The organism is Pantoea sp. XAF26B01_ASV70, assembly GCF_054512635.1.
The window spans coordinates 2,173,479-2,230,869 of record NZ_CM137251.1 but is presented as its reverse complement, the minus strand read 5'-3'; the positions used below and the strand labels follow the sequence as shown (position 1 = coordinate 2,230,869).

The 57,391-nt window shown below is 55.3% G+C and carries 50 protein-coding genes and 1 pseudogene (1 of these 51 running past the window's edge); 30 read left to right on the top strand and 21 right to left on the bottom strand.

All coding sequences use genetic code 11. The features are described from left to right. Window positions 1-345 precede the first annotated feature (345 nt). The 4 genes from ACX8ZY_RS10380 (at window position 346) to ACX8ZY_RS10365 (ending at window position 4,608) form a co-directional block, all read left to right on the top strand. Window positions 346-1,461, top strand: a complete 1,116-nt coding sequence (locus ACX8ZY_RS10380) for an ABC transporter substrate-binding protein (protein ID WP_010670131.1) — start codon at window positions 346-348, stop codon at window positions 1,459-1,461. 165 nt (window positions 1,462-1,626) lie between these two features. After that, window positions 1,627-2,034: a DUF2231 domain-containing protein gene (locus ACX8ZY_RS10375; RefSeq protein ID WP_010244987.1), complete on the top strand. Its 408-nt coding sequence runs from the start codon at window positions 1,627-1,629 to the stop codon at window positions 2,032-2,034. A 12-nt stretch (window positions 2,035-2,046) separates the two neighbouring features. After that, a complete protein-coding gene (locus ACX8ZY_RS10370; protein WP_010670132.1) occupies window positions 2,047-3,348 on the top strand; it encodes a PQQ-dependent sugar dehydrogenase in 1,302 nt (433 codons plus the stop codon). Between the two features lie 627 nt (window positions 3,349-3,975). Further along, the gene (locus ACX8ZY_RS10365; RefSeq protein WP_111534068.1) at window positions 3,976-4,608 is read left to right on the top strand and encodes a DapH/DapD/GlmU-related protein; all 633 of its coding nucleotides are present in this window, start codon (window positions 3,976-3,978) and stop codon (window positions 4,606-4,608) included. 16 nt (window positions 4,609-4,624) lie between these two features. Here the strand turns inward: ACX8ZY_RS10365 and ACX8ZY_RS10360 are convergent, their stop codons facing one another. Then, on the bottom strand, window positions 4,625-5,509 hold the full coding sequence (locus ACX8ZY_RS10360) for an EamA family transporter (RefSeq protein WP_022625667.1): 885 nt from the start codon (window positions 5,507-5,509) through the stop codon (window positions 4,625-4,627). Then, window positions 5,506-6,717 carry an MFS transporter gene (locus ACX8ZY_RS10355; RefSeq protein ID WP_425021114.1) on the bottom strand — a complete coding sequence of 404 codons (1,212 nt, stop codon included), beginning with the start codon at window positions 6,715-6,717 and terminating at the stop codon, window positions 5,506-5,508. Before ACX8ZY_RS10355 ends, ACX8ZY_RS10360 begins: the two co-directional genes overlap by 4 nt. Window positions 6,718-6,846: 129 nt before the next feature. On the opposite strand from ACX8ZY_RS10355, the gene ACX8ZY_RS10350 reads away from it, so the two are divergent. Both ACX8ZY_RS10350 and ACX8ZY_RS10345 read left to right on the top strand, forming a co-directional pair. Further along, window positions 6,847-7,302, top strand: coding sequence for a winged helix-turn-helix transcriptional regulator (locus ACX8ZY_RS10350; RefSeq protein WP_033767222.1), 456 nt, complete (start codon window positions 6,847-6,849; stop codon window positions 7,300-7,302). 355 nt (window positions 7,303-7,657) lie between these two features. After that, window positions 7,658-9,088: a purine-cytosine permease family protein gene (locus ACX8ZY_RS10345; protein WP_158131705.1), complete on the top strand. Its 1,431-nt coding sequence runs from the start codon at window positions 7,658-7,660 to the stop codon at window positions 9,086-9,088. A gap of 92 nt (window positions 9,089-9,180) precedes the next feature. On the opposite strand, the gene ACX8ZY_RS10340 is transcribed toward ACX8ZY_RS10345, so the two are convergent. Continuing rightward, complete coding sequence (locus ACX8ZY_RS10340) at window positions 9,181-10,503, bottom strand: MFS transporter (RefSeq protein ID WP_158149312.1); 1,323 nt, start codon at window positions 10,501-10,503, stop codon at window positions 9,181-9,183. 191 nt (window positions 10,504-10,694) lie between these two features. Beyond that, entirely contained in the window at window positions 10,695-11,708 is a 1,014-nt protein-coding gene (locus tag ACX8ZY_RS10335) for a GT-D fold domain-containing glycosyltransferase (protein WP_052271952.1), read from the bottom strand. Between the two features lie 668 nt (window positions 11,709-12,376). Between ACX8ZY_RS10335 and ACX8ZY_RS10330 the strand changes: the two genes are divergently transcribed. The 7 genes from ACX8ZY_RS10330 (at window position 12,377) to ACX8ZY_RS10300 (ending at window position 21,362) form a co-directional block, all read left to right on the top strand. Further along, window positions 12,377-14,734 (top strand): membrane-bound PQQ-dependent dehydrogenase, glucose/quinate/shikimate family, encoded by a 2,358-nt coding sequence (locus tag ACX8ZY_RS10330; RefSeq protein WP_425021115.1) that lies wholly within the window; start codon window positions 12,377-12,379, stop codon window positions 14,732-14,734. 308 nt (window positions 14,735-15,042) lie between these two features. Next, window positions 15,043-16,023, top strand: a complete 981-nt coding sequence (locus ACX8ZY_RS10325; RefSeq protein ID WP_022625661.1) for a TIM barrel protein — start codon at window positions 15,043-15,045, stop codon at window positions 16,021-16,023. Window positions 16,024-16,078: 55 nt separating this feature from the next. Beyond that, window positions 16,079-17,119: a sugar ABC transporter substrate-binding protein gene (locus ACX8ZY_RS10320; RefSeq protein ID WP_010244953.1), complete on the top strand. Its 1,041-nt coding sequence runs from the start codon at window positions 16,079-16,081 to the stop codon at window positions 17,117-17,119. Between the two features lie 16 nt (window positions 17,120-17,135). Further along, entirely contained in the window at window positions 17,136-18,638 is a 1,503-nt protein-coding gene (locus ACX8ZY_RS10315; protein WP_425021116.1) for a sugar ABC transporter ATP-binding protein, read from the top strand. 32 nt (window positions 18,639-18,670) lie between these two features. Next, window positions 18,671-19,642, top strand: coding sequence for an ABC transporter permease (locus ACX8ZY_RS10310; protein ID WP_425021117.1), 972 nt, complete (start codon window positions 18,671-18,673; stop codon window positions 19,640-19,642). Next, on the top strand, window positions 19,642-20,499 hold the full coding sequence (locus ACX8ZY_RS10305) for a MurR/RpiR family transcriptional regulator (protein WP_010244943.1): 858 nt from the start codon (window positions 19,642-19,644) through the stop codon (window positions 20,497-20,499). Before ACX8ZY_RS10310 ends, ACX8ZY_RS10305 begins: the two co-directional genes overlap by 1 nt. 2 nt (window positions 20,500-20,501) lie before the next feature. Continuing rightward, complete coding sequence (locus ACX8ZY_RS10300) at window positions 20,502-21,362, top strand: PfkB family carbohydrate kinase (RefSeq protein ID WP_064691312.1); 861 nt, start codon at window positions 20,502-20,504, stop codon at window positions 21,360-21,362. 41 nt (window positions 21,363-21,403) lie between these two features. Here ACX8ZY_RS10300 and ACX8ZY_RS10295 read toward each other — a convergent pair whose 3' ends face one another. After that, entirely contained in the window at window positions 21,404-22,435 is a 1,032-nt protein-coding gene (locus ACX8ZY_RS10295) for an NADP-dependent oxidoreductase (protein ID WP_033771767.1), read from the bottom strand. 433 nt (window positions 22,436-22,868) lie between these two features. Here ACX8ZY_RS10295 and ACX8ZY_RS10290 point away from each other — a divergent pair, with 433 nt between their 5' ends. From ACX8ZY_RS10290 to ACX8ZY_RS10280, 3 genes and pseudogenes are all read left to right on the top strand, one after another. Further along, window positions 22,869-23,012, top strand: a complete 144-nt coding sequence (locus ACX8ZY_RS10290) for a hypothetical protein (protein ID WP_022625658.1) — start codon at window positions 22,869-22,871, stop codon at window positions 23,010-23,012. 110 nt (window positions 23,013-23,122) lie between these two features. Then, window positions 23,123-23,230 (top strand): annotated as a pseudogene (locus ACX8ZY_RS10285) (VOC family protein); the annotation flags it as partial. A 120-nt stretch (window positions 23,231-23,350) separates the two neighbouring features. Continuing rightward, the gene (locus tag ACX8ZY_RS10280; RefSeq protein ID WP_172608562.1) at window positions 23,351-23,869 is read left to right on the top strand and encodes a glutamate racemase; all 519 of its coding nucleotides are present in this window, start codon (window positions 23,351-23,353) and stop codon (window positions 23,867-23,869) included. Here the strand turns inward: ACX8ZY_RS10280 and ACX8ZY_RS10275 are convergent. Further along, window positions 23,862-24,611 carry a DeoR/GlpR family DNA-binding transcription regulator gene (locus ACX8ZY_RS10275; RefSeq protein ID WP_010670143.1) on the bottom strand — a complete coding sequence of 250 codons (750 nt, stop codon included), beginning with the start codon at window positions 24,609-24,611 and terminating at the stop codon, window positions 23,862-23,864. The genes ACX8ZY_RS10280 and ACX8ZY_RS10275 overlap by 8 nt on opposite strands. 83 nt (window positions 24,612-24,694) lie before the next feature. Between ACX8ZY_RS10275 and ACX8ZY_RS10270 the strand changes: the two genes are divergently transcribed. Continuing rightward, a complete protein-coding gene (locus ACX8ZY_RS10270; RefSeq protein WP_459259823.1) occupies window positions 24,695-25,279 on the top strand; it encodes an NUDIX domain-containing protein in 585 nt (194 codons plus the stop codon). 43 nt (window positions 25,280-25,322) lie between these two features. On the opposite strand, the gene ACX8ZY_RS10265 is transcribed toward ACX8ZY_RS10270, so the two are convergent. Beyond that, the gene (locus tag ACX8ZY_RS10265; RefSeq protein ID WP_031592311.1) at window positions 25,323-26,423 is read right to left on the bottom strand and encodes an NADH:flavin oxidoreductase/NADH oxidase; all 1,101 of its coding nucleotides are present in this window, start codon (window positions 26,421-26,423) and stop codon (window positions 25,323-25,325) included. Between the two features lie 263 nt (window positions 26,424-26,686). Further along, a complete protein-coding gene (locus ACX8ZY_RS10260) occupies window positions 26,687-27,436 on the bottom strand; it encodes an SDR family oxidoreductase (protein ID WP_459259820.1) in 750 nt (249 codons plus the stop codon). Between the two features lie 152 nt (window positions 27,437-27,588). Here ACX8ZY_RS10260 and ACX8ZY_RS10255 point away from each other — a divergent pair, with 152 nt between their 5' ends. Further along, entirely contained in the window at window positions 27,589-28,512 is a 924-nt protein-coding gene (locus tag ACX8ZY_RS10255) for a LysR family transcriptional regulator (RefSeq protein ID WP_459259818.1), read from the top strand. Window positions 28,513-28,526: 14 nt separating this feature from the next. On the opposite strand, the gene uraH is transcribed toward ACX8ZY_RS10255, so the two are convergent. Beyond that, complete coding sequence (uraH, locus tag ACX8ZY_RS10250; protein WP_010244915.1) at window positions 28,527-28,949, bottom strand: hydroxyisourate hydrolase; 423 nt, start codon at window positions 28,947-28,949, stop codon at window positions 28,527-28,529. A gap of 752 nt (window positions 28,950-29,701) precedes the next feature. Here uraH and ACX8ZY_RS10245 point away from each other — a divergent pair. The 8 genes from ACX8ZY_RS10245 to ACX8ZY_RS10210 all read left to right on the top strand — a co-directional run bounded on the left by ACX8ZY_RS10245 (window position 29,702) and on the right by ACX8ZY_RS10210 (window position 39,455). Then, the gene (locus tag ACX8ZY_RS10245; protein WP_010244912.1) at window positions 29,702-30,721 is read left to right on the top strand and encodes an alpha/beta hydrolase; all 1,020 of its coding nucleotides are present in this window, start codon (window positions 29,702-29,704) and stop codon (window positions 30,719-30,721) included. Between the two features lie 1,740 nt (window positions 30,722-32,461). Continuing rightward, entirely contained in the window at window positions 32,462-32,980 is a 519-nt protein-coding gene (locus ACX8ZY_RS10240) for a helix-turn-helix domain-containing protein (RefSeq protein WP_233273056.1), read from the top strand. A 20-nt stretch (window positions 32,981-33,000) separates the two neighbouring features. Then, the gene (locus tag ACX8ZY_RS10235) at window positions 33,001-33,546 is read left to right on the top strand and encodes a fimbrial protein (protein WP_033767254.1); all 546 of its coding nucleotides are present in this window, start codon (window positions 33,001-33,003) and stop codon (window positions 33,544-33,546) included. 57 nt (window positions 33,547-33,603) lie between these two features. Then, window positions 33,604-34,350 carry a fimbria/pilus periplasmic chaperone gene (locus ACX8ZY_RS10230; protein WP_158131697.1) on the top strand — a complete coding sequence of 249 codons (747 nt, stop codon included), beginning with the start codon at window positions 33,604-33,606 and terminating at the stop codon, window positions 34,348-34,350. Beyond that, a complete protein-coding gene (locus ACX8ZY_RS10225) occupies window positions 34,322-36,883 on the top strand; it encodes a fimbrial outer membrane usher protein (protein WP_233273055.1) in 2,562 nt (853 codons plus the stop codon). The genes ACX8ZY_RS10230 and ACX8ZY_RS10225 overlap by 29 nt, the downstream gene beginning before the upstream one ends. 4 nt (window positions 36,884-36,887) lie before the next feature. Further along, a complete protein-coding gene (gene stbD / locus ACX8ZY_RS10220) occupies window positions 36,888-38,213 on the top strand; it encodes a fimbrial usher protein StbD (protein ID WP_199267434.1) in 1,326 nt (441 codons plus the stop codon). Next, complete coding sequence (locus tag ACX8ZY_RS10215) at window positions 38,179-38,895, top strand: fimbrial assembly chaperone (RefSeq protein WP_158131696.1); 717 nt, start codon at window positions 38,179-38,181, stop codon at window positions 38,893-38,895. The genes stbD and ACX8ZY_RS10215 overlap by 35 nt, the downstream gene beginning before the upstream one ends. A gap of 224 nt (window positions 38,896-39,119) precedes the next feature. Further along, window positions 39,120-39,455, top strand: a complete 336-nt coding sequence (locus tag ACX8ZY_RS10210) for a gamma-glutamylcyclotransferase family protein (RefSeq protein WP_158131695.1) — start codon at window positions 39,120-39,122, stop codon at window positions 39,453-39,455. Window positions 39,456-39,685: 230 nt separating this feature from the next. On the opposite strand, the gene ACX8ZY_RS10205 is transcribed toward ACX8ZY_RS10210, so the two are convergent. The 5 genes from ACX8ZY_RS10205 to hipB form a co-directional block, all read right to left on the bottom strand. Continuing rightward, complete coding sequence (locus tag ACX8ZY_RS10205; RefSeq protein ID WP_157352163.1) at window positions 39,686-41,731, bottom strand: FUSC family protein; 2,046 nt, start codon at window positions 41,729-41,731, stop codon at window positions 39,686-39,688. Window positions 41,732-41,806: 75 nt separating this feature from the next. Next, window positions 41,807-43,228, bottom strand: a complete 1,422-nt coding sequence (locus ACX8ZY_RS10200) for a M24 family metallopeptidase (protein ID WP_158131694.1) — start codon at window positions 43,226-43,228, stop codon at window positions 41,807-41,809. Between the two features lie 171 nt (window positions 43,229-43,399). Next, complete coding sequence (locus ACX8ZY_RS10195) at window positions 43,400-43,606, bottom strand: type II toxin-antitoxin system MqsA family antitoxin (protein ID WP_010244885.1); 207 nt, start codon at window positions 43,604-43,606, stop codon at window positions 43,400-43,402. Between the two features lie 104 nt (window positions 43,607-43,710). Further along, on the bottom strand, window positions 43,711-45,024 hold the full coding sequence (locus ACX8ZY_RS10190; protein WP_010244882.1) for a type II toxin-antitoxin system HipA family toxin: 1,314 nt from the start codon (window positions 45,022-45,024) through the stop codon (window positions 43,711-43,713). Then, on the bottom strand, window positions 45,024-45,272 hold the full coding sequence (hipB, locus tag ACX8ZY_RS10185) for a type II toxin-antitoxin system antitoxin HipB (RefSeq protein WP_010670157.1): 249 nt from the start codon (window positions 45,270-45,272) through the stop codon (window positions 45,024-45,026). The genes ACX8ZY_RS10190 and hipB overlap by 1 nt, the downstream gene beginning before the upstream one ends. 180 nt (window positions 45,273-45,452) lie before the next feature. Between hipB and ACX8ZY_RS10180 the strand changes: the two genes are divergently transcribed. After that, the gene (locus ACX8ZY_RS10180) at window positions 45,453-45,890 is read left to right on the top strand and encodes a GNAT family N-acetyltransferase (protein ID WP_425021118.1); all 438 of its coding nucleotides are present in this window, start codon (window positions 45,453-45,455) and stop codon (window positions 45,888-45,890) included. A gap of 33 nt (window positions 45,891-45,923) precedes the next feature. On the opposite strand, the gene ACX8ZY_RS10175 is transcribed toward ACX8ZY_RS10180, so the two are convergent. From ACX8ZY_RS10175 to ACX8ZY_RS10160, 4 genes are all read right to left on the bottom strand, one after another. Continuing rightward, window positions 45,924-46,718, bottom strand: a complete 795-nt coding sequence (locus ACX8ZY_RS10175) for an inositol monophosphatase family protein (RefSeq protein WP_010244873.1) — start codon at window positions 46,716-46,718, stop codon at window positions 45,924-45,926. Between the two features lie 23 nt (window positions 46,719-46,741). Further along, on the bottom strand, window positions 46,742-47,803 hold the full coding sequence (locus ACX8ZY_RS10170; protein WP_346547798.1) for an ABC transporter ATP-binding protein: 1,062 nt from the start codon (window positions 47,801-47,803) through the stop codon (window positions 46,742-46,744). Further along, window positions 47,800-50,025, bottom strand: coding sequence for an ABC transporter permease (locus ACX8ZY_RS10165; RefSeq protein ID WP_062757662.1), 2,226 nt, complete (start codon window positions 50,023-50,025; stop codon window positions 47,800-47,802). The genes ACX8ZY_RS10170 and ACX8ZY_RS10165 overlap by 4 nt, the downstream gene beginning before the upstream one ends. Before the next feature lie 87 nt (window positions 50,026-50,112). Continuing rightward, complete coding sequence (locus ACX8ZY_RS10160) at window positions 50,113-51,138, bottom strand: ABC transporter substrate-binding protein (protein ID WP_033757674.1); 1,026 nt, start codon at window positions 51,136-51,138, stop codon at window positions 50,113-50,115. 221 nt (window positions 51,139-51,359) lie between these two features. On the opposite strand from ACX8ZY_RS10160, the gene ACX8ZY_RS10155 reads away from it, so the two are divergent. The 3 genes from ACX8ZY_RS10155 (at window position 51,360) to ACX8ZY_RS10145 (ending at window position 55,479) form a co-directional block, all read left to right on the top strand. After that, a complete protein-coding gene (locus ACX8ZY_RS10155; RefSeq protein WP_062757664.1) occupies window positions 51,360-52,394 on the top strand; it encodes a LacI family DNA-binding transcriptional regulator in 1,035 nt (344 codons plus the stop codon). A gap of 264 nt (window positions 52,395-52,658) precedes the next feature. After that, window positions 52,659-53,552 carry an SDR family oxidoreductase gene (locus ACX8ZY_RS10150; protein WP_010244858.1) on the top strand — a complete coding sequence of 298 codons (894 nt, stop codon included), beginning with the start codon at window positions 52,659-52,661 and terminating at the stop codon, window positions 53,550-53,552. A gap of 103 nt (window positions 53,553-53,655) precedes the next feature. Continuing rightward, window positions 53,656-55,479 (top strand): glycoside hydrolase family 15 protein, encoded by a 1,824-nt coding sequence (locus tag ACX8ZY_RS10145; RefSeq protein WP_158131690.1) that lies wholly within the window; start codon window positions 53,656-53,658, stop codon window positions 55,477-55,479. Between the two features lie 38 nt (window positions 55,480-55,517). On the opposite strand, the gene ACX8ZY_RS10140 is transcribed toward ACX8ZY_RS10145, so the two are convergent. The 3 genes from ACX8ZY_RS10140 to ampC all read right to left on the bottom strand — a co-directional run. After that, window positions 55,518-55,988: an RES family NAD+ phosphorylase gene (locus ACX8ZY_RS10140; RefSeq protein ID WP_033771790.1), complete on the bottom strand. Its 471-nt coding sequence runs from the start codon at window positions 55,986-55,988 to the stop codon at window positions 55,518-55,520. Continuing rightward, window positions 55,988-56,440 carry a type II RES/Xre toxin-antitoxin system antitoxin gene (parS, locus tag ACX8ZY_RS10135; protein WP_010244850.1) on the bottom strand — a complete coding sequence of 151 codons (453 nt, stop codon included), beginning with the start codon at window positions 56,438-56,440 and terminating at the stop codon, window positions 55,988-55,990. The genes ACX8ZY_RS10140 and parS overlap by 1 nt, the downstream gene beginning before the upstream one ends. An 89-nt stretch (window positions 56,441-56,529) precedes the next feature. Then, a protein-coding gene (gene ampC, locus ACX8ZY_RS10130) for a class C beta-lactamase (RefSeq protein WP_060680228.1) crosses the window boundary here: on the bottom strand, window positions 56,530-57,391 show its 3' portion. Its footprint extends 293 nt past the window's final position; 862 of the gene's 1,155 nt are visible here — the last part of the coding sequence; the start codon falls outside the window, past its right edge — the gene reads right to left on this strand; it ends in the stop codon at window positions 56,530-56,532.

Here is a 57,391-nt window from a genome sequence, read left to right as displayed (position 1 = left end):
GTTAAGCTCCTGTGGCAGTCTGTCCTGATGAATTATTAAAACGCTGTTTCATTTTCAATCTAGCCTTCACAATTCATTAACGCATTAGCCAAAACGATACGATTAATGGCTAATATGTGTGCAACTGCCCAGGGTGTTGTGAACATATTCACGAAAGCCGACCGTTTTGTGAGCAGCGACACGCTGCGCTTTTTCCTCTCAAGGGATCACTTTGAGTGCAACTCCGCCAGTTAACCCTGCAGCAAAAAACATTTAACCGGATGACTTCCCCTGACCACTGTTTTAGGTGATAGTAACGCCGCTTTACATTAATAATTCTCATTATCATTTGTGCGGGTTTTTACAATGAAAAAATGGTTTTTAGCGCTGGGGCTGCTCACGCTGGCAGGGACGGCTTCGGCCAAATTGATTACCGATGTCGCAGGCCGTCAGGTCGAGGTGCCGCAGGAGGCAAAACGCATCATTCTGGGTGAGGGCCGTCAGATGTATCTGCTGGCGGCATTTGATACTGATGCCCCATTTAAACGGGTGATTGGCTGGCGTGACGACTTCCCGAAAGCGGACTGGGACGGTTATCAGGCTTACGAAAAACGCTATCCGGAAATTAAAAAATTACCGACCTTTGGCGGGGCGAAAGATGGCACTTTCAACGTCGAGCAGGCGTTAACCCTGAAGCCCGATCTGGTGCTGATGAATCTGGAATCCAAAGCCGCCACCGATGAAGGCAAGCTGATTGAAAAACTGCAGGCAGTAGGCGTGCCGGTGGTGTTTATCGATTTCCGCGAAGCGCCGATGGTGAATGCGGAGAAAAGTATCCGCATCATGGGCGAACTGGTGAACAAACCGGCGCGTGCCCAGGAAATTATCACCTTCCGCCAGCAGCAGATTGACCTTGTCACCTCGCGTCTGAAGAACTTTACCGGCTACCGCCCGAAAGTGATGATTGACCGTGCAGGCGGCTACAGCGACGAGTGCTGCATGTCGTTTGGCAATGAAAACTTTGGTCAGATGGTTGAGATTGCGGGCGGTCGTAACATCGCTAAAGATCTTATCCCTGGCACCTTCGGCACCGTTAACCCGGAACAGATTATCGCCAGCCAGCCGGATGTGGTGGTAGTGACCGGCGCTAACTGGAAGAATTACAATACCGTGGGAAAATGGGTCGGCGTCGGTCCGGGTGCCAATGTCACCGAGGCTACCGCGCGTCTTAAGGGGCTGATGATGCGCGATGCTTTTAAAACCCTGCCGGTGGCGCACAACGGCAATGTCCACGCCATCTGGCATCAGTTCTACGACAGCCCTTACCAGTTTGTGGCTATCCAGGCGCTGGCGAAATGGCTGCATCCCGATCTGTTTGCCGATCTGGATCCGGACGCCACCTTCCGCACGTTCCACGAGAAGTTCCTGCCGCTGCCTTATCAGCCAGGATACTGGGTCACTTTACCCGCTGATAAACCCTGACTGACCGGCGATGACAGGGACGTCATCCGCCTGATTTGCAATTCCTCCTGAATAAACCCTCTGTTTCTCTTCAGATTTACTAATCTTTTACAGGCGCGGAGTCAGTTGCTCTGAGCAGCGCGACGTCTGACGCGGTCCGCATTCACGTTAAAAATGGAGAGAAACATGCGCAATACCCTGGGAAGATCGGCCTTTGCCGTGACGCTGTACGCTCTGCTGGAGCCGGTGCCGCTGGGCTTTTTTGTCGCAGCCTGGCTGTTCGATATTCTCTATAGCCAGACCTTTGTGCTGTTCTGGACGGATGCCGCAGGCTGGCTGATTGCGCTGGGACTGATACTGGCGATTGTGCCGCGACTCATCGCGCTGGTTTATCTGTTCCGCGGCAGTGACAGTGCGGAAAAGAGTCATTTCTGGCTCTGGCTGGTGGCGATTGTGATCGCTATCGTCAATGCGTTTATTCACAGCCGTGATGCCGCCGCTGTCATCCCGCTGGGCGTGACGCTTTCGACGCTGGTGGTAGCGCTGCTGCTGCTGGCGAATGTGCAACTTGCGTTACGTCAGCGTAGCGCTTAAGGAGGAGCCACCATGAAGATACCGCATAAAACGTTGCTCGCGCTTACCCTGACAGCACTACTGGCAGGCTGTGATGATGGTGCGCTGGTCGATCCGCAGAAGCAGATCGGACCGAATCCCGAACTGCCGCAGGCACAGAACTTCTTTATGCCGCCGATGCAGGTGCCGGAAGGCACGCCGTGGAAAGCGGGCGAAATGCCAAAAGTGGCTGACGGGCTGAAAATCGAAAAGATCGCTGACAATCTGCAGCATCCGCGTCAGGTTTATGTGCTGCCGAATAACGATGTGCTGGTGGCGGAATCCAACGGCCCGGCCAAACCCACCACCCGGCCTAAACAGCTGATTATGGGCATTGTGCAGAAAGCGTCAGGTAAGGGCGGCGCTGGCGGCAACCGGATTACGCTGCTGCGCAACGTCAATGGCAAATGGGAGCAGCACCGCTTTATTGAGAATCTGCACTCGCCGTTTGGTATGCAGCTGATTGGCAATACCCTTTACGTCGCGAATGCTGACAGCCTGGTGAAGTTCCCCTATCGCGAAGGGGAGACGGAGATCCGCACCGCGCCTGAAGAGGTGACGGAACTGCCGGGCGGGCCGATTAACCACCACTGGACCAAAGCGCTGTTGGCCAGCCCCGATGGCAGCAAGCTCTATGTGGGTGTCGGCTCCAACAGTAACGTCACCGAGAACGGCATTGGCGCAGAGTATCGCCGCGCCGCGGTGCTGGAAGTGGACGCGGCCAGCGGTGCCAGCCGGATCTACGCCAGCGGATTGCGCAATCCGACCGGCTTACAGTGGGAACCGCAGAGCGGAAAACTGTGGGCCATCGTCAATGAACGTGATGAAATCGGCTCCGATCTGGTGCCAGACTACATGACCTCAGTGCAGGACAAAGGCTTCTATGGCTGGCCCTACAGCTACTTTGGTCAGCATGTGGATACCCGTGCCGAACCGCAGCGTCCCGATCTGGTTGAGAAGGCGATTAAGCCTGATTATGCCCTGAGTTCGCATGTCGCTCCGCTGGGGCTGCTGTTCTACGGCGCAGATAACATGCCGCAATACCAGGGCGGTGCGTTTATCAGTGAACATGGCAGCTGGAACCGTACGCCGCTGAATGGCTACAAAGTGGTGTGGGTGAAATTTGAAAACGGCAAGCCGGTGGGTCAGCCGCAGACGGTGGTCTCGGGCTTCCTGACGGACGACGAAAAGCAGGTGCGTGGATTACCGGTCGGTCTGGCCAGCGACAAACAGGGCGGTGTCCTGATTGCTGACGATGCGGGTAATACCGTGTGGCGAATCAGCGCCGCGAAGTAAGCATTGCGCTGTTTTTTTAAGCAGAAAGCAGGCATAAAAAAAGGATTTGGCATTTCGCCAAATCCTTTATTTTTTGTTCGCTACCCGGCTGGTAACCGCGCTGCGAACGAGGTGCTCAGCACTCTCCACAAACAAGATTGTAAAATGTGCGGCTAAGGATTTCAAGTTTCGCCAAAATGCTGTATGTTTATACAGGTGTTGGGTGTTGAGCATCGCCTCATTGTCGACTGGCCGCTCCCAGGGGCACGGTTTTAAAATCCCGGCAGGCATCAGGTGGTGCTGGCCTGTGGCTTTAACCATGAGTGCCGCTCAGCTCTCTCCACAAAGATGTGCTTAGGCGCCCGGCGGGTAGAGTCAAAGCCCTGGTTGCCGAACAGCGCGCTCCTGTAAAAGGAGAAGGAAAGTGATGGAACTGACTAAGCTGATTCTGGATCTTATCCGGGTCATCTTGCAGATCATCGTTGCCCTTATGCAACTGACCGGTCACGCAGGTTAACCGGAACTTGAAACAAGGCGGAGCTAACCACTCCGCCTTTTTTCTTTGTCAATTCTCTGTCATCGGAGGCGGGTAAGGTGGTGCGGCAAAAGCACGCCGCCGGGGCGCTGCTTATCCAGACCGGGAGTTTTATGTCCATTGCCGCCGTTATGCCCGCCCGATTAGCGCACACATGGATTGATGAGAGTGTGAAGATGCGCGAAACCACTGTGGGTCAGCAGTGTGAGATCCTGGCGCACAGCACGCTGGAGTATAGCGTGCTGGGTGACTTCTCCTATGTCGGCGAACACTGCTGCCTGGCCGATACCCAGGTGGGGCGCTTCTGCGCCATTGCTAATCAGGTGCGCATTGGCGCGCCGAATCATCCTATGGACCGCGCCTCCCAGCATCGCTTTACCTACTGCCCGGAGTATTACCACCCCGACGCCCGACGCGATCAGGGTTTCTTTTCCGCCCGTCGCGCCGATCGGGTGATAATCGGTCACGATGTGTGGATAGGTCACGGCGTAATTGTGCTGCCTGGCGTCACCATTGGTGATGGTGCGGTGCTGGCTGCGGGTGCAGTCGTGACGAAAAACGTCGCGCCCTACAGCGTCGTGGGCGGTGTTCCGGCCAGGCCACTGCGGGTGCGCTTTACACCGGCTATCGCCGCCCGTCTCCAGCGCATTGCCTGGTGGAACTGGCCGCTGGAGAAACTGCTGGCGAATCTGCCCGATTTTCAGCACGGTGACATCGAAGCGTTCTGCCAGCGGCACGGTGCATAGCCACCCCACGGCGCCGTCAGCCGGTTTGTACGCCGAAATAGCGCACAACCCGCTGGCCATAGAGCCCGACGGCCAGTCCGGCGACGATCAGCAGCAGCGCGGCGATTTTCTGAGGTGAAACCGTTTCGCCAAATATCGCCACTGAACCCAGGATGCCGAACACCGGTACCAGCAGCGACAGTGGCGCGACCGTTGAAACCGGATAGTGTTTCAGCAGCCAGTTCCACACCCAGTAGCCCAGCAGGGTATTGGGATAGACCTGAAACAGTATCGACAACACCGCCTTCACATCCAGCTGAGTGAAGAGTGCGTGATAGCCCGCGCTGCCATTGACCAGCCCGTCCAGCAGGAAGAGTGGAATGGGTGCAAAGGCGCTCGACCAGACCAGAAAAGCAAAAACCTGCCGGGTGCCCGCTTTTTTATTGATGATATTGGCAATACTCCATGCGACCGCGCCTGCCAGCACCAGCAGCATGCCGGAAAACGTCACCGAACCATCGGTAATGAAAAAAATGCTCAGCAGACCGGCGCAGGCCAGCGCACAACCGGCGATCTGATAGCGGCTGAGACGCTCTTTAAATACCCAGCCACCGAGCAGCAGCGTGAAGAAGGCGCTGAACTGCAGCAGCAGCGAGGCGATGCCCGCCGACAGTCCGGTTTTAATCCCCAGATTCACCAGACCCCACAGGCCAATCCCGAAGACCAGGCCATAGCTGATCAGGTAGCGCCACGGCACGTCCGGTTTCTTAATAAAGAACAACGCTGGCAGGGCGCAGAGCGTAAAGCGGATACCTGCCAGGATAAACGGGTCGACCGCCTGCAGGCCGAGCTTGATAACTGAAAAGTTAACCCCCCAGATGGCGGTGATCATGACGGCGAGCAGCAGATGCGTTAATTTCATGAGTGACGAACTCCGGACCAGCAGAGAAAGGCAGAGGCACTGACCGCTGCACCGGCATAGCAGACAGCCTGCCATCCCCAGTGCGTATAAAGCTGAGTGGCGGCGATGGCCCCCAGCGCACTGCCCAGCGAGTAAAAGCACATATAGGCCCCCACCAGACGACTTGCCGCCTCGGGTCGGGCGGCCACGATCAGGCTCTGATTAATCACATGTACCGTCTGGACGACGAAATCGAGCAGGATCACCCCGAAAATCAGCAACAGCAACGAGGTGTGAAGCGCGGCTATCGGCAGCCAGGAGAAGGTCAGCAACGCCAGGGCTAAGCCAGTGGCACGCTGCCCCAGGCCCAGGTCAGCCCATGCGCCTGCTCTGGAGGCCGCCAGCGCACCGGCAATTCCGGCCAGGCCGAACATCCCGGTCTGGGTGTGTGACAGTGACAGGGCGGTAAGTGGCAGAACCATCGAAGACCAAAGCATACTGAAGGCTGCAAAAATCAGCAGCGCCAGGATCCCGCGTCTGTGCAGCTGCGGTTCCGTGAGGAAGAGACGGAAAACAGACAGTAAGAGGTGAGGATAAGATGTGCGCCGCGTCTGACCTGCTGTGGCGGGCAGCACTTTCGCCAGGATGAGCGAGATCAGGAGTAACAGGCAGGCAGCCGTCAGATAGACCGCCCGCCAGCCCGCCAGGTCAGCAATCATTCCGGAAACAAACCGCGCCAGCAGGATGCCGATCACGATGCCGCTGGTCACGCTGCCCACCACCTGTCCGCGCTGTTCTGGTGACGCCAGCATGGCGGCCCACGCCACCATCAGCTGAGTGACCACCGCCATTAATCCCACCAGCAGCATTGCACAGAGCAGCGTCATCAGGTCTGGTGCAACCGCAGCAGTGATTAACGCCACTACGGAAAGCAGCAACTGGGTAATCACCAGTTTTTTGCGGTTCACGCAGTCGCCCAGCGGCACCAGAAAGATCAGCCCGAGGGCGTAGCCGCTCTGCGTGGCCGTTACCACTGTGCCAATGGTGCCGGTGGAAACCTGCAGGCTGGCGGCGATCGACTCCAGCAGAGGCTGTGCCGAGTAAACATTGGCGACCGCCAGCGCAGAGGTGAGTGAGAACAAAAAGATCATCCGGGACGAGAGCACCGGGATCGCGGCTGGGGGCGAATCGGCTTCAGGATCACGCATCTTGCCAATCGTACAGGTCATGTTGCTTTCCTTTCTGGTTTTTATTTGAAACTGGATTGGCGATATCTTTAACCGGGCTGGTTTTTTTTTGCAACTTCTTTTCGGAGTGGCTAAACTGCCATCATGAGACAGGCAGCGTGAGAGAAGAGCATGGCTAAGCAGGAATCCCTGAGAACCAGCGAGTGTCCGGTCGCCAGAACCCTGGAGTCGATAGGTGAGCGCTGGTGCATGATGATCGTGCGTGAAGCCTTTGATGACGTCCGCAGATTCAGTGACTTCCAGCGGAATTTGGGGCTGGCGAAAAATATCCTGGCGTCACGCCTGAAGCAGCTGGTGGAGATAGGGGTGTTTGAGATTGCGCCGGCCTCCGACGGCAGCGCCTACAGCGAATATGTCCTGACCGAAAGAGGCCGTTCGCTGTTTCCGGTTGTGGTCGCGATGCGCCAGTGGGGCGAGCGTTACCTGTTTGAGAAGGGCGAAACCCACTCTGTGCTGCTGGATAATGCTGAAGGAAAGCCGCTGCCGCGCCTGGAGGTTATCTCTTCACAGGGGCAAAAACTGGAACCGGCCGACTGTCATCGTCAGCGGGTGGTGGCTGAAGGGTAACCGTCAGGGTTTTTCCTCTTCCGCACACTCTGAGACTGGCAGGCCTGACATCGTACGCGTTACCCGATCATCGCTGTCGCCTGTAGCGGTGATCGACCAAAATACCTCACTCCCGTTTTACGCCCCGCCGTAAGGGCGTTATCCCCGGAAACAGGTCCCCGCGCTTCCTCATCCTTTCCTGCCCCGCATCATGACAGGCCTGTCGATATCATCACATTTTCCAATGACCGGTTGCCTTGTAACTTCCCGATGCGCATGACAATATCGCTGCTTGTATAGACATGTACTCTCAACCCTGGATTGTGCAAATCACGCTTTCAGTCAACACGTCTCTCACTGTTCCAGCGAGGAATCTATGTCGGTCAAATCATCTGTATCAGATTATTCAGGCTCAGAGAAACAGAGCCTGTCAGAAACCCGCTCCATTGATTACATCCCGCTGGGTGAACGTCATGGTCATCCCTTTAACCAGTTCACGCTCTGGTTTGGTGGCAATCTGCAAATCACGGCTATTGTCACGGGTGCGCTGGCCGTGGTGCTGGGTGGAGACGTCGTGTGGTCTCTTATCGGCTTACTGGTGGGGCAGATTCTGGGTGCAGCGATCATGTCTTTGCATGCGATCCAGGGCCCGCGCCTGGGTTTACCGCAGATGATTACCAGCCGTATGCAGTTTGGCGTGTTTGGTGCTGTTATTCCTCTGGTGCTGGTGTGCATTATGTATGTGGGATTTTCAGCCAGCGGGACAGTATTAGCCGGGCAGGCGCTGGCTAAACTTATCCATGTCAGTCATTCAACCGGGATGATCCTGTTCAGCACCCTCATCGTGATCATTGCGGTGCTGGGCTATCGCGTGATTCATCAACTGGGCAAGCTGGCGAGCGTCATTGGCGTTTTAGCCTTTGCTTATCTGTTTATCACGCTGTTCTCTGCACATGACTTATCAGCCGTGTGGCAGAATCAGCACTTTACCCCGGCAAATTTCCTGCTGGCGGTCTCACTGTCTTCATCCTGGCAAATTGCCTTCTGTCCTTATGTCTCTGACTATTCACGCTATCTGCCAGCTGATGTCTCTGCGAAGAAACTCTTCAGTTCAGTCTTTTTTGGCACCGTACTTGGCACGCAGGCTTCAATGACGCTGGGGGTGATTGTCGCTGCCATTGCCGGAAGTGCGTTTGCAGGCAATGAGGTCGGGTACATCGTGAGCATGGGTAGCACGGCGACCATGGCCATGGTGATTTATTTCGCCATTTGCTTTGGAAAAATCACGTTTACCACGCTGAACGCCTACGGCAGTTTTATGTCACTGACCACCATTGTCTCTGGCTTCCGGCAGAAAACCACGCTGAGTCGGGGTGGGCGCATTCTGTTTGTGGTGCTTATGGTTACGCTGGCCTGCGTCATTGCTCTTCTCAGTGAACCGGCCTTTCTGAAATCCTTCACCCACTTCCTGCTGTTTCTGCTGGCTTTCTTTGTGCCGTGGAGCGCGATTAGCCTGACCGATTTCTATCTGATCACCAGGGGCAGGGTTGATGTCCCGGCACTGTCGCAGCCGGACGGACGCTATGGACGCTGGAACCTGGCCGGCATTACCGTCTATTTTCTGGGCGTGCTGGTGCAACTGCCGTTTATCGATAATCCGCTGCACCATGGATCGCTGACCTGGATTTTTGCCGGTAATGATGTCTCGTGGATCATCGGCTGGTTTGCGACGGCACTGTTATGGCTGATCGCCAGCCGCTGGGATCGTCGGGGCATCCCCGAACAGTCAATTTATCCCGCCCAATAACAAGGTCAGGCCGCCTGAGCGGCAGCCTTTCAGGGAGTGTCACTCTTCGCGGGTGTGTGATCACCCGCGTGTCAGGAAATCCTCTTTTAAGATCAGGCGGCAGAAACGTCCGCTGCGCCGGTCTGCGCCTCGGCCACCAGCGGCTTCTCCGGTTGCAGCAGTGTCATTGCCAGCATACTGCCAAAGGCGATCAGCGCGGTGACGGTAAACATCGCGTTGTAGCCGTAATATTCCGCCAGCCAGCCGCAGAGCATCGGAGAGATAATCGCTGCCAGATTGGCTATCGCCAGCGTCATGCCACTGTAGGTGCCCACCGACGCTTTAGGGGTGACATCAATCACCACCGACCAGTAGACATTGTTTACCAGTGCATTCAGCGCATTGCCCAGGGTCATCAGTGCAATAATCCCCGCAGCCGACTGCACATAGGGGATCGCCATAAAGCAGCAGGCGGTGCCGCACAGCGTGACGGCGGCAAACAGATTGCGCGCCAGACGCAGATTACGGAAGCGAGCCAGCAGGGCATCGGCAATGCGACCGCCCAGCAGCACCGTGATACAGGCGCCGCTCCACGGGATCATCGCGACGTACCACAGTGAGTGCAGGTCGTAATGGAAATTATCCTGCAGATATTTCGGCATCCAGGTCACCAGGGTAAAGGTGATGTAGAGGAATGAGAAGTAGCCCAGCGCGTTGCAGACCAGGGTGCGGCTGGTAAAGAAGCGCCACCAGGGCAGTGGTACGCTGTCGCCCGCGCTGCGGCGCTGACCGGTCTGGATAAGCTGACGTTCTGCGGTATTGGTATGTGGACTTTTCTCCGGGCTGTCGCTGAAGGTGCGGGCAAACAGCGCCATCGCCAGCAGGGAGAAAACACCGAGCAGGATAAACATCATGCGCCAGTCATGGGTCAGCAGCAGCAGGCCCACCGCAATCGGGGCGGTCAGCAGCGCGCCAACCTGGGTCGAGAGCAGGCCGATGCCCAGCGCAAAGCCGCGCTCATTATCGGGTGCCCAGTGAGCAATCGCCTTGTTCATCAGCGCATAGGCCGGGCCTTCGGAAAAACCAAACATAATGCGAAGGGCAGCAAAGCCCATAATAGCGGATCCGCCAAACAGCGCCATGCCCAGTTCCCCCGCCCAGGCGGTGGCGATCTCCAGCAGCGACCAGAGTACGCCTGCCAGCAGCCAGACCTTTTTCGTGCCGATACGGTCGGCAAGAAAGCCGCCACACAGCGAACCAAACAGATAGCCAAAGCCAAAGTAGCCCAGAACTGCACCGAGCTGGACTTTGCTGAAGTGATACTCCGCCGCAATAGCGTTGGCCGCAAACGACAGGGCGCCGCGATCGATGTAGTTGATCAGGGCGATCAGGAACAGCAGTGAAAATATGGTGTAACGGTAACGGCTGGTTGTCATCTCACTTCTCCTGATTAAATGTCTCAGGAGAGCAGAAGCAAAATTGATGCCGGAAAGGGCATTTATCCGGCAAACAGCGGACAAGCACAGAATTCGGGCCCCTGAGCCCGCTCCGAAGGGGGTTAACTGATCCCGCTAATAATTCGCCTGCGCTTCAATGCGGTGCAGCCGCTGCCTGTCGGTGGTGAGGCTCAGGCGGCGTTATGATGGTTGGGGCTGACGTGTGGCAGCGGGATAACCACGGCTTCCGTGACTGCTTCTGTATCAGCCGTCCCGACCTGGGGTATTTCGCCAACGTGTTGTAAAATCTGCTGCTGATAAGTCGCATCTGCCACCGTAGTCTGTTCACTCAGCAGTACGCCCGCCTCATTGACGTTTTTTCCGTCCACTTTTATTTTGCTGGTGGCACTGGCCAGCATCCACTCATATTCAATATCGACGTGGCCGCTATCAATACAGCGGATACCGTGCTGACTTAAATCATATGCCAGCACGGTTGCGGTCGGCCCTAATGAAATCAAGACCAGGTCAAAGTTGACGGCATTCTTTAAAACGGTATCAAACAGACGATCATAGACGGAAAAGGCATTACGGTTCAGCGTCGTAATACGTTTCACTTCGCTGGCTCCCTCCAGTAAATCATTGCCTAATCCCAGGCGCGTTCCACTGCCTTCCACAATTAATACCCGGCGGCCCTGATAGAGCTGTTTAAACTTATCAAATATCGTCCGGGATAATTGCTTGCCTTTATAATCGTGATAGGGACGGGTCACCGAGGTATTTCCATACTGGTACTGTTTATTCAGCAGAGCCTCATAATATTTAAAATAAAATGATTTATGGAAGAACCAGAACAGGGCCGACCCGCCCCGCATATTACGGGTGGTACGAAAGGCATCCGGCAGACAGATCAGACAGTTCGGGTTGGCTCCTGAATCCTGCTGCAGCAAGGCTTTGAGCCGTGCAGAGAGATTCGGGTCAAATGGCTGAAAACCGATATTTTTATACCAGGTCATTTCCAGTTCACCGTCGCCATAACGGGCCAGAGATAATTGTGGGTTACGTAATAACAGATCGACAGTCTCTTCTATCGACATGACGGAATAACGCTTTACCCGTGCCTGCGCAGCAGGATAGCGAATGGCAGCATTAAGAAACTTAAAAGGGAAACGAAACTTGCGATAAATAGCATGAAGTGCGGTCATAGTTAACCTGCCTGGTTTATTGCTGCCAGAAAAATCCCGCCTGCTGGCCGGATAAACGAATATAAGAGAGCTGATATATATCACAGATAAAATAAGCGTCATGCTACGGAATATCTGAAATCGTTTTCATAGGCAAAATCCCTTTGTTCATTAATCTATTTCCTGAGTGTTATTTTTCAGGAAAATAATAAAAAACGCGTTCAGGCTGGCACAATTAAATCATTTGAACAGCAGCGACACCGCACCAGCGTTGATGAAGCCGCCAATAATAACAGCAGGGCAGTAACATTCCCGATTTCAGCAATAAGAGTTATTTCAGAGCAGAGTTAATAAACCATTATGATTATTTGACTCTGAAAAACTTTCGTCGGGCACACTTTAGCTGGCGTTACAGAAGGGCGGCTTGTCTGTTAATTAATCGCCTTTGAACAAAAGGTGCGGTCATTAGCAGCCTATGGTTAATTTTTTGTGATGGATATCCCGTAATCAGCCCTTCAGAAAGTAAAAAAAGCGGCCTGACCGCATTAACAGGTGACATTTATAATAAATATTTCTAATGATTAACGCTTATACACGTTTTTACATATTTCGTGCGTAAGTTAAAATCTCGTTGAATTTATGTTTCCAGCTTAACCTTTCAATTGCCGCTAATGACCCGAGGATGGATCATGATCAATAAAATAACCAGTATAATCATGGTGATATTTGCTATCGCCCTGATTTACATGGGAGGACAACTCCTGCTTGCAGGAGGCAGCGCGTTCTATGCGCTGATGGGCGTGGGCGTTCTGCTCAGCGCGATTCTGCTGTTGATGAACAAACGCAGTGCACTGACGCTTTATGCGCTGCTGATGTGGATCACTCTGTTCTGGACTATCTGGGAAGTGGGCTTCGACAAATGGCAGTGGATCCCGCGCGGCGACCTGTTTGGCGTGCTGGGTCTCTGGCTGGCGCTGCCGTGGGTGGTGCGTCCGCTCTATCAGGGGCAGCGTCGTTTCCATCCTTTCCTCGGGGGTTCCGTCGTCCTGATGGTGCTGCTGGTCATCGGTCTCTGCTTCTACGATCCGCTGCCGCAGCAGGGCGCCATTAATACGCCGCGCAACGCCTCTGCGACCGGCGGTGCCGCTGAAGAGTGGAGCGCCTATGGCGGAACCACAGATGGCCAGCGCTTCTCGGCGCTGAAGCAGATCACTAAAGATAACGTGAAAGATCTTGAAGTGGCCTGGACCTATCACACCGGCGACCTGCGTCAGGGTGATGATGCGACCGAATACACCTTTGAAGCGACATCGCTGAAAGCCAACGGCATGCTCTACTTCTGTACGCCGCACAACGAAGTCCATGCTCTTGACCCGGAAACCGGTGCGGTGAAGTGGAAAACGACGCCGGATAAAAACCGCTCTTATCTGCAGCAGCACCAGACCTGTCGTGGCGTGAGCTACTTCGATGCCGGTCAGCAGGCGCAGACGCAGACGGGCGCATCGCCGGCCATCTGCCGCAAGCGTATCTTCAATGCCACCACCGATGCCCGCCTGCTGGCGCTGGATGCCGATACCGGTAAAGCCTGTGCTGACTTTGGTGACAACGGTGTGGTGAATCTGCGCGCCAACATGGGCGAGGTGCGTCCGCACGCGCTGATGCAGACTGCCGCGCCACTGGTGGCGGGCAACCTGGTGATTGTCGGCGGTTCGGTGATGGATAACGGCTTCAACAGCGGTAATCCATCAGGTGTGATCCGTGCCTATGATGCCGTCAGCGGTCGTCTGGTGTGGAACTTCGATCCGGCTAACCCGGATAACACCGCACCGGTCGCTGAAGGGGCAACCTATCCGCAGGATACCCCGGTCGCCTGGGCCACCCTGAGCGCCGATCTGAAAAACGGCCTGGTCTATGTGCCGTTTGGTAACGCCTCGCCGGATGAAGTGGGACTTGAACGCGATCCCGCCAGCAACACTGAAAAATTCCGTGATGCGCTGGTGGCACTGGATCTGAAAACCGGTGCGTTCAAATGGCGTTATCAGAGTTCGAACCACGACCTCTGGGATCGCGATAATCCGTCACAGCCGTCGCTGGTGGACATCAACTATCAGGGCAAGCCGCAACCGGCGGTGATCCTGCCGACCAAAACCGGCAACCTGTTTGTGCTGAACCGCCTGACCGGCGAACCGGTTTATCCGGTAGAGCAGGTTAAGGTCTCCACGGATGGTATTAAAGGCGAGCAGTATGCGGCGACCCAGCCGGTCTCCAGCCTGAACTTCATTCCGCAACCGCTGACTGAGAAGTCAATGTGGGGCATTACGCCGTTTGACCAGATGGCCTGCCGCACCACGTTCCGTGAGCTGCGCTATGACGGTAACCCGTGGACGCCACCAACGGAGAAAGGCTCGCTGATCTTCCCGGGCAACATCGGGGTGTTTAACTGGGGTTCAGTAGCGGTTGATCCACAGCGTCAGATGCTGATTGCGGCACCGGTGCGCCTGGCTTACAAATACAACCTCATCAGACGCACGCCGGAAACCGAAACCCAGCGTACCTTCACCAAAGATGGTACGCCGTACTGGAATGAGAACTTCCACGGTGACTACGCTATCCACATCCAGCAGATGGCGTCGGGTCTGGGTATTCCCTGCATCGCGCCACCGTGGGGACGGATGGTCGGTGTGGATCTGACCACCGGCAAAACCGAATGGCTGCGTCGCGTCGGCACCACCAAAAACCTCAAGACCAGCTTCCTCCCTGGCCGCTTCCCGCTCGGTTTCCCGATGGGTATGGTGGCGCACGGCGGACCGCTGCTGACGGCGGGTGATCTGGTGTTCCACGGCGCAACGGCAGATAACTTCTTCCGTGCTTACGACAGCACCACCGGCGAACTGCTGTGGCAGACTGAACTGAGCGCGGGTGCGCAGGCCACGCCATCCACCTTTATGGGCAAAGATGGCAAGCAGTATGTGGTAATTGCCGCGGGCGGCCACGGCTCGCTCGGCACCACGGCGGGCGACAGCGTTGTCGCTTTCCGTCTGAAGTGATTTTTTAAAAAACCGACCCGCTGAGCGCCGCCCTGGCGCTCAGCTTTTTTTTATGCTTCTGCCTGTCAGATCTCACACCCGGCTTCGCGCGACAACCTGTTGTATTTCATCTCAATTCTTTCATCTCCGCATTCACATCATCTGATAACGCATCGAAACCATTTCGTGACAGCGCTCCCGCTTTAACGATTTCTCCTGCCTGACAGACTTGCGCATTAAGCCGCGAGGCGTAGATTAATATATGACTTCACAATTAATCGTGAATACGAAAAGTACTTCACAATACGCACTCTGAAGGATTGATGCTCATGTCGGAACTGAAATTTGCTACCCGTCTTAACTCTTTCGCCTCGGGGGCGCACCTCTACTGGCCCGATCAGCAGGGTAAGCCCTCTGTGCTGCAGATGGTTGCCCGTGCAGGCAAGGTCAAAGGCTTAACGCATCTCGACCTCAACTTTCCGCAACATCTCACCAGCGATATCCCCACACTGCGCCAGGCGATCAGTGATGCGGGTCTGGCCGTTAACGGTATGCAGATGCGCTGGGACGCGCCGCAGTTCAAAATCGGCGCGTTTACGCATCCCGACGCGAAAGTGCGTCGCGAAGCGATTGAGCTGACCAAACGGGGCATTGACGCGGGTCGGGAATTTGGTTCACGGCTGATGACGCTGTGGATGGGGCAGGACGGTTTCGATTACTGCTTCCAGGCGGACTATAAGAAGATCTGGGAGGATGCGGTCAGCGCCGTGCGTGAAGTGGCGGAGTATGCACCGGACGTTGACGTCAGCATCGAATATAAACCCAATGAGCCGCGCGCCTACAGCATCTTTCCCAACGCCACCACCTGTCTGCTGGCCGTGGAAGAGGCGGGCTGCGCCAACCTGGGGATCACCCTGGATTTTGCTCATGTACTTTTTGCCAATGAGATCCCGGCTTACGCCGCCGCCATGGTGGCGCGCCGCTCACGGCTGCTGGGGCTGGACCTCAATGACGGCTGGGGCAAGCGTGATGACGGCCTGATGGTTGGCTCAGTCAACCCACGCGCCACGCTGGAGTTTCTCTGGCAGATGCAGCGTGATGGCTACCGCGGTGCCTACTACTTCGATACCTTCCCGGATGCCAGCGGTCTTGACCCGATCCGTGAGGCAGAAAGCAATATTGCGACCGTGACTCGTCTGCTGAGGCTGTGTGACCAGCTGCACGACAACGCGGCGTTACTGGCGGCCATCGGGCGCCAGGATGCAGTGGCCTCTCAGCAGATCGTCAATGACATCATGCTGGCGCGCTGACAGCCAATTAATCATAAAAACATCACACCTCTACCCAACACCCTGAGAATAAAAAATGAAAAAACGCCTGCTTGCTCTTATCGCCTCCTCACTGCTCTGCAGCACGGTTTATGCGGCAGAACTGGCACCGCTGCAATCCGATACTGAACCGGACCGCACCGACTGGACCCAGCTCGACACCAAATATGGCGCACTGCCAAAAGTCGATAAGTCGCTGAAGATTGGCGGGGTATCGAAAACCCTGACCAATGAGTACTGGCGCTCACTCGGCCAGGGCTACCAGAACGCGGCGAAAAAGTATGGTTTCACTGTCGCTTATCAGGCGGCGGCCAATGAAGACGATCAGCTTGGTCAGCTCTCCATTGCGGAAACCCTGATCTCGCAGGGCTTTAACGGCCTGCTGGTTTCGCCGCAGACCGATATCAACCTGGAGCCTGCACTGGAGAGTGCCAACAGTAAAAATATCCCGGTGGTGAACGTTAATGATGCGGTGATGCCGAATGCGCGCTACTACGTCGGCAACGTCCAGAAGGACAATGGCGTGCGGGTGGCCAAATGGTTTATTCAGCACCATCCGCAGGGCGGCAACGTGGCGGTGATTGAAGGGCAGCCAGGGGTTTATGCCGCCGGACAGCGCACCCGTGGCTTTAAAGAGACGCTGGACAGCGCCGGGAAGTTCACCATCGTGGCCAGCGTGCCCGCTAACTGGAGTCGCGAGCAGGCCTTTAACGCCGCATCGACCATTCTGCAGCAGCATCCTGATTTAATCGGCTTCTACGCTAACAACGACACCATGGCGCTGGGCGTGGTGGAGGCGGTACGCGCGCAGAACAAAGCGTCACAGGTGGCCATCTTTGGCACTGACGGTATTTCCGATGCCTACGCCTCGATTAAGCGCGGCGAGCTGACCGGCACGGTCGACAGTTTCCCGGTGCTGACCGGTGAAGTGGCGATGGACGTCATTATCCGGCTGATCAATGGACAGAAACTGTCGCGCGTTGTCTCGACACCCCAGGCGCTGATCACCAAAGAGAATGTCGAAGCGTTCTCAACCAAAGACAACAACCGGTTGCGTCAGCTGCTGGCTCAACAATAAGTCAGCGGGAGCGGGTATGGAACAGTTTCGCTTAATGATGCGTGGCATCAGCAAAAGTTACGGTAACGCCGCCGCGCTGCAGGATGTCGATTTCTCAGTGCGGCCCGGCGAGGTGCACGCGCTGATTGGGGAAAATGGCGCGGGTAAGTCGACGCTGCTGAATATCCTCTCCGGCGTTCGCGGTGCGGACAGCGGGGAGATCAGCGTCAATGGAAACCGGGTGCAGATCCGCAGTCCGCTCAGCGCCCGTCAGGCCGGGATCGCGATGATCCACCAGGAGTTACAGCATGTGCCTGAGCTTTCCGTGGCGCAGAACATGTTTCTGGGTCGCCCGCTGACCCGCGCCGGGGGCTGGTGGGTGGATAAAAAGGCCCAGCTGGCGCGGGCCACCCTGATTCTGAAGACGCTGGATCCCACTATCGATCCCGATACGCTGATCAGGAACCTCAAGGTATCGCAGCAGCAGATCGTTGAGATTGCCCGGGCGCTGCTGGATGACGCCAAAATCATCGCCATGGATGAGCCGACCTCCAGCCTGACGCCACGCGAATTTGACCGGCTGGCAGAGCTGATTGGCGATCTGAAGTCGACCGGCGTCTCGCTGATCTATGTCTCGCACAAGATGAATGAGATTTTCCGGGTGTGCGACCGCGCCACCATTATGCGTGACGGAAAGCAGGTTGGGGTGGTCAACATCAGTGATGAGGATGAGGAGAGCATTGTCGCCAAAATGGTTGGACGAAAGATCGACAAGCTTGACCATCAGGCCTTTGTCACCGATCGCGAAGTGCTGCGGGTAGAAGATCTGACGCGTGGCAATGAGGTGGTGGCGGCAAACTTCAGCGTTCGTGCGGGCGAAGTGCTGGGGATTGCCGGGCTGGTCGGCGCGGGGCGCACCGAACTGCTGAAGCTGATTGCCGGTATCGACAGGCGCACCCGTGGCACGGTGAGCGTCAACGGTGCCGCGGTGAAGAACCACAACGTGCGTGCGGCGATCAAGGCGGGCATTGGCCTGGTACCAGAAGACCGCAAAAAAGAGGGCATTATCAAAGAGCGGGCGGTGAAGATGAATATGGCGCTGCCGTCGATGCACCGCTTCACGTCGGCGGGGCTGATGAACCAGGCCCGGCTGGACCGCGAGGCGCTGAGGGTCATGGGAGACCTGAAACTGCGCCCGCTCGACATTGAGAAAACCATCGGCACGCTGAGCGGCGGCAATCAGCAAAAAGTGATCATCGGCCGCTGGGTTGCGGCGGATGCCAATGTGTTTCTGTTTGATGAGCCGACGCGCGGTATCGATATTGGTGCCAAGTCTGAAATCTATCACCTGATTGAAAAACTGGCCCAGGCGGGCAAAGCCATTGTGGTGGTGTCGTCAGAAATGACCGAGATCATGCGCATCTCCGATCGGGTGCTGGTGATGCGCGAGGGCCGGATAACCAAAGAGTTAACCGGCAGCGCGATCACCGAAGAGAACATTGCCCGTTATGCCATCAAAGATATCGACCAGACCGCCTGACCGCTTACCTGACACTATTTAAGGTTATAACTATGACAATTCAGACATCTACCGGGCCGGGTACCCGACCTGCGCTGCGGCTTAAATTTAATCTGCGTGATGCCGGTACCTTAATTGGCTTACTGATTATCGTGGTGACATTTTCGTTTCTGTCGCCGGTCTTTTTCACCCTGCCTAATCTGCTGAATATTCTGCAGCAGTCCTCAATCAACGCCCTGATTGCACTGGGCATGACGCTGGTGATTATCTCCGGCGGGATTGACCTCTCGGTCGGCCCCACGGCGGCGCTCTCTGCGGTGCTGGGTGCGACCCTGATGGCATCGGGCGTGCCGGTGCCGCTGGCGATCCTCGCGACGCTGGGTGTGGGCGCGATGTGCGGGCTGTTCAGCGGCACGCTGATCGCCTATGCCGGGCTGCAGCCGTTTATTGTCACGCTGGGCGGCCTGTCGCTGTTCCGGGCGATAGCGCTGATCTACACCGGCGGCAATCCCGTCTTCGGTATTCCGCTGGAATTTCGCAGCCTGATCAACAGTACGCTTTTCGGTATCCCGACGCCGATTGTGATTGTGGCAGTGATTGCGCTGCTGCTGTGGACGGTGATGAATAAGACCCCGCTGGGGGAATATATTCTGGCGATTGGCGGCAATGAAGAGGCGGCGCGGGTCGCGGGTGTGCCGGTTAAGCGCACCAAGGTCACGGTCTATATCTTCTCCGGCCTGCTTGCCTCACTGGCCTCGCTGATTCTGATTGGTCGTCTGGGGGCTGCCGAACCGACCATCGGCAACCTGTGGGAACTGGATGCGATTGCGGCGGCGGCCATTGGCGGTGCGTCGTTAATGGGCGGCAAGGGCAGTATCTTCGGAACGCTGATCGGCGTGGTTATCCTTGGTGCATTACGTAATGGCTTGACCTTACTGAACATTCAGGCCTTTTACCAATTGCTCGCTACCGGCCTTATTATTATCATAGCGATGTTGATTGACCGGGCGACCCGAGGCAAGTAATGAAGCAAGATCCGCGAGCCATTGGCGCTCAGATTCGTATGCGTTTGCCCCAGCTGACGCCGTTAGAACGTCGGGTAGCTGAGGCGATAATTGCCCGAACCGACATTACCGAGCAATCCTCATTAAAGGAGATTGCGCGGGAGAATAATGTCTCTGAAGCGATGATCGTTAAGATTACCAAAAAACTTAACTTCACCGGCTTCAGGCATTTCAGAAGTGGCCTGATCTATTACAACCAGTCTGAAGTGGCAGGGCTGCATGCGGAAATTGAGCCGGATGATTCGTCGGAGCAGTTGCTGGCCAAAGTTTTCAGAACCTCTATCCAGGCGATTGAAGAGACCTTATCGATTCTGGATGTTTCTGAATTCAATCGTGCGGCGGACATTATCTTTAAAGCGCGTCATATCGATCTCTACGCCGTGGGCGGTTCTGCCGCCGTGGCGCGGGACCTGTCACACAAGATGCTGAAGATTGGCATTAAGTCGACTGCCTATGACGACGCCCACATCATGCTGATGTCAGCCGCCGTGTTATCTGATGACGATGTGGTTATCGCCATCAGCCATTCGGGTGCTACGCGTGCGGTGAACGATCCGGTCAGACTGGCGGGGAGGAATGGCGCGAAAGTTATCGCCATTACCAACTACGCCGAATCCCCGATCGCGAAGAGTGCGCATGTGGTCCTCAATTCAACCTCTCAGGGATCGCATCTGCTGGGTGAAAACGCCGCGTCACGCATCGCCCAGCTCAATATTCTGGATGCGCTGTTTGTCGCTATCGCCAAGAAAGATCTGAAGCGGGCGGAGAAGAACCTGATGAAAACCCAGCATGCGGTTCAGGATCTGCGGGAATTCTAGCTATGAGCAAAATTGCAGTCACCGGCAGTCTTCACTACGACATTATGCTGGATGCACACCATCGCCCGGAAAAAGGCGAAACGGTGATGGGCAGCGCCTGTCACTATAAGTTTGGTGGCAAGGGGGGGAATCAGGCCGTCGCAGCGGCACGCGCGGGTGCCGCAGTGCGCTTCGCCGGTTCAGTGGGGCGCGATCAGCAGGGGCAATTCCTGCTGGATCATCTGCAGCAGGCCGGGGTCGATTGCACCGCCGTCAGCATCATTGATGCGCTTCCCTCCGGGATGAGCGTGGCGATTACCGATGCCGAAGGAGATTACGGTGCGGTGGTGGTCTCCAATGCCAATCAGCAGATCCCGCTGGAGACCTTTGAGCAACCCGGCTTCTGGCAGGCGGTGTCGCTGCTGGTGCTGCAAAATGAAGTCCCGGAAGCGGTGAACCTCTGTGCGGCCCAGGCGGCACAGCAGCGGGGGATTACGGTCTGCGTCAACGCCGCGCCCGCCCGGCCGTTGTCAGCCGCGTTTGAAAACTGTATCGATCTGCTGGTGGTGAACGCCATTGAAGCGCGCGATATGTGCGGGATTAGCGTGCAGGATCTGACGTCGGCGCGCTCAGCGGCAGAATCGCTGGCCAGCCGGTTTGCCAGAGTGGTGGTTACCGCTGGTGAACATGGTGTGGCTTACAGCGAGGCGGGAGAGACGCATACACTGGCGGCGCAGAAGGTGACACTGGTGAGCACCCACGGTGCCGGGGATTGTTTTGTCGGCGTGTTGTGTCAGCGCCTGAGTAGCGGGGTGACGCTGGCAGAAGCGGTGAGTGCGGCAAATCGTGCAGCTGCCGAACACGTTTCCCGGCAGCCGCACTGATTAATGGCGTGCCACGTCAGTGACGCGGCACGCTAACGTCGTCAGGCACCGACGTTCACCACGGTTTTACCGAAGTTTTTGCCATTCAGCATATCGATAAACGCCTGTGGCGCGTTCTCTAATCCTTCAATCATGTGCTCGCGATAGTGGATTTTTTTGTTCTCCACCAGCGGACGCATCGCCTCCAGGAACTCAGGGTAACGGTCACCATAATCCTGGAAGATGATAAAGCCCTGCATACGGATACGGCGTTTCAGAATGCCCGCCATGATCAGAGAGGTTCTGTCCGGGCCTTGCGGCAGCTCACGCTGGCTGTAAGCCGAGACCAGACCACAGACCGGCACGCGCGCAGCGGTGTTCAGCAGCGGGAACACGGCATCAAACACTTTGCCACCGACGTTTTCGAAGTAGATATCGATGCCATCCGGGCAGGCATTTTTCAGCTGCTCTTCAAAGTCGGCGCTGTGGTGATCAAGGCAGGCATCAAAGCCCAGCGTATCGACCGCGTAACGGCATTTCTCTTCACCGCCCGCCACACCAACGACACGGCAGCCTTTCTGTTTACCCAGCTGGCCGACCGTTGCGCCCACCGGACCGGTTGCGGCGGCAACGACCAGGGTTTCACCCGCTTTCGGCTGACCAATATCCATCAGACCCATATAGGCGGTAAAGCCTGGCATACCGAGAATACCCAGCGCCCATGAGGGATGAGGCAGATCGTTGCCCAGCTTCGCAATCTCTTTGCCATCGGAGACGGCATATTCCTGCCAGCCGCTCTGCGCCAGCACCCAGTCACCGGTCTTAAAGTCGCTGTTTTTCGAGTCGGCGACCTGACAGACGGTGCCGCCCACCATCGGCTGATCCAGCTCTGCCGGCGCGGCGTAGGATTTACCCTCGTCCATCCGCCCACGCATGTAGGGGTCAAGCGAGAGATAGATGGTTTTCAGCAGTACTTCACCCTCTTTGATTTCCGGGACGGGCTGCGCCACATGGCGGAAATTCTCTTTGGTCGGCTCACCGTGTGGGCGTGAAGCCAGTAACCAGGCATGGTTCTGGGTTGCTTGTTCAGTCATATTGTCATCCTTTTATAGCCGGGCAATGCTCAGGGCATCACCATATGAATACCGGGAAAGTGTAGATGACAGCGGCGGGAATGCGTTTAGCGCTGTGAGCGGTAAACTGATTTGCCGATAACAGGGCATAGGGTGCTAACCACGGGGACACAGCGGATGCAGGACCCTTCGCGTCATGGATTCAGTCTGATGGCTGTTCACATCCGCTTGCAAAAAACGGGCAGGCGAGTCATCAGCAGTGCGGCATGCCACGCATCCAGGTCAGAGGGAGGCGACTATCATTACGCTTCACCACAAGACTTACAGGGCCAGGGCATATTTTGCGATTGCCGAAACAGAGAAGCTAAAACGCTTCTAGACCGGGTTTTACAGCATCCGCCCCGTGATGTAATGTATGAAGTGAATACCGCCATAGGCGAAGGAGGAAGAGGTTATGTACTCAAAACACGATATTTCAACCCTGAAAAAAATGACAGTTGCAGAGCGTAAAGCGGAAGCAATGCGTCAGCTCAAAGAATCTTTTGATCTTGCGGAGCGCTCAGGCACAGTGCGTTCACGCGAAGCAAAGGCTGGTTGACTGTCAGCTTCCTCCAAAACCCGCTAAGGCGGGTTTTTTTTATGCCTTTAATCTGTATCAGGGTTCTACAAAAGCAACACCGAAAGAGTTAATGGCTCCATGGATGACAGAGGATTCCTGCATTGAATCCTTACTGGGATCAACGGGGCGTGACATTTATCGACAGGGATGGTTATCGTGTTGTTATCCAGCATGCAGCCTGGCAATCCGCAATCTGACCTGTACCGGAGTTCACCCTGAACATTCTTTGCTTTCACACCGCGGCCAGTAATATCGCGATATTTGATGATGCCGCCAGCGCACTGGCGCGTGACAATCCGCCGCTGAATCATCTGGTGATGCCTGCGCTGCTGGCAGAAGCGGAACGCAGCGGCGGGATGACGACTGCGTTACGCCGCCGTATTGCCCAAATGATTGAAACGTTGCTGCCGCAGTTCGATGCGGTGCTGATCACCTGCTCGACGCTGGGGCCTGTTGCCGGTGATTTCAGCGCGCAGGATCGGGTCATGCGCACCGACGAAATGCTAGCGGAGGCACTGCAGCGTCAGGCAGGGCGCAAGGTTGCGCTCTGTGCGGCAGAATCAACGCTGGCGGCGACGCGGGCACTTTTCTGCCAGCCCGGCAGCCAGGTGGAGGTCGTGCTGGTGGAGGGAGCATGGGCGGCGTTTAAAGCGGGGGAGACAACACGCTATTTTGCACTGATTGCAGCAGCAGCAGAGCAGGCTTATCAGCAGGGAGCCGTTACGGTGGCCCTGGCGCAAAGCTCAATGACGCCAGTAGCACAGCAGTTTCCTGACACAAAGCGACCATTGACCGGTCCGCATCTTGCGCTGCAGGCCTGCTACGAACTCAGATGACCGTCACACCCTGCTGGCTCAGTGCCTGTCGCAGCGCCTCGTCCGGCTGCGTTTCCACGACCAGCGTGCTGGCCAGCGACAGGTCGCCAATGGCAAATGCCGAGGCGGAGTTCAGCTTTTCCGCTGACGCCAGCACCACGGTTTCCGCTGCGCGTCCTGCCAGCGCACGCTTGACCGTCGCCTCTTCGAAATTACCGGTGGTCAGGCCCGCCGCCGGATGCACGCCGGTGACGCCCATAAAAAAGAGATCGGCATTGATGCGGTTGATCGACTCCAGCATCGCTGCGCCCACCGTCACCACTGAATGTTTATAGAGCTGCCCGCCAATCAGTATGATCTCCACGAGTGGATGATCGGCTAACGCCAGCGCCACGCTGGGACTGTGCGTAACCGCGGTAAAGCTCAGCGTGGCGGGTAACAGTCGCACCAGTTCCGCGCTGGTGGTCCCGCCATCAATCAGTACGATCTGTCCCGGCTGGATCAGTGAAACGGCTTTTTGCGCAATAACCTGTTTGGAAGCAGTCTGCACGCTTTTGCGCGTTTCAAAGGTGGCCAGCGCAGCGGAAACCGGCAGCGCGCCGCCATGTACCCGCTGCAACAATCCTTCAGCCGCCAGTTCACGCAGGTCGCGGCGGATAGAGTCTTCGGATAGGCCAAAGCGCTGGCTGAGGTCCCGCGACTGCACCTGTTTTTCCTGGGCGAGCAGGGCAAGAATCGTCTGTTTTCGCTGGCTGGATAGCATAACTGGCCTTTGCATGTTTTTTCTTGAATTTGCACGATTGTGCATGATAGCGTGATGGCTGTCTACCTATCCTGGAGAGCATCATGCAGCAGAACCATCCCCGCGTGCACATCATCAATGAGCAGTTGCTGTCAGACAACTGGTATACCCTGAAAAAATATACGTTCTCGCTGCTGCGTCGTGACGGCCGCTGGCAGGAGCAGAGCCGTGAAGCCTATGACCGCGGTAACGGCGCAGTGATCCTGCTCTACAACCGTGACAAACGTACGGTGGTACTGACCCGTCAGTTTCGCTTTCCGATTTTCCTTAACGGGCATGATGGCTTTCTGATTGAAGCGGCCGCCGGTCTGCTGGATAACGCCTCGCCGGAAGCGCGTATTGTTGCCGAAGCCGAAGAGGAAACCGGTTTTCGTGTCAGCCATGTGCAGAAGGTGTTTGAAGCCTTTATGAGCCCCGGTTCGGTTACTGAAAAACTCTACTTTTTTATTGCCGAGTATGGCGATCAGCAGCGTAGCGGTGAAGGCGGCGGAATAGCGGAAGAGGGTGAGGATATTGAGGTGCTTGAGCTCGGTTTTGACCAGGCGTTAAAGGCGATTGACCAGGGTGAGATTGTGGATGCCAAGACCATCATGCTGCTGCAGCATCTGCGGCTGAAAGGCATTTTATAAGAGAACGGGCAGACCGCCGTTAATGCGGTCTGCCCGTTAAAGCTTACTGATCCTGCGTCAGGATGCCTTTTACATCGTGCGGTTCAGAACGCAGATACTGTGGCGGAACCTGGACTTTACCATCCAGCGCAGCGGCTGCGTGCCACGGCCAGCGCGGATCGTAAAGAATACCGCGCGCCAGCGCCACCAGGTCAGCTTCACCCTGTTGCAGCAGATCTTCTGCCTGCTGCGGCTCAGTAATTAAGCCGACCGCAATCACCGGAATCGACACCTGCTCACGAATATCGCGGGCGAACGGCACCTGATAGTTGGGTCCGACGCTGATTTTCTGGTCTTCCGACAAACCACCACTTGAGACATGAATATAAGCACTGTTCAGCGCTTCCAGCTCACGCGAGAAGGCGATTGACTGATTGATCTCCCAGCCGCCTTCAACCCAGTCAGTGGCAGAAATGCGCACGCCTACCGGCACGGAAGCGGGTACGGCATCGCGAACGGCTTTGAAAACCTCCAGTGGGAAGCGCATACGGTTTTCCAGCGAGCCGCCATATTCATCACTGCGCTGATTCGACAGCGGCGACAGGAACTGATGCAGCAGGTAGCCGTGTGCGGCATGCACTTCGATGAGCTGAATTCCCAGACGCACCGCACGCAGGGCGCTGTCGACAAAGGCCTGTTTTACCCGCGCCAGATCGTCAGTGTTCATGGCAACCGGTTTCACTTCATCCGCGCTGTAGCTCAGTGCGGACGGAGCCACGGTTTGCCAGCCGCCGGCTTCAGGCGCAATCTGCTTACCGCCTTCCCAGGGTACGGCACACGACGCTTTGCGTCCCGCATGGCCCAGCTGAATACCAACCGGAATAGAGGAGTAGCGGCGGACATCTTCCAGAACCGTTTTCAGCGCAGCTTCATTATCATCATTCCACAAACCGAGATCGCCTGGGGAGATGCGACCAATATCCTCTACGGCGGTGGCTTCAATAATCATCAGACCTGCGCCGGAAAAGGCCAGCTGGCCAAGATGGATACGGTGCCAGGCGGTCGCATTGCCCGCCTCAGCGGAGTACTGGCACATCGGCGCAATCACAATGCGGTTATCCAGCGTAAGTTCGCCCAGCGAGACAGTGGAAAAAAGTTGGCTCATGTTATCTCCATGGTTTTTATGACTGACGTGACAGGCAATAACTATAGCGGGGGATTTGCCAGGCGGGTGTTTCTTCAACGTGACATTTTATGACGGCGTGCCGGATTCAGGTTACAGATCAACGCAGCCGGATGTCTCAGGCAGGCATTGATACGTTAACGGTTCAGCCTGGCGCGCTTTGCTGCTCACGCCCGGCGAACCGGGATGCTGCGTAACGGATAATGACAATCACCAGGGTCTGATATTCAGCTACAGGGTGAGTCTCAGACCTGTGCCATTCCGCCATCAACGAACAGTTCTGCCGCATTGATAAAGCTGGCGGCATCCGAGGCGAGAAACGCAACGGTGCGGGCAACCTCCTGCGGTTCACCCAGGCGACCAATCGGTATCTGTGCTGCCAGCGCATCAAACAAGCCCTGACGCTGATCTTCACTGACCAGATCACCCAGCCCAGGCGTACGGACAGGGCCAGGGCTCACGACATTGACCCGGATTCCGCGATCTTTCAGATCCAGCGCCCACGAACGGGCAAAATTGCGCACTGCCGCTTTACTGGCGCTGTAGACGCTAAAAGCCGCAGTACCCTGCGCTCCGGCAGTCGATCCGGTCAGAATTACCGATGCGCCATCAACCAGCAGAGGCAGGGCTTTCTGGACGGTAAACAGCACGCCGCGTACGTTAGTGCCAAAGATACGGTCAAAATGCTCTTCAGTAATCGCCCCCAGCGACAGCATGTCGCCGCCCCCGGCGTTGGCAAAGAGAATATCGAGGCGTCCCGCCTGCGCTGCAATTCGCGAGTAAACCTCATCGAGATCGTGCAGCTGTGAGGCGTCTGCGCGGATGCCGCTGACGGTTCCGCCGATTTCAGCGACGGCGGCATCCAGCTCCGCCTGACGACGGCCGGTTATAAAAACCTGTGCGCCCTGTGCCGCCAGCTCCTGGGCGGTAGCCAGGCCAATTCCACTCGTTCCGCCTGTAACCAGTGCAATTCTTCCTGCGAGTGATGCGTTCATAAGTTCTTCTCCGGATAGTCTCTTAGACAGTTTGGGTTATTCCCGGTCAGCGGGGCTGCCGGACTGATTGCTACTGTAAGAGAGGAGGATTGGCGGATAAATCCGCTAAAATGAAAATGACTATCCACACGGGTGGATAATAGGGAGATAGAATGGATCAGCTGCTGGCGATAAAAGCCTTTTCACGGGTGGTGGAAAGCGGCAGTTTTACCCGGGCGGCGGACTCGCTGAATATGCCGAAGGCGACGCTGAGTAAGCTGGTTCAGGAGCTGGAGGCGCATCTTTCCGTCAGGCTACTGCAGCGCACCACCCGACGCGTGACCGTCACCGCAGAAGGGCGTGAATACTATGAGAAAGCGCTGCGCATCCTGCACGATCTCGAGGATATTGATGCCTGTTTCAATTCACTGCGCAGTAAGCCGCGTGGGCAGTTACGCATCGATGTCGGCGGATCTACCGCCAGGGACGTTCTGATTCCGCTGCTGCCTGATTTCTTTGCCCGCTATCCTGATATTACGCTGGATCTGGGCGTATCCGATCGCCCGGTCAATCTTATCAGTGACAACGTTGATTGTGTGATCCGCGGCGGTCCGCTGGTCGATTCCTCACTGATTGCCCGCCTGATAGGGCACGCTACGCTCATTACCTGCGCGACACCCGCCTACCTTAAAGCGTTTGGTGTGCCCGCCTATCCTGATGAACTGCGCAACGGACACCGGCTGGTGAGTTATCTCTCGCCGCAAACCGGCAAGCCATTTCCGCTTCGGTTCGAACGTCAGGGAGAGAAAATTGAGATCACCAGTGCGCATCGCATTGGCGTCAATGAAAGCAACGCGCATCTGGCCGCGGGACTGGCAGGGCTTGGGATCATTCAGACATTTAATTATTCGCTGTCGTCGATTCTGCGGCAGGGACAAATGGTTGAGATCCTGCACGACTGGCGTCCGGCGGGTTATGCGTTTCATCTGGTTTATCCGCAAAACCGGCACGTAACGCAACGGCTACGGGTATTTATCGACTGGCTGGTGGAGTGCTTTCCGGCGCGGGTAGCGGGAGAGGGGAAATCCGGCACCTGAGTGCCGGATCGGGATCAGTTGCCGCGATAGGTAGAGTAACCAAACGGGCTCAGCAGCAACGGGATATGGTAGTGCTCACCGCTGGCTTCCATGTTGAACTCAACCGGGATCTCCGGGAAGAAGGTTTTCTGGTTGTTCTTTTTATAGAAGTCACCGGTTTTAAACACCACGCGGTAGCTACCCGCACTGGCTGTTTTGTCCTGCGGGAACAGGGCGCTGATGCGACCATTGTTATCGGTGACGCCTGATGCCAGTTTCACCCAGTTATCCTGCTGCTTCTGATCCAGTTCAACTTCGATGCCTGCCGTCGGCTGGCCAGTTTGCAGGTTAAGAACGTGCACGCTCAGTGGGTTTTTAGCGGTAGCAGGCTGAGCAGCGATAGCGGATGCGCCAGAGGTCATCAGTAATGTTGCGATCAAGGCATATGAAGTTTTCATCAATGTTTCCTTTATTGATTGTCTGAAGTCGGGTGACAGTGCAGAGAGAGTAATGCGCCTGAGGGCAAAGAGATATTTAGCCGCAGGAAATGTGAAATTTCTGAGAAAGAAGGAAAATGTCTTTAGTTACATCATACAAAGTTTCTGCTTAATCATAGTCCAGCACCTGTGCAGTCATAGCTAATCAGGGAACAGAGGCACCAGATGAAATCCTCTCTGAATTCAGCAATAAAACAAAGCCTGGCCCCTGGCGGGCAACGTAGCGATAGCAATCCTCTGATCTATCCACAGAATCGTCTCGTCAGTTATCAACTACCGGACATGTATCGACTCGTGGGCGGGCTGCTTTCCGTCGCGAATGACGTGAGAATGTGAATCCGGCACGTCTGGTCAGCGAGCCGGATACGTACAAAGGTCTGACCGAGACAGGGTGTATAACCGAACGGACTCAGCAGCGGCAGCGGCAGCGGCAGCGGGATAGGGTAACGAGCACCGTTGGCGTCCATGCTGAACTTAATCAGAAAAAACACCACGCTTCTGACTTTTTTTAGGTGCTCAGGCGCAGTGCTTAATTGCTGAAAATCGATACAGATAGCAGCAAAGTAGTCTGTTAATGACGAAAATAGTCAGAGAGGGTAAAAGCTTGAGATAAATAGTGTGCTATTTAGTAGTTTACAATCCAGGTTCGCCGTGTCATTGTCCTGCCAACCAGATAGCACACTACTTAATAGCAAGTTAATTGGAACCCTGTGATGAAAATGAAACTGATCGCCAGTGCATTATTGTTAGCCAGCCAGATGAGTACCGCGTTTGCTGCACCCACTGAAAACAGTCCGCAACCGACCGCAGGCGTGGCCGCTTTCCTGAAGGCGCTCAACAGCGGGAGTGGTAAACCGATTGAGCAACTCTCCGTCAAAGATGCCCGAGCGGTGTTGACGGGGGCGCAGAAGGGCGCAGAACTGCCGCCGGCACAGATTTCACAGAAGATCATTACCGTACAGGGCAAGCCTCTGACGCTGACCATCGTTAAGCCCGAGCACGCCAGCAGCACCTTGCCGGTGTTTATGTTCTTCCACGGCGGTGGCTGGGTGCTGGGTGATTTTCCGACCCATGAGCGACTGGTACGTGACATGGTGAATGCATCCGGCGCTGCTGCGGTATTTGTCAATTATCAACCATCGCCAGAAGCCCATTTCCCGGTGGCAATTACTCAGGCTTATGAAGCCACTAAATGGGTCGCCGAACATGGCGCTGAAATTGGCGTTGACGGAAAACGTCTGGCGCTGGTTGGTAATAGCGTTGGCGGTAACATGGTGGCGGCGGTTGCCTTGCAGGCGAAGCAGTTTAAAACGCCGGCCATCCGTTATGATGTGATGCTGTGGCCGGTTACCGATGCGCGTTTCGACACCGCGTCGTATGATCAATTTGCTGACGGACATTTCCTGACGAAGAACATGATGAAGTGGTTCTGGGATAACTATACCGTTTCGGAAAAAGATCGTAATAACATCCTGGCATCACCGTTGCGTGCCACCACTGAACAGCTGAAAGGGCTGCCGCCAACGCTGATTCAGACTGCAGAGCTGGATGTGTTACGTGATGAAGGTGAAGCGTTCGGTCGTAAGCTGGATGCTGCAGGCGTGCCGGTTACCGTAACGCGCTACAATGGCATGATTCATGATTACGGTTTGCTGAACGCGTTAAGTCAGGAACCCACGGTCAGAACAGCTATTAATCAGGCGGGTGAAGAGTTGCGTTCGCATCTCAAATAACTGACCGGTCACATGAAACCAACCCCGGACCGAATCTTCGTCCGGGGTTCTTACCATACAGTAAGTTTGAAGGAATCAGTTCGAAGACGCAGGGCAGTGCGATTGCCGGAACACCAGGAAAGAACGGAGCAGTATCCAGCCGATAAGTGCGCTGTTAATATCTTATTTAACATAATATACATTATGCGTATATTGATTATGATCGGGAGCGTGATGCTCTATTGTATGGTCTGCTCACCATTTTGGGCTGATCCTGACTGTTTTACTCTTTACAGCAAAATCTGTCAGAAACGATCACAATGTCTGCCTGACCTTGTTACTGTCGCTTATTCTGTTCCGAAACTGAAATAATGTGATGCTACGTTATTCAGCATGGCTTTCCCTGCGGGACATCTTCTTCAGCGACTCTACACGCTATCCTCTCATCAACAAACCTGATATCGGAGATTTGCAGCCGGACGATGCAATGACGACTTCGCCCTTTGCGGCTGGCTGGATGCACTGCTGCGCATTCTGACCGTTTCTCTGCTCAGGTGCTTTGCACAACTTAAGCAGTGACGTCGCTATGTGAAAATTAGCGCATTCATCAGGGCTGTCGGCCACAAAAATGCTGTAGAGGCGTCTATGCATTACCGCTTTATGTTCATCCTCGTTGTCTGCCGTGCGTACCACTAAATTGTCGTAAACGCGTCCACGTGTAACTACGCTTTCTTCACTCTGTTCCTTGCCAGGTTAATCCTGTAATGAGCAAGAAAGCCTGAGTCAGCTTTCTGCTGGCTGTCTGGTCAGCCGGACTCATACCGGCTATTCGCATTGCGATTGCAAGGCAGTCAACGCAGCGCAGTGATGCTTTTGCCCTGAGCATTGAAAATAAGAGTCAGTAACATCCGGTCGTTTTCAGCACTATCAGCGACACGCAAAATGAGGTGTAACGTCCCTGCTCTGTCCTGTCATCCAATAACTATCTTGTATAATCTGACAAAAAAGCAGAACGTAAATTTCGCACAGCAAGAATGATTCTTCGTATACAAAATCTGAATGATAACGCCCGGGAAAGAAATAAATATAGATCTCTTTTCTTTTAATGACACTGACCAAAATAGTGATGTTTCCATGCACTAAATAACTGATTTAGATCAATATTTATAGCAAGTGCGTCAATTAACATCTTTGTTACCAGGAGTATTCTTAATAAAATGGGATGTGAACTATAAATATCGTCGCTAATTTTTTTATAAAAGCCATTTAAAATGCAGATCGTTTCAATGAAGTAAGGGAGAAAGCAATAATAGAGTCAGTAAAAAATCATTTATCAATGCCATCATAGTGGCCGCTATATACAAAATTGATCACTGAACAAAATTCGCTCATATTTAGCATTGAGTGCGGAATTTTTATTGATCAAAGTGGCGTTATTTGCGAAATATTCCTAAAGGACGTAAAAAAATCCTGGTCTCTCAGCAATGCTGAGGGCGTCGTCGCCCTTTTTGTCCCGAATTTTCAACAAATATTACTCCCGCCCGTGGAGGTGACCCCTTAAGAAAAATCCGAATGAAGAAAATAGCGGATAATTTTCATCGCCTTGAAACGCGGAGATTTTTATCGATAAAATAATCACAACTCTCGCAACAACGCCAAAATATTATGATAAAGATAACCAGAGAGGAAATTCGCTGCGCCAGTTGTAAATATGGCTGTGATCTCACCCATCGCGCATCAGACATTTATAACAGATGTCCGTTGCAAAAAATTACCACCTGGCCTGGAGGGAATCATTTTTTCTCTTCATCCATACTCAGCATGGTCGCTGGAAAATATGAGAGCCTCTTTTGCAGAGGATGTGTATTCGTTGACTTCTCCAGGGAAAATGTCAGGTATTTTACCAATAGCAACTGGATTGAGTATTTGAAACATACGGGATTAATGCTGATTATCGTCAGTGATCGCCATATGGAGCCGCTTGCGGCGTACTGGCAAAAAGAGGACCTGCGTATACAAACTGTGATTTATGCCGATTTTTCCCTGGAGGAGATAAACAGACAAATCCAGGGCTGTTATTTCGGTTTAAAAGGCGAGGTCAGGAAAAAAGTCAATGCACTTAAACAGGATGAAGTTCGGTTCCTTGATCTGGCGATGAACGGGCTGTCACTGCCGATTATTGCCAGAGAAATGGGGATTGAAGTCAAGCGTGTTTATAACATCAAAGATGCCATTCGCCGGAAAATGGGCATCAGCCTCAATCAGTTATTTTCCGCATAATTATGATAAAGGAGTATTAAATGAACACCAAATTCAGAACGCTTAATCTTGCTGTGTTAATCAGTGCCGGGCTGGTGTCAGCCAGCGTGTTTGCAGCTTCAGATAACACCATCAACTTTCAGGGAGAAGTGACCACTGAAACTTGTTCTGTTTCCGTAAATGGCAACAATGCGTCCCCTGTCGTGCTGCTGCCAACGGTCAGTACTACGGACCTTGCTGCCTCTGGTGCAACTGCGGGTGATACCACCTTCACCGTGGGCGTTAGCGGCTGCGCCGGGGACAGTACCTCGGCCACCAAAATCTCGACGGTGTTTGTGGGGAATAACGTTAGCGCTGCCGGTAATTTATCTAACACCGGAACCGCAAAAAATGTTGAGGTACAAATCCTCGATCCGAAAGATGCGGTGGTTAATCTGACCAGTGGTTATACCGGCAGCGGTGATCTGACACTTCAGACAGGGGAAACTTCTGGCTCTGCCACCTACTCTGCCCGTTATTACGCATCCGGCACGCCAACGGCGGGTACCGTTACCGCATCACTGCAATATGCCGTGACTTACCAGTAATATTTTTCGTGCGTATCTGGATAGCCAGATACGCACGCCACGCTTGAGATATCCGACATGTATTCGCGCATTATGCTGTTCCCATTAAAAATGGTAATACTGATTTTTTTGATGACGTTTATTTCGGATAACGTCCAGGCAAGCGTCACTATTCTTGGCAGCCGAATTATTTATCCGGGTAATGCTCTCTCCGTCGATGTTCAGTTAAAGAACAACGATAATATTCCTTATGTCATTCAGGCCTGGCTTGATAATGGCAATATGGATTCGCAACCTGGCGATAAGAGTGACGTGCCTTTTATTATCACGCCACCGCTGTTTCGGATCCAGCCTCTGACCGGCCAGGTTTTAAGAATCCGATTCATACCTAATGTCTCATTACCACAGGATCGCGAGACGATTTACTGGTTCAACTCTCTGCAGATCCCCCCTGGTAATATTCAGGCGGAATCAGGCCGTAACAGTATTGTTTTAATGTTACGTAACCGCATGAAACTCTTTTATCGTCCTAAAGCGATTGGTCAGCCGGTTAATGTTTTCGACGGTGTAAAAGTAACGATGCAAAAAGAGGGGGTTGAAATCAACAACACTCAACCCTGGTATCTCTCACTTACAGAGGTTGCAATAAAAACAGCAGGCAAAAAAACAGCCTGCGAAGCCGAAATGATTGCACCCTTTGCCAAAAAAATAGTCAGGTGTAAACCGGAAACGCACTCTTTATCAGCTAATAGCGTGATTTCTCTTTCAGCAATGAATGACCAGGGAGCTAAAGTCAGTGAAGACTATCCGATTGCAGGCAGGTAATATCCGCATCTTTTTTTTGCCTCTCTGTGCATCATTTACTTTTTCACCGTATGGACACGCTGATGAATACTACTTCGATCCTTCGCTGTTTAAAGGCTCCGCCTTTGGCCAGAATATTGATCAGTTTAACCATCAGACTATCGCCTCCGGCAACTATTATGTCGATATCTATGTTAACAATAAGCTGGTTAAAAGCGGCGTCACCCTGAACTTTCTGTCAGCAGAGAAAGGTCAGCCGATAGAACCTTGTCTCCCGCTGACGGTGGCTGAATCATTAAGCCTTAAGTCACTGAATAAATCCTCAGCCAGCGAGGGCTGTCAGCCCTTGCGTCACTGGTCATCAGCGGCCCGCTGGCAATTTGATCAGGCTTCACTGCGGCTGCAGTTCACCATTCCGGATGCGGAGTTAATTCATCTGCCCAGGGGAAATATTCCCGTCGCCGAATGGGATAAAGGGATCTCCGCCCTTTTCATCCGGCATAACACCAATTATAGCTGGACGGAAAATACCGCTTCCGGTTACAGATACCAGTATCTCTGGAGTGGCATCACGGCGGGCACTAATATTGATAACTGGCAGCTGCGCCATCAGGGCAATCTGCGGTTTATCGACAATAACGTTACCGGCAGCGACGTTCGCTACACAACGGTCAGAACCTGGCTTCAGCGCCCCATTGAACCGCTGAACAGTCTGCTGACACTGGGCGACAGCTATACAGAAAGTTCGCAGTTTGGCAGCCTTTCTTATAATGGCATCAAGCTCACTACCGATGAAAGGATGCGTCCGCAAAGCCGGCGTGGTTATGCGCCCGAAATTCGCGGTGTGGCCTCCTCCAGTGCCCGGGTTATCGTCAGGCAACTGAATCGCGTTATTTATGAGACCAGCGTGGCGCCTGGTCCCTTCGTGATCAACGATTTGTACAATACCCGTAGCCAGGGCGATCTCGATGTTGAGATTATTGAAGCCAATGGCAAAACGTCCTCGTTTACCGTTCCTTATGCCTCTGTGCCTGATTCGGTCAGGCCGGGAAACTGGCATTACTCGGTTGCACTGGGTCGGGTACGGCAATTCTACTCAGTTAATAACACCTTCTTCGAAGGGCTGTTGCAGCGCGGTATCAGTAACCGACTGACCGCTACGGCAGGATCGCGGCTGGCTCAGGACTATCAGGCCTGGCTGCTTGGCGGTGTCTGGACTTCGGCAGCGGGCGCAGTGGGATTAAACACCACCTTTTCTGATGCAAAGGTCGCACAGAACAGAAATGCCTCGGGATGGCGCGCCGAGCTGAGCTACAGCAAAACCTTTGCTACCGGCACCAACCTGGTCCTGGCCGCCTATCGTTACTCAACCAGCGGTTATCGCGACCTGCAGGATGTGCTGGGCGTTCGGCGCCAGCAGGACAATGGCATCAGTTACTATTCAGATACGCTGCATCAGCGTAATAATTTTTCTGTGACCCTGAGTCAGTCAATGGCCGATTATGGCTTAATCAGCCTGAGCGGCAGCACGGCGGATTACTATAATAACCGGTCACGTATTACTCAGCTTCAGTTAGGTTACAGCAACAGCTGGAATAACATCAGTTACAGTCTCAACGTTGCCCGTCAGCGTACTACCTGGAATTATGATCGTTTCGGGCTGAACCTGGACGATGGTGATAACGCATACCGCGAGAAATATACCGAAAATACCGTTTCACTGAATGTCTCGGTTCCGCTGAACTGGGGCAATCACACGACCTCTGTGGCCTATAACTACAACCAGTCTAAAGAAACGCGCAATTCGACTCTCTCACTGACCGGTTCATCTGGCGAGAACAATCAGCGATCCTGGTCCCTGTATGGCGGAACCGAAAATACGCAAAGTAACAGTGGCCACCGTGTCTCGTTCGGCGGAAATATTCAGCAGAATACGCGCGCAGGCGCGGTCAGAGCGAATTATGGTCAGGGGGATAATTATCGCCAGGCTGGATTAGGGCTTTCTGGTACGTTGTTGATTCATCGCGGCGGCGTTACCGCCGGACCTTATACCAGCGACACTTTTGCGCTTATCCATGCGGATGGTGCCCAGGGCGCCAGCGTACGCAATGGTCAGGGTGCCGTCATTGATCATTTTGGTTACGCTATCCTGCCGTCGCTGACGCCATATCAGGCCAACACCGTCAGCCTTGATACACGCTATATGAATGCTGATGCCGAATTAAGCGGTGGAAGCCAGCGCGTTGTGCCCTATGCCGGTTCCGTTACCCGAATTAATTTTGCCACGCTGCAGGGTAAGGCCGTCTTAATCGCGCTCAAAAATGAAGATCATGAAATCCCGCCAATGGGCACCGAGGTCCGTGATGCTGATAATACCGTGATAGGTATTGTGGGCCAGGGTGGTCAATTATATGCACGTGTACCGCATGACTCTGGAACCTTAAAGGTAAACTGGGAATATAAGGGCAATAAAACATGTTTTGTTAATTATCAAATAACCGGTCGCGTGAATGAGAATATTGTTCGCCTGGATGCTGTCTGCCATAAGGGTTAATCGTGTGAGAATCGAAAAATATTACCTGTATATCTTATTATTGCTGTTCAATGTGCCCGCCTGGGCTAATTGCAGTGTTGTTACCGCCACATCCTCGTTGTCTCAAAGCGCGATTGCAGCAGGCTATACCGCCGCCTACTGGACCGGCGCCTGCGACACCTGCTCAGGGAATGTGGGCCTGCCATCTGTGATCAGCATCAATAGCGGAAAGACCTTCCAGCCCTCTGGCACACTGCTGGCCAGCTCGGTAGGCAGCTTTCTGTCATCGGCCAGCAATGTTTCCTACTCAGCTAACCAGATTCTTTACCGCTGCGCCGTGGCAGATGCAGACAGTTTGTATGAGATGTATGCCACCAATGGCGACAGCCCCTATGCCGGTCAATATATTACCTCTGAAGTGGACGGCGCCTATTATGATGTCGCTGCAAATGTTGCCGTCAGGCTAACTAACCTGACAACCGGCGAATATTACAGTCGCTACTGGAAAGCCCGACAGCTGACAGCCAGTGACTGGTATTCTGATGGCACCTATATTTATATTCCGGCCAGTGCTTTCAGCAATGTGCTGTATGAAATGTTTAAAATAGACTCTACGCGCTATTACGCCAGCAACAGCAATCGCTATGTGGACAACTGGACACAACCTCGCGGATATATTGCTTTTAAAGGACCCGGGCTGGATACCAATAATCTTAAAGTGGGCCAGGATAGTCTCTCTTACTGGTATGGTTTTTACCGTAACTGGCCCGCTGCCTGGAGCACCTTCTCAAATGTCACCTATGTGCGTGGCGCGCTATGCGAAGTCCAGGATTATCCTTCGGTGGTGCTGCTGCCGACCGTAAGCGTGAACACCCTTGCCGCGGGCGGGAAAAGTCAGGCTCCTTTTACTATCACTATCCAGTGCGAGTCCGGTGCCATCTCCGGCACCAGTACATCGACGATCACGTCAGCAAATGTCGCTATGGGCTTTCTCGTTAACCAGTCAAATGCGGTGACGCAGGCAAGAAATCTGGGGCTGAGTACAGCTGGCGGCGGGCTAACCTGGCTGCTGGATACCCACTATGGTAGCAGCGCTGCCGCCTCCGGCGTCGGTATAAAAATTTATGACAGTCATAATATGGCGCTCAATTTACTGCCTGACAGAACAGTGACGGGCACGGGCAACAGCCGTGGCTGGTATGCCTATAAAGATTTAACGTCGCAAATCTCCTCAGGAGGCGCTGATATTTACAGTGGTGATTTCACCGCCTCTCTTGAAGCGCTCAGCGGGCAAACTATTACAGCAGGAACAGTCAATGCGCAGTTACAGGTTGTGGTCAGTTTTCAGTAACGTCGTCGTGCTATCTGGCGTCCTGCTCTCATTCAGCGTCTGGGCGGTGGTCAATGTGGATAAAACCCGGATCGTTTTCAATCAATCGGATCTGAGCCAGTCTGTTAACGTCGTCAACAGCGGCGGAAACGAAACGTATTTGCAAATCTGGACAGATGACGGTGACCTGACTCTCTCACCCGACGCCAGCATCACGCCCGTCATAGTCATACCGCCGGTGGTAAAAATGTATCCGGGAGAAATGCGATCGTTGCGTCTGGTACTCACTTCACGTCAGGCGCTGCCCGCGGACAAAGAGAGCCTCTACTGGTTAAATATTTATCAGATCCCTGCGCTGAAAAAAGAGCTTAACGCGGCTGAACGTAAAGTGGTGTTACCGCTGCGAATCCGGCTAAAAATCTTTATACGGCCTGAGGGACTAAACGCCCCGCTGACCACCGATCCGGAAAAGCTCCGTTTCGCGGTAAAGGGAAATAAAATCGCCATAACCAACCCTACTCCCTGGTTCATGAGCATGAATGTCTATTCTGAAGGTCAGCAATCAATAAAAAATCTCACTCTTGCCCCACAATCTGATGCTTACATTGACAGTCACACTCCGCCGAAACCCGGTGAGTCAGTGAGTTATGCGGTGATCAATGACCAGGGGGTTCCGGTTAACTACACGACAACCTTGAAGTAACCGGACGGGAGTGCCATCTGCCGACAGGCAGAGTGCACATAAAGCCGACCTTTTGCGGCAGACCAGGGCGTCGCTACATGAATTCTGCGCATCTGATGGGGCTGGCAGTACGCATAATTTACCTACGCATGGCGTTTTGAGAGGCTCAAGAGGCGGTTCCGCAAGACAATCCATTTTAGCCGCGCTAGAGTTGCTGGCTTCCACTGTTTCAACGACGAGAAAAAATGAAGCGCTTATTTGTCTATGGCACGCTCTGTCCGGGCCGCGAGAATGCCCATATCCTGGAAAATATTGGCGGAGAATGGCTGGCCGGTTCGGTGAACGGTACCTTCTATCAGCGCGGCTGGGGCGCAGCGGCTGATTTTCCGGGCATCGTTCTGGATGAGCATGGGCCCGACGTGCCGGGTTATCTGTTTCTCTCCGACCAGCTGGACGCCCACTGGCCGATGCTGGATGCGTTTGAAGATGGCTACGATCGCGTCGAAGTTTGTGTTTCTGCCGAGGATAATCGGCAATACAGTGCGTGGATTTATCAGCTCCAGCCGCAGAAAAGCCGCTGAGCTATTACCGCTGAACTTTTCCTGCATCAACCCTGCTTTCCTGCATTGAGATGCGCGCGCCCTGCTCTTATTGTCTGCTGACCCTATTTTCCTGTCAGACAATATGCGGGCACGTTGCCTGATTCTCACTTTAATTAAGACCTAATGTATGATGTAACTAAAATGAGATCGTCCGCTCTGGTCCCGTTTTACGCTATCTTAAATCCACCAGCCAGCCTTGTTATACCGGGTTAATCTGGCCAGCGCTGATGTGGAAACAGTGATACCCGAATATTAAACAGATGGATTAAGGGCGCAACAGCCACACTCTCCTCTCGGGCGATCGGCTCCAGTTTTAGCAGCAACAGATCCAGTTCTTCCAGCAGATCCTGATGTGGCGCTAACTGCAGCGACTTCATCTTGCGCTTCAGGTATAGCGCCAGCTCGTGAAACATCTGACCACTATCAATCTGATGACTCTCCAGCACCTCACGATAACGTGCGTAGAAGTCATAACAGTTGGCGCCCAGCCAGGTTTCAGTAATCAGATACCCCCCCACCACGATATCCGGCACCGGATCGAGCCTTTTACGCGGCAGAATGATATTCACCCGGTCGAGCATCCGCGCAATAAATTGCTGCCGTGACAGTAGCGTGGCGGAATTGCGCTCCACCATTTTAATAAACCCTAACAGATCGCGCAGCCCTCGTTGCACCGCTCTTCTGGCTATCCATGACGGCCGTTTGTTGCGGATCAACGCCGTCAGCACTACCGCAAACATAATCCCCACCATCGAGGAGATGGCCGCATTCAGCGTGACGATCAGATTCGGGACATAGTGATGGCTTAAGCCGATAAAACCGGGGATCTGGATGGCGACACTCAGCCCTACCAGATTGGTCGCCGGATTGGCAATCACCAGGCTCAGCAGCATCAGACCGGGCAGCAGTATGATCATCAGCGCCTGTAAGGTATTGGCCTGCGGGATCAGAAAAGCGATGTAGAACAGGCTGACCACCAGCGCAATCATCACCCCTTTCACGAACAGCTTCATCGGCGTTACCGGGGAATCGACACCAGCAAAAAATGAACTGATAATCGCCGCCATTAGAGGTGCATTCGCCCCATCGGCCCAGCCGCTGCCAATCCAGAACAGGCTGGAGAGGAAGGTCGCCAGAAATGCCGTCAGCGCGGACAGCCGTAACAGTCCCTTGTCGATATGCCGGTGTTCCCGGATATTGCGGATCGCCGCCCCATCCCCGTGGCTGTAGAGATCCCCTGCGCGCGCACTGACATTCTCATAAGCATCGGCAATGCGCACAAAGTTAGCCAGCCGCTCAAGCAGACCAATCAGCAGCAGGCTCTCTTCGGTTGCCAGCAGCCCGGCCCGCCATTCGTGCTCCAGGGTTGCCTGACTGGCAGCAATCGCTTCACGCAGTCCGGCAATATCGTTAATCCGATCGTGATGCAGCCACAACAGGAACTGCTGAAACACGTCGGTGACGCACGGCGGAAAACGAATATTCAGTTCGGCCAGCACACCCAGCCGTGATTCAATCGCCGTCAGTGTCGGCAGCAGATAAGTCAGATGCTGATACTGTACGCTGACCAGACGGATGACATTACGCGCCGCTTCGCCCTCATAGACGCAGTGGGTCAGCAGCGTTTCAACATTCAACGGATATCCCGCCATCTGAATCAGGATATCTTCGCGCTCCAGCGATTTGTTCTTTGCCATACCGCTGATCAGTTCATCACAGAGTTTGCGCGCATTCTGAAACCAGAGATTAACGCTCTGCCCCAGCAGATGATGCATCGAAACCGGAAACACCAGCCGGTGAACCAGCGTGCTGCAAAGGATGCCCAGCGTAATCTCCTCAATACGTGAAACTACGGTGTTGATGATTGCCAACGGTGACTCCACGTCAGGAAATCCCATAATCGCTGCGCTGTAGCCAGCCAGCATAAAGATATAGCTCTTCGGCGTGCGGTCATGCAGAGAGAGCCAGAGGCAAACCGTTACCCATAGCGATACGCACAGGCTGAACAACACTGGCGACTGCACCGTTTCGGGGTAGATCAGCAGAATAAAGATGCCGCCCAGCAGCGTGCCCAGCAGGCGAAACAGCGATTTCGAGACGGTCGATGCTGCATAGAGTTGCGAGGTGACAAACACCGTGGTGAGCGCCCAGGCGGGTTTTTCGAAGTTAAGAACGAGCGCCACAGAGAGTGCGATAAACGCGGCAAAGGAGGTTTTGCAGGCAAACAAAACCGCGTTTTTGGTAAACCATTTCATCGAATGAGAGCAACCAGGAACTTTCTGAGGCGCGTATCCTGACAGATGCGCCTGCGTTTTACTCTCAGTTAAATTTTACAAATTATTACCGGCCGCATCAGGCCGGTTAAGCCCCTGCTGGCGCACCAGTGCACGGCGCTTATCCAGTAAAAAAGGGCGCAGATAGCCTACCGTGTTCGAGAGCAAAATCACCTCTTCGGCAAGCTCAATCTTCAGCACGTCTGTCAGATACGCTTTGCGCTGAGTCATTCGTTGCCAGAGATCGGGAAAACGACGCGCCAGCTCATCACGCAATGCCGCGTCCGCCAGTCCGACCGTATCCTCGATACTGCAGCCGCCATAACCCGGCACCGACGGGATAATATCAATCTGCAGCAGCATACCGCTTTTCAGTGTCACGGCTGAATCGGGATAGATGGGCGAGCTTAGCCACTCTTCGTCAGCCACCAGATGCCCCGGATTAAGATGCCAGCCATACTGCGCTTTCGGCAGCACCGTTTCGATAAGCGAATAGAGTTCGCCGCCGGTGATCCCGATCCGCAGCTGCTCCAGCCAGCTGACCACCGCATGATAATAGGGGATCGCCAGCCGGATCAGCCAGTCGGAGACGTTACACTGTAACTCAGAGACTTCACTGACCACGTAAGCCGAGCGGCTGGTCAGCCCGCCTTTGTAGCCGGTGGTAAGAGAAAGCTTATCGCCTGTCGCAATCCGTTTATCAGACGGATAGAGCCGGGCCTGGGCGAAACGATCGCCGGTCGCGGCAATCGTCACCACCGTGTTTGGCTGCCCTTCTGCGTTCAGACGTGCGCCTAATACCTTCTCTGTGACGCCCGGCGCTACGCTATCCAGCGCAGCCAGCATCGCGGTTGAAGCAAGATTGGCCCCCGCCTCATAAAACGCCACTTCATCGGCGCCGTTAACGCAGCGTGCACCGTTGTCAGGCGAGATAAACAATCCGGTGGCGTTTACCAGTTGCGCATCGCCGCCCGCTGCCTGCGCCGCCGCGGCATAGATGAACTGCGGCAGATCAAACATCCCTTGCTGCCTGCCGGTAAATAACTTCCAGCCCACCAGCCCGGTGCGTTCTCCCGCCACTATCCCTGCCTCTGTTAACAGCTGATCCAGGGGCTGCTCCCCGCGCATAGGCTGGTTGGGCAGAGAAAAGACCGCCGCATGCAGACAGCGTCCCGGATTGCGGGCAAACGGCACCAGCTTGAGGTTCTCATTACCCATGATATAGGTGAGCTCGCCCTGCTGAGTCACCACCAGCAGCGCCTCCTCAAAGCGCGGAATGAATCCCGCCAGATACTCAAAATTGCTGCCGTGCTCTTTGTCGGCATAGATAATCAGTTGCGCAATCTGCTGCTGCTGCATCCGCTCAATAATGGCGGCCAGACGGCGATGCAGTGTTTCATCAGATATTACAGGGCTGGCAGCACTGGGAAATGCCGGCGGTGACGGGATTGTTTCCAGGGCATAGCGATTGGCATCCATAACGCACTCCAGTGGCCAGATTGACGGGGTTTGATTTCCATTCCCAGGGTAAACCTGAGCTTTAGCCTGTAGGGTGCCACAATCACACAACTTACTCGTTGCGTGTTATCAAAAGAGGGACATTCACCTGTAACAGAGACAAAGAAGCCCGCGCTAAACGGGCTCTCTATGTTATTTGATGGGCACGCCTGCATTCTCCAGCGCTTCAGCCTTTTCGGGATATAACTCCGACGTTCCGGCATTCATAATCACCGCTCCACAGCGGATGCAGTGATCGCCCTTCACATCTGGCACAACGTCCTCCGGATTACCCGTATTAAGACTGACGTCGCGCGTGGCGTACACAAACGCCTCTCCTTCACATCCCGGACACTTCATACCATGACTCTCCTGTTAAGCCTGTCAGATAAGCATAGCCGACAGGCTTTTAGCCATACACAGGAGGAGAGGTTTTTCAGGATATTGCCAGCTCATAAGCGCCATCACTCTTTGTGCCGCAGCCGCTCCAGCATAATCAGTGAATGACTAAAAATGGCGTCGGCGATGTGCTGCGGGAAATCGGGCGGCAAGGCATCGCGCACCGAGACCACTGCCTGGGGAAAGGCCTTAATAAAGAAGTCGAAGATCTGCTGCAAACTGTCACGATCAAAACTGACGCTTTTTGCCGTGGCGATAAAATGGCGTGGGAAGATTTTGTCGATCTCTGTCTTCTTCCCCTTAGTGGCACGCAGCCCCATCGCCAGTTTCAGTGCTCGCTTGTTCAGACCGGTGCCGCCCAGTACCGGGTAAGCGGAGATCACATCATAAAAGGGAGTCAGTCGATAACTGCCGCCGCGCTCAATAAACAGTGAGAAGTTCTTGGCGTGACCGTCAGTTGCGCCAATCAGCCACTGAAACACCTGGAACATCATAAAGCGATAGCGATCTTCGATGGCGTTGCTCGATCCCATCAGTATCTGCATGATTTCCGCAATACCCGGCCCGCCATCCGACTCATATTTGGTTGAAGAAGGCAGTCCCAGCGCCTGACAGAAATCCTCCTGCGGCAGGCGAATCAACCGGGTTTTATCGCGTGACCAGCGGCGGTCGAAACGTTCTACCGCCAGGGCGCGCATCTGTCCGGCACGAATAATCGTTGCCTGCGGCACGTCGATACCGAGTGCACGGGCCAGCGCCAGACAGAGATACTCATTCTCCACACTTTCACGCATATCCAGCGTCGCGGCCGGCTGTTTAATCTCTCCGATCGGCAGCTTAATGATGTGCGAGGTGGGCGTGGCACCGGCAGGAATGCTCCAGCCTTCATCGGTCAGCAGCAGTGCGGTTTTCTCCTGCGCCCCTGCGACCGAGATACGGAAATCGGTCTCTTCACGCAGCATCCCCAGCGGGATATCTGACTGATAGGCCGACAGCACGCTTTCGAGCCGGGTTTCATCCAGCACTTCATAGCGGGCCTGCAGTGCGGGCAGTGGCATATCGGGCGGCAGCAGCATAGTCGCCCCGACGCTGTCACGTCCCACTTCCTGCAACAGATCAAACGGCTGACGGGATTTAATCTGGTAACGCGCCACGATTCTGTCGCGAATCAATGGGCTATCCGGCAGCAGGTTATCGAAGAAGTTAATCACGGCGTGTGAGGTGATCGCCCTAACCTGCAACGGCATCGAAAGTGACAGCGGCCTGGAGAGCGGATTACTCAGCCAGCCGGTATCATACTGAAACTCATGAGCGCCGTTTCGCTGGCGGGTGAGTACGCCTACCCGCTCGCCGTTCATCCACGCAATCAGCCTTTGCATTACCACTCATCCTCATCATGCACCTGAGGCGCACCGGCCTCCTCTTTCTCCTGAACTTCCAGACTCAGCTCCAGCGACTGTAACAGCTTAAACAGCGTTGCCAGCGAGGTACTGTCAGGGGCATTTTCAAAGTGAGAGATGGTGGCCTGTTTCAGGCCGACCTTTTTCGCCAGCTCACTCTGGGTCCAGCCATTGCGCTGACGAATGAGCTTTAGCCGGTTTGCCAGCTGTAGCGGGCTGTATATCATGGGGTGACTCCTTCTGGATCACAGGCTGTAAGCATAGCGCAGGGGCATTATCCCCGACAGGGTATAAAACAGCTTTTACCCCCTGGAGAGGATAATAATTACTTTATACCCCATAGCGGATAATTGCACAATTATCCTTTATGAGGGATAAGCCGGAACCACGATTAAAAGAGGACGAGGATGAGCACATTTACCCTTACCCATCAGGTCAACGACGACGATCGGGAAGAGTTGCTGGCAGGACTGGGGGCTTACAACCGGCAGTTCATCAGCCGCGATAACTGGGGACCGCTGTCGGTTTCTCACAGGGACGAACAGGGAATGTTGCGCGGGGGAGTGATCGCCGCACGCAAAGGAAACTGGCTCTGTATCGATTATCTCTGGGTGGACGAAACGCTCCGTGGCAGTGGTCTGGGCAGCGCACTGCTGGAAGCCGCAGAGCAGGAGGCGGGAAAGATGGGATGTCTCTATGCGCTGGTGGATACCTTTAGTTTTCAGGCCCTGCCGTTTTATCAGAAACAGGGTTATCAGCCGCAGATGTCCCTGCCCGATTTTCCGCAAACCGGTATGCAGCATCACTATCTGACCAAAACGCTACGGCCAAAAGCATCACGCTGACCACAGTACCATCAGCGTGACAGGGTCACATAATTATAAACCGGCAATGCGCCGCAGATCCGCTTCGGCACCCGGTGCCACGGCCAGAACCTGCGCGCCTTTAGTGATGCGATCGCCTTCGGTGTTAAACGGGTGGTACCAGCCGCCCGCTTCTTTTACCAGGCAGTAACCCGCCAGGCAATCCCAGGCGTGCATATAGGGTTCGTAATAACCCACGACCCGACCGGCGGCAACCCAGGCCAGCATTAGTGCGCCGGAACCAATACGGATAAAGTTACCGCCTGCCGACAATAGTGCTGCCACAATCTCGCCTACCTGCTGCGGGCTGACATAACTGTTGGCACCAAAACCGGTAACGTGGTTTTGCAGCGTGCGTGTGGGATCGACCTGCAGACGATGACCGTTGAGCGTCGCGCCCTGCCCCAGTGCCGCCACGTAGCACTCCTGATAGGTCGGCGCGAAAATCACCCCGATGACCGGCACATCGCCGCGCAGTACCGCGACGGAAACACACCAGCTCGGCATCCCATTGAGAAACGGGCTGGTGCCATCGATTGGATCAACCACCCAGGTGTAGTCAGACTCTCCCACCTGCAGTCCCGACTCCTCACCCAGAAAGCCATCATCGGGAAACGCATCCCGTATACGGCTGGCGATAAGCTGCTCCACTTCACGGTCAGCAATCGACACCACATCCTGCAAATCGTACTTGGTCTCCACCACCAGCGTCTCGCGACGGTTGAAGTAAGATAACGCCGTCGCGCCACCTTCACGGGCAACGGCTTCCGCTAAAGCCAGACGCGCCATTATTTCATCATGCGATTCCATGCGAACTCCTTGAGTTAGTCAGATTAACGGGCAATCAGGGCAAGGCCCTGCGGCTTAAAGTTGACGCCAACTGTGGTGGCGAGCGGCAGACGCTGTTCCATCTGCGGATCGATAATGAACAGCGCGCCCAGTTCGGTGGCGACTTCATATTCGATATGGTCGCCCAGCCAGGTGCTGTGAATGATCTCCCCCTGCAGCGCCCCCTGACCGTCGCCGGACAACGTAATAAACTGCGGTCGCACCGCCAGCTGAGCACAGCCGGTTTTTGCACCGGCACCTCGTACCCGGAAGCGCTGATTACCCAGGCGGACCAGCGCGTCATCCGCATCCGCCTCTTCCACTTCACAGGGCAGAATATTCGCCTCCCCCATAAAGTCCGCGATAAAGACCGAATTAGGTGAATGGTAAAGCGTCTCCGGCGCGCCCTGCTGGGCAATATCCCCCTCTTTCATGACAATAATCTTATCGGAGACCGCCAGCGCCTCCTCCTGGTCATGGGTCACGTAAACCGCCGTAAACCCGAGCCGCTGCTGCAGATCGCGGATGTCGGTGCGCACCCGACGGCGCAGACGCTCATCAAGGTTCGACAGCGGCTCATCAAGCAGCAGCACCTGCGGTTCCAGCACCAGCGCGCGGGCGACCGCAATACGCTGCTGCTGTCCGCCAGAGAGCTCCGACGGCAGCCGCTGCCCCTGACTCTCCAGACCCACCAGCTTCAGCCCCTCGCGCGCCCTGTCCTGCGCCTCGCGTTTGTTCATGCCCGAGGAAAGCAGCCCGTAGAGAATATTGTCGATGGCGTTCATATGGGGAAACAGCGCGTAGGACTGAAACACCATCGCCACGTCGCGCTCGTTGGCGGGCAGATGGGTGACATCTTTGCCGCCAATCAGAATCCGCCCTGCGGTGGGATGCTCCAGCCCGGCCAGCAGTCGCAGCGTAGTGGTCTTGCCGCAGCCGGACGGCCCGAGCAGCGTCACCAGCGTACCCGGCTCTACGGTGAGCGACAGATCCGGCACGGCAGTAAAACCGGCAAAACGCTTTGCGACATGTTCAAACACCACCGATCCGGCGTTAATGGTCGTCATACGGCTCTCTCCTGAGTCAGAGTGGATGCAGAGGGTGCGGCAATAATCACCGCCGGTTGGATTGCACGACGCAGGCGACGTTCGCCCACCAGCAGCTGGAAAAGGCCAATGATCAGCAGCATCACCACTATCAATACCGAGGAGTAGGCAATCGCCACGCCATACTCACCGTTCTCCACCAGCCCGACAATGTACGAGGTCGCCATGTTGTACTGGGCGCTGACCAGGAAAATCACCGCACTGATAGAGGTAATGGCCCGCACAAAGGCGTAAACCAGCGCGGCGCTGATGGCCGGTTTCAGCAGCGGCAGCACCACTTTACGCAGGGTACGGAAACTGTTTGCGCCCAGCGTCAGTGAGGCTTCATCCAGGCTTTTATCCAACTGGCTCATCGCCGCAATACCACCACGCACGCCGACCGGCATATTACGGAAGACAAAGCAGGCGATCAGGATCATCGCGGTACCGGTGATCTCCAGCGGCGGCAGGTTATACGCCATGACATAGCTCACACCAATCACCGTGCCGGGAATGGCAAAGCTCAGCATCAGCATGAATTCAAAGGTCTGACGACCGGCAAACTTCTGTCGCACAATCAGCCAGGCAGTCAGCAGTCCGACAATGGCCGTGAGCGGCGCGGCGATCAGGGCGATCTCCAGCGTGGTCCAGAAAGAGCTCCAGGCGACGCCGCTCCAGACCAGTTGTCCCTGATTAACGCTGACGCTAAAGGCGCGGATGTAGTGATCCAGCGTCAGGTTGTTATTCAGCCCCCAGGACTGCACAAAGCCGCCAATCATGATCATGCCGTAGATCACCAGGGTGAACAGACCCCAGGGTATTACCATGCCATAGACGCTGTAGCGCACCGGACGCGGCAGCATCACATGACGGCCGCCGTCGCCTTTGCCGGTGACAGTGGCGAAGCTTTTGCCGGAGAGCCAGACGCGCTGCACCAGAAAAGCGGCCAGGGTGAAGCCCAGCAGGATCATCGCCAGCACCGCCGCGCGACTCGGGTCGTTCTGTGCGCCAACCACGGAGAAGAAGATCTCCGTCGACAGCACGCCGTGACTGCCGCCCAGCACCATCGGGTTACCGAAATCGGCCATGCTTTCGATAAAGCTGATTAAAAAGGCGTTGGCCAGCCCCGGCGCCATCAGCGGCAGCGAGATGCGGGAGAAGGTGCGCCAGCGGCTGGCGCGCAGGGTCTGTGACGCCTCCTCCAGTGACGGACTGACGCCCTCAACCACGCCAATCAGCACCAGAAAGGCGATGGGGGTAAAGGAGAGCACCTGCGCAATCCAGATGCCGGTCATGCCATAGAGCCAGCGGCCCGGCTCGATGCCGAACAGCGTCGCCAGCGATTCGGTGACCACGCCAGAGCGGCCAAACAGCAGGATCAGCGCCAGACCGATGACAAACGGCGGCGTGATAATCGGCAGAATGGTCAGCATCCGCAGCGCTTTTTTACACGGCAGCGAGGTGCGCGTCGCCGCCAGTGCAAACGCCAGTCCCAGCAGCGTAGCGCCACTGGCCGTCATCAGCGCCAGTCCCAGCGTGCGCCAGGCGGTGCCGCAGGTGCCACCGGTAAAACAGCCGAGGCTCCAGATGGCGGGATCCTGCATATTGGCAATCAGTCCGTCAGGTTTAAAACTGCCATCAATATCCTGCACCGAGGCGACAAACAGGCTCAGCACCGGATAGAGCACAAAGGTCGTGACCAGCGCCACCAGCAGCACAATCGACGCCACCACAAAGGCATCGCCTTTCAGCACGCCGCGCTCCGCCAGGGCAAAGGCGAAAATCAGCAAAAATATGGTCAGCAGCAGCAGCGCGCCCGCGCCCATCGCCGGTTGCCCCTGCGCCAGCGGGCCGGTGAGGTTCTCCAGCCATAACCAGTTCCAGCCACTGAAACCGATGGCATGCCCTTCCAGCACCAGAAACAGAATGCCGCAGGTGCTGAACAGCAGCAGCAGTGTGCTGCGGGTGCGGCCCGGGGGCAGAAAGGCGCTGCCAGCACAGAGCAGCCACAGCGCCACGGCGATGCCCAGCCAGCTGTGTAACGCGAGCTGCCCCAGCGCAGGCGCATTGGTCTCATCACCCCATAAGCTGAACAGCCAGTCACCCGAGAAGAAGCCCTGCTCCAGGCTATACCAGGGCAGCAGCGTCAGCGCGCTGGCGCCCGCCAGCAGCGCGCCGGTTAAGCGACGATTGTGCGCATTCATAAATCACCTCAATCAGGAAGCGGACATCAGGCTTACGCCACCGCGGTCTGGCACAGACCCGGCTCAGGTGGCCGGGGCGCACCACCGTTATTGTGCGCTGGCACCAATCTCTTTATCCCAGCGGCCCAGCAGCGCTTTGCGTTTTGCTGAGTCACCATAGGTTTTAAAGTCATAATCGATCAGCCTGATGTTCTCGAAGCGCGGTGCATATTCAGAGATCTCCGCCTTGCGGTTAGAGGGCAGCTGGAACGATTTCGCCTCTTTCATATGCGACTGTGCTTCAGCGCTAAGCGCCCAGTCATACCAGGCTTTGGCATTGGCCAGGTTTCGTGCCCCTTTGATGATCGACATCGAACCAATTTCATAGCCAGTGCCTTCACAGGGCGCGACGGGCTTAATCGGGAAGCCATCCACTTCCATCGCGACGGCATCATGCATAAAGACAATGCCGATGGTGGTTTCACCGCGCGCGGCGGCTTTGACCGGAGCAGAGCCGGACTTGGTATATTGCGAGATGTTGGCGTTGAGCTTCTTCAGGTAGTCAAAGGCTTTGTCTTCGCCCATGATCTGCACCAGCGTCGCCAGGGTGTTATAGGCCGTGCCGGAAGAGTTGGGATTGGCGATCTGAATCTCGCCTTTAAAGCCAGGGTCGAGTAAATCCGCCCAGCAGGCAGGCACTTTCTGCTTTTTCTCCGCCAGCAGTCTGGTGTTATAGCCCCAGCCCAGCGCACCGGCATAAACGCCCACGGTGCGATAACCGGAGATCTCCGCCACTTTTTGTGACCAGGGCTGCTGCTGATCGAGCAGTGGCGATTTATAGGCCTGGGTCAGCCCCTCTTCAGCAGCCTGCATGTGCGGATCGCCGGTACCGGCCCACCAGATATCGGTACGGGGATTGCGTGCCTCGCTGCGGATACGGGCATAGGCTTCACCGGCAGAGAGCCGCACCATGCTGAGTTTGATATCGGGATGGGACTGGCTGAACAGCGTGGTCATCTGTTCGCACACCACCACATCGGCTGAGCAGATCATATTAAGATTGCCCGCCGCCGAGGCAGCAAACGGCACTATAGGGCAGACGATTACAGCAGCGAGCAGAGAGGAATAACGCATGGTGTTCTCCTGGGCTGGATGACGCAGGCGCGCCAGCTTTTGCACACGTGTGCAAACGTGTGTGCAGATTAGTACGGCGGGCCTGAGGTAGTGTCAATTCAGTTGTTAAGCAATTGTCAGTCGCTGTCACAAATTTGAAACCTTTCGCCCGTCTGTATTTTTTGCACAGGCTTGCAACTTCAGGCAAACTCAGTGCAGACAATGTCAGGCGAGGAGAGAACATGCAGCAGCTAAAGGCGGTGGTGAGTGCGCAGGATGTGGCTGACCGGGCGGGCGTCTCCCGCTCAGCGGTCTCCCGCACTTTTACACCGGGAGCCAGCGTGTCAGATGCTACCCGTCAGCGGGTGATGAGAGCGGCGGAGGAACTGGGCTATCACGTCAATCATCTGGCGCGCGGCCTGGTGCGCAACCGCAGCGGCATCGTCTGCTTAATTGCCTCCGAGGTGGACACGCCCTACCGTGCCAGCCTGGTGCGCTGGATGACCCAGTATCTGCAGGAAGCGGGAAAAGTGGCGATGCTGATTAACACTGACCGATCCGATGCGCGCGTTTCCGCCGCGCTGCAGCAGGCGATTAATTTTCGCGCCGACGCATCGATTATTCTCTCCGGCATGCCGGACAGCGGTATCACCCGGCTCTGCTACAAACATGGTCAGCATCTGGTGCTGATTAACCGCGACGAATCCCTGCCCGGCACGCTCAGTATCAACCTTGACTCCCGCCCCGCCGCAGAAATGGCGGTTAACGCGTTTGTGCGGGCGGGATGCAGCCGCATCGCCTTTGTCAATTCGCTGGCGGGAACGCCGAGTCTGCTGAAGCGCGAAGCGGATTTTCTGGCCGCCGCGCAGAAAGTAGGCGTCACGGTCCAGGTGGAGCGGTTCGGCACCACCTCTTACGAAAGCGGCCAGATTCTGGCCCAGCGTCTGCTGACGCGTAAAGTTCGCCCTGATGCGGTGTACTGTGCCACCGATTTGCTCGCCTGCGGCTTTATGGATGAGGCGCGTCACCGCTTTGCGCTGCGTATTCCGGACGATCTCTGCATCATCGGACACGATAATATCGCGCAGTCGGGCTGGGCCTCTTACAACCTCACGACCTTTGCACAGCCGGTGGAACAGTTCGCCCGCGATGCCATTGCCTGGCTGGTGGAGACGGAAGCGCAACCGGAGACGCTGATGCCAAAAAATGAACAGCAGCAGGAGCGGAGAATATATCCGGTAGATGTGGTCTGGCGCGGTTCGGTACGCGGCGGTTAACCGCCCTTTTTTATTTTCTTCCGCTATGTAATTACGTCCTGAAATAATCCACAACCGATCTTACGCTTCGCTTTAAATATCCCGCCCCTGCACTGAAAAATAATCGGACGCTACTGCACAGTGTTCCGATTTTCTGTCTACGCTTTATCTGCATTATTAAGTTCTTCTGGTTTTAACTGCTCAATGAATCAGCAGTCAGATGTGACAAATATCACATTTGTGCCAGGCTTAATGTCTCAGATAACTCTGTTCAAGGAGCATACAATGGCTACACCAACTAACAAGACGCTCGATCTGGATCAATTTCCTAAACCTCCTTTTGAGGACCAGCCACAACAGGCGCCAGGCCTGGCCAGCAAAATGATCCCGGTTCCCGACCACGGTGAAACCAGCTATCGCGGCACGGGCCGACTGACCGGCCGCAAGGCGCTGATCACCGGCGGTGACTCCGGTATTGGCCGCGCGGTGGCTATCGCTTATGCCCGTGAAGGCGCAGATGTGGTGATTAACTACCTGCCGGAAGAACAGCCCGACGCCGATGAAGTGATTAAATTAATCGAAGCGGAAGGCCGTAAAGTTTTTGCTATTCCGGGCGACATTCGTTCTGAAGAATTCTGTCAGCAGCTGGTCAAAGAGGCAGCCGATAAATTAGGTGGCCTGGATATTCTGGTTAATAACGCCGGTCGTCAGCAATTTAATGAGTCCATCCGGACCCTGAGTACGGAAGATTTTGACGCGACGTTTAAAACCAACGTTTATGCGATGTTCTGGATCACCAAAGCGGCGCTGGAATATCTGCCACGCGGTGCGTCCATTATTAATACCTCGTCCGTACAGGCGTTTAAACCCAGCGATATTCTGCTCGACTATGCGCAGACCAAAGCGGCCATCGTCGCCTTTACCAAATCCCTGGCGAAGCAGCTGGGTGGCGACGGTATCCGGGTTAATGCCGTTGCACCAGGGCCGTACTGGACCGTGCTGCAATCCAGCGGCGGACAGCCGATGGAGAAAGTGAAGCAGTTTGGTGCCGATACACCGATGGGCCGTCCGGGCCAGCCGGTTGAGATCGCCCCACTCTACGTTACCCTGGCCTCAACCGAGAGCAGTTACTCCTCCGGGCAGGTCTGGTGTTCTGATGGCGGCACCGGTACGCTGTAATCTCACTCAGGTGGCCGCATAACGCGGCCATTTTTTTGTCCCGCTTTTGCCCCGCTTAAGAAACCTCGCCACCGTGATATACCGTAATATAAGGAAGCAGATTATGGAAAACCCGATCTTTCATTCGCCGGTCAGAAAAGAGGGCTTTGCGGGCCTGGGTGATTATGCCGCCATTGGTGAAGGCCGTTCTGTTGCGCTGATTGCGCCGGACGGTTCAATTGACTGGTGGTGCGCGCCCAATCTCGACGCAAAGCCCCTGTTTGATCGCCTGCTTGATGCCGGACTCGGTGGTTACTTCCAGATTGTCCCGCGTGCGCCTTATCAGGTCTCACGCCGCTACCGCGATAACAGCAACGTGCTGGAGACCCGCTTCGAAACCCGTGACGGCACCGTGCTGCTGACCGAATCGATTAACAGCACGCTGGCGGGCCGTCTGCCCTGGTGCGAACTGGCTCGCCGCATAGAGGGTGTCAGCGGTGAAGTGGAATTAGCGATCACCCTGCGCTTCGGCACCGCCGCTGAAACCCGTTCACCGTGGGTGGCCGATAATGAGAAAGGCAAGGTGTTTCACATCGCGGAGATCATGGCGATGTTGCGCACCAGCGAAGATATTCAGATCACAGAGCTGGATGACGAGCAGGTCTGCGCTACGCTGCGTACCTATGCCGGTTCCCGCTCGCTCTGCGCGCTGCTGGTGACCGAGAAAGAGCCGCTGGCGGTGCCGCCGCTGGAGGCTATCGATCAGCGGATTGAAACCAGCCACACCGGCTGGACCAGCTGGGTGGAGAGCCTGAGTTATGAGGGCCGCTACCCGACGCTGGTGAAGCGCTCAGCCCTGTCGCTGAAGTTTCTCTGGTACTCCCCGACCGGCGCACTGGCTGCTGCTGCCACCACCTCCCTGCCGGAGGGGATCGGCGGCGAGAAAAATTATGATTACCGCTACGCCTGGGTGCGCGACGCCTGCCTGATTATTAAAGCCTTCGTCTATCTCGGAGCGCTGGAAGATTGTAAGGCGGCCTTTTCCTGGCTGTCGCAGACCATCATGCGCCACGGCGTCAGGCTGCGCGCCTGCTATGCCCTGAATGGTGATGAGGTCCCCGCTGAGCGTTATCCGCCGCTGAGCGGCTATCAGAACTCTCAGCCGGTGCGGGTCGGCAATAATGCCCGTGACCAGCTGCAGCTCAGTATGTATGGCGACATGCTGGTCACCGCGCAGCATTTTATCGAGGCGGGACACGTGCTGGATATCACCACCTCGCGCATGCTGGGCGAGCTGGCGAACTGCTGCGCCGATCACTGGCGGCAGAAGGATTGTGGCATCTGGGAGTTGCCGGAGTTGCAACACTACACCCACTCCAAAATGGCCTGCTGGATGGCGCTGGATCGGGCGGTGGCGCTGGCAGAAAGTCAGCATATCGAACCGACCTGGCTGGGACGCTGGCAGCGGGAACGTGACCGTATCCGCGACTGGATTGAGTCGCACTGCTGGTCAGAGCAACAGCAGGCTTATCTCTTTTACGCCGGCAGTGACGATCGCCTCGACGCGTCGCTGGCGCTGGTTCACAGCTACGGCAACGCGGTCAATCCGCAGCGGATGCTCTCGACCTACCGTGCTATCCGGCAAAAACTGGGTGACGGCAGCGCCATGCTCTATCGCTACAGCGGGGTAAGAGAAGAAGAGAGTACCTTTCTCGCCTGCGCCTTCTGGCTGGTGGAAGCCTGGGCAGAGATGGGTGAGGCGGATGAGGCAGAACAGGCGATGCAGGAGATCCTGGCTACGCTGAACGGCCACGGTAATGTCGATATCTTCAATGAGATGTATGACGTCCGCAGCCAGAGCTGGCGCGGCAATATGCCACAGGGGCTGAGTCATCTGGCGCTGATCTGCGCGGCGCAGGCGCTAGCGGGATCGCAGGCCCCAGCGTGATGTGAGATGTTGCGCTTAGAAAGTGGCGAATCCGTGCCCTACTGCAGCCTGAAACGCGGATCGAAGAAAAATGGCTCCACCACCACCTTACTGATGATGCCAGCCGCTGCCGGATGACGGGGATTGAACAGCGCATTCCACTCGCCGGTCAGCGTGCTCGGTACCTTCAGCACAAGGCCGTTATCCGGGCTGGCAAGCCAGTCGTCACCAATTTGCCGCGTGGACGATGGCGCGGGATCGGCCTGCCAGTCATCGGGTAGTGCCTCCAGCGAGAGCTCGGTAATCAGCGATTCAGGGACGCTAATCGACAGCATTGAGTAGTCGTGTGACAGATCCTGAATGGTGAGATGAACCAGCGCCTCAAGTACACAGAGCGCCCGGCTTGATCCCATATAGACACAGACCGTTCCCACGGAATTCCAGCGCCCCCCGTAAGTGCGGGCACCAAAACCATCAAAGGCGGTTATCGCATACTCACTCTTCACCAGGCGAAAGAAACGTACCGCCATCAGGTAATCACGCCATGCTCAAGCTGGCCAATCAGGTTAATCACCGCTTCTGCACCCGCCACCGTGGTGGTCATCTCCGCCGGTTTCTTACCGCCCAGCGCTTTGGCGGGCGTTTCCAGCCACTGCACCAGACGCTGCCTGTCGTCGCGGAACAGTTTGCTGGCGGCAGAGAGGACGCGGATCAGCATGTAGATCCGTCCGCTCTGATCGGGCGAAAAGGTCTGCTGCGGATCTTTAACTTTGCGGTTGTAGGTGGTGCGATCAATGCCCGCCAGACGGCACAGCCAGCCCTCGTCAAAGGTGGACAACGACGCCGTGCGTTTCAGCACGCCGCTGCTGAACCCTACCGCAATACGCTGGTGCGCATCAGGCAGTGTTTCCGGCAGATTCAGGGCATGCAGCAGCGAATTGTCGCGACGATGCTGAGCGGGTGTGTAGATGGCGATAGACATAGCAGCCTCCTGTTCATTTGATTTTTATTTTAGCGCAAATGAACAGGCGGTGCCAGCTTTACCCCGTCGCTGAGCAAGCGTGATGCCTGTTACTCAGGCTTCTCCTGCTGTAACGCCTGCAGAATCTGCCACGCCGCCTTTATACGCAGCGGATTAGGGTAATTCTTGTTGGCGAGTATCACGATGCCGCTGTTCCTCTCAGGAATAAAGGCGATATAGGCACCAAATCCATTGGTTGCACCGGTTTTATGCACCCAGCTGGCGCTCTGCGACGGCCCGACCGGATTGAGCAGCGTTGCCGGGCGGGGTTGCAGCGCAACACCATTATCGCTGTCACCCATCAGCGTGTCGGCAGTCACCGGCCAGTCGTAGATCTCCCAGCCCAGTCCCTGAAACAGGGTGCCGACTTTGAAGTAGCGCGCCTGCGCGGTGCGAATGGCATTACGCAGCACGGCATTCCCCGAAGAGAGGCGGTTAGGATCCACATTTGCCTGCATAAAGGTGAGCATGTCACGCGCGGTGGATTTAACGCCGTAGGCTTCTGCATCCAGCATGCCGGGTGAGACCCGTACCGGCTGGCCATTTTTATAGCCCCAGGCGTAGTCCAGCATCATCGAGGGCGGCACGGTGATATAGGTGCGCGTCAGACGCAGTGGCTGAAACACATTTCGCGCCATCGCCTGCTCATAATCACCCTTCACCATCAGCGAACCAAACAGACCGATGCTGGCGTTAGAGTACTGCCGGAGCGTGCCGGGCGCTGCTTCTGGCTGCCATTCCTGATAGAAACGCAGCAGCGAAGCCTGATCGGTGACATCATCCGGCAACTGTAAAGGCAGTCCGCCCGCGGTATAGGTCGCCAGATGCAGCATCCGCACCGGACGCCACTGCTCACCGGTCAGCTGCGGCCAGTACTTCTGCACCGGATCGTTAAGGCGTATTTCGCCGTTG

What these genes read in the sequence shown, in the direction of transcription:
- ACX8ZY_RS10175 (WP_010244873.1), bottom strand. Translation starts at nt 46,718, where the DNA reads ATGGAATCGCATGATGAAATAATGGCGCGTCTGGCTTTAGCGGAAGCC.
- ACX8ZY_RS10230 (WP_158131697.1), top strand. Translation starts at nt 33,604, where the DNA reads ATGTATTCGCGCATTATGCTGTTCCCATTAAAAATGGTAATACTGATT.
- ACX8ZY_RS10215 (WP_158131696.1), top strand. Translation starts at nt 38,179, where the DNA reads ATGCGCAGTTACAGGTTGTGGTCAGTTTTCAGTAACGTCGTCGTGCTA.
- ACX8ZY_RS10160 (WP_033757674.1), bottom strand. Translation starts at nt 51,138, where the DNA reads ATGCGTTATTCCTCTCTGCTCGCTGCTGTAATCGTCTGCCCTATAGTG.
- ACX8ZY_RS10210 (WP_158131695.1), top strand. Translation starts at nt 39,120, where the DNA reads ATGAAGCGCTTATTTGTCTATGGCACGCTCTGTCCGGGCCGCGAGAAT.
- ACX8ZY_RS10355 (WP_425021114.1), bottom strand. Translation starts at nt 6,717, where the DNA reads ATGACCTGTACGATTGGCAAGATGCGTGATCCTGAAGCCGATTCGCCC.
- uraH (WP_010244915.1), bottom strand. Translation starts at nt 28,949, where the DNA reads ATGAAAACTTCATATGCCTTGATCGCAACATTACTGATGACCTCTGGC.
- ACX8ZY_RS10295 (WP_033771767.1), bottom strand. Translation starts at nt 22,435, where the DNA reads ATGACTGAACAAGCAACCCAGAACCATGCCTGGTTACTGGCTTCACGC.
- ACX8ZY_RS10370 (WP_010670132.1), top strand. Translation starts at nt 2,047, where the DNA reads ATGAAGATACCGCATAAAACGTTGCTCGCGCTTACCCTGACAGCACTA.
- ACX8ZY_RS10280 (WP_172608562.1), top strand. Translation starts at nt 23,351, where the DNA reads ATGCCTGCGCTGCTGGCAGAAGCGGAACGCAGCGGCGGGATGACGACT.
- ACX8ZY_RS10325 (WP_022625661.1), top strand. Translation starts at nt 15,043, where the DNA reads ATGTCGGAACTGAAATTTGCTACCCGTCTTAACTCTTTCGCCTCGGGG.
- ACX8ZY_RS10335 (WP_052271952.1), bottom strand. Translation starts at nt 11,708, where the DNA reads ATGACCGCACTTCATGCTATTTATCGCAAGTTTCGTTTCCCTTTTAAG.
- ACX8ZY_RS10145 (WP_158131690.1), top strand. Translation starts at nt 53,656, where the DNA reads ATGGAAAACCCGATCTTTCATTCGCCGGTCAGAAAAGAGGGCTTTGCG.
- ACX8ZY_RS10150 (WP_010244858.1), top strand. Translation starts at nt 52,659, where the DNA reads ATGGCTACACCAACTAACAAGACGCTCGATCTGGATCAATTTCCTAAA.
- ACX8ZY_RS10155 (WP_062757664.1), top strand. Translation starts at nt 51,360, where the DNA reads ATGCAGCAGCTAAAGGCGGTGGTGAGTGCGCAGGATGTGGCTGACCGG.
- ACX8ZY_RS10235 (WP_033767254.1), top strand. Translation starts at nt 33,001, where the DNA reads ATGAACACCAAATTCAGAACGCTTAATCTTGCTGTGTTAATCAGTGCC.
- ACX8ZY_RS10310 (WP_425021117.1), top strand. Translation starts at nt 18,671, where the DNA reads ATGACAATTCAGACATCTACCGGGCCGGGTACCCGACCTGCGCTGCGG.
- ACX8ZY_RS10350 (WP_033767222.1), top strand. Translation starts at nt 6,847, where the DNA reads ATGGCTAAGCAGGAATCCCTGAGAACCAGCGAGTGTCCGGTCGCCAGA.
- ACX8ZY_RS10205 (WP_157352163.1), bottom strand. Translation starts at nt 41,731, where the DNA reads ATGAAATGGTTTACCAAAAACGCGGTTTTGTTTGCCTGCAAAACCTCC.
- ACX8ZY_RS10270 (WP_459259823.1), top strand. Translation starts at nt 24,695, where the DNA reads ATGCAGCAGAACCATCCCCGCGTGCACATCATCAATGAGCAGTTGCTG.
- ACX8ZY_RS10245 (WP_010244912.1), top strand. Translation starts at nt 29,702, where the DNA reads ATGAAAATGAAACTGATCGCCAGTGCATTATTGTTAGCCAGCCAGATG.
- ACX8ZY_RS10255 (WP_459259818.1), top strand. Translation starts at nt 27,589, where the DNA reads ATGGATCAGCTGCTGGCGATAAAAGCCTTTTCACGGGTGGTGGAAAGC.
- ACX8ZY_RS10375 (WP_010244987.1), top strand. Translation starts at nt 1,627, where the DNA reads ATGCGCAATACCCTGGGAAGATCGGCCTTTGCCGTGACGCTGTACGCT.
- ACX8ZY_RS10345 (WP_158131705.1), top strand. Translation starts at nt 7,658, where the DNA reads ATGTCGGTCAAATCATCTGTATCAGATTATTCAGGCTCAGAGAAACAG.
- ACX8ZY_RS10300 (WP_064691312.1), top strand. Translation starts at nt 20,502, where the DNA reads ATGAGCAAAATTGCAGTCACCGGCAGTCTTCACTACGACATTATGCTG.
- ACX8ZY_RS10290 (WP_022625658.1), top strand. Translation starts at nt 22,869, where the DNA reads ATGTACTCAAAACACGATATTTCAACCCTGAAAAAAATGACAGTTGCA.
- ACX8ZY_RS10320 (WP_010244953.1), top strand. Translation starts at nt 16,079, where the DNA reads ATGAAAAAACGCCTGCTTGCTCTTATCGCCTCCTCACTGCTCTGCAGC.
- ACX8ZY_RS10170 (WP_346547798.1), bottom strand. Translation starts at nt 47,803, where the DNA reads ATGACGACCATTAACGCCGGATCGGTGGTGTTTGAACATGTCGCAAAG.
- ACX8ZY_RS10200 (WP_158131694.1), bottom strand. Translation starts at nt 43,228, where the DNA reads ATGGATGCCAATCGCTATGCCCTGGAAACAATCCCGTCACCGCCGGCA.
- ACX8ZY_RS10195 (WP_010244885.1), bottom strand. Translation starts at nt 43,606, where the DNA reads ATGAAGTGTCCGGGATGTGAAGGAGAGGCGTTTGTGTACGCCACGCGC.
- hipB (WP_010670157.1), bottom strand. Translation starts at nt 45,272, where the DNA reads ATGATATACAGCCCGCTACAGCTGGCAAACCGGCTAAAGCTCATTCGT.
- ACX8ZY_RS10360 (WP_022625667.1), bottom strand. Translation starts at nt 5,509, where the DNA reads ATGAAATTAACGCATCTGCTGCTCGCCGTCATGATCACCGCCATCTGG.
- ACX8ZY_RS10380 (WP_010670131.1), top strand. Translation starts at nt 346, where the DNA reads ATGAAAAAATGGTTTTTAGCGCTGGGGCTGCTCACGCTGGCAGGGACG.
- ACX8ZY_RS10275 (WP_010670143.1), bottom strand. Translation starts at nt 24,611, where the DNA reads ATGCTATCCAGCCAGCGAAAACAGACGATTCTTGCCCTGCTCGCCCAG.
- ACX8ZY_RS10180 (WP_425021118.1), top strand. Translation starts at nt 45,453, where the DNA reads ATGAGCACATTTACCCTTACCCATCAGGTCAACGACGACGATCGGGAA.
- ACX8ZY_RS10265 (WP_031592311.1), bottom strand. Translation starts at nt 26,423, where the DNA reads ATGAGCCAACTTTTTTCCACTGTCTCGCTGGGCGAACTTACGCTGGAT.
- ACX8ZY_RS10190 (WP_010244882.1), bottom strand. Translation starts at nt 45,024, where the DNA reads ATGCAAAGGCTGATTGCGTGGATGAACGGCGAGCGGGTAGGCGTACTC.
- ACX8ZY_RS10140 (WP_033771790.1), bottom strand. Translation starts at nt 55,988, where the DNA reads ATGGCGGTACGTTTCTTTCGCCTGGTGAAGAGTGAGTATGCGATAACC.
- ACX8ZY_RS10165 (WP_062757662.1), bottom strand. Translation starts at nt 50,025, where the DNA reads ATGAATGCGCACAATCGTCGCTTAACCGGCGCGCTGCTGGCGGGCGCC.
- ACX8ZY_RS10260 (WP_459259820.1), bottom strand. Translation starts at nt 27,436, where the DNA reads ATGAACGCATCACTCGCAGGAAGAATTGCACTGGTTACAGGCGGAACG.
- ACX8ZY_RS10305 (WP_010244943.1), top strand. Translation starts at nt 19,642, where the DNA reads ATGAAGCAAGATCCGCGAGCCATTGGCGCTCAGATTCGTATGCGTTTG.
- parS (WP_010244850.1), bottom strand. Translation starts at nt 56,440, where the DNA reads ATGTCTATCGCCATCTACACACCCGCTCAGCATCGTCGCGACAATTCG.
- ACX8ZY_RS10315 (WP_425021116.1), top strand. Translation starts at nt 17,136, where the DNA reads ATGGAACAGTTTCGCTTAATGATGCGTGGCATCAGCAAAAGTTACGGT.
- ACX8ZY_RS10340 (WP_158149312.1), bottom strand. Translation starts at nt 10,503, where the DNA reads ATGACAACCAGCCGTTACCGTTACACCATATTTTCACTGCTGTTCCTG.
- ACX8ZY_RS10330 (WP_425021115.1), top strand. Translation starts at nt 12,377, where the DNA reads ATGATCAATAAAATAACCAGTATAATCATGGTGATATTTGCTATCGCC.
- ACX8ZY_RS10365 (WP_111534068.1), top strand. Translation starts at nt 3,976, where the DNA reads ATGTCCATTGCCGCCGTTATGCCCGCCCGATTAGCGCACACATGGATT.